The organism is Ruegeria sp. CE8, assembly GCF_056537465.1.
In genome coordinates this window covers 227,957-284,733 of the sequence record NZ_JBQFRP010000003.1, presented here as the reverse complement: position 1 = coordinate 284,733, position 56,777 = coordinate 227,957, and the positions used below count along the sequence as shown (strand labels likewise).

At 57.4% G+C, this 56,777-nt stretch carries 56 protein-coding genes and 1 tRNA gene (2 of these 57 running past the window's edge); 22 read left to right on the top strand and 35 right to left on the bottom strand.

Annotated elements, in window-relative coordinates; all coding sequences use genetic code 11:
• On the bottom strand, window positions 1-906 hold the 5' portion of the coding sequence (locus tag ACR0AA_RS07045) for an AAA family ATPase (RefSeq protein ID WP_480755725.1). 3 nt of this gene lie to the left of the window's left edge; the window shows 906 of its 909 coding nt (coding positions 1-906); the start codon lies at window positions 904-906; its stop codon lies beyond the left edge, outside the window.
• A gap of 154 nt (window positions 907-1,060) precedes the next feature.
• Here ACR0AA_RS07045 and pyrC point away from each other — a divergent pair, with 154 nt between their 5' ends.
• A complete protein-coding gene (gene pyrC, locus ACR0AA_RS07040) occupies window positions 1,061-2,098 on the top strand; it encodes a dihydroorotase (RefSeq protein ID WP_480755724.1) in 1,038 nt (345 codons plus the stop codon).
• Here pyrC and ACR0AA_RS07035 read toward each other — a convergent pair.
• On the bottom strand, window positions 2,095-3,390 hold the full coding sequence (locus tag ACR0AA_RS07035) for an MmgE/PrpD family protein (RefSeq protein WP_480755723.1): 1,296 nt from the start codon (window positions 3,388-3,390) through the stop codon (window positions 2,095-2,097). The genes pyrC and ACR0AA_RS07035 overlap by 4 nt on opposite strands.
• A gap of 37 nt (window positions 3,391-3,427) precedes the next feature.
• Window positions 3,428-3,874: a type II toxin-antitoxin system RatA family toxin gene (locus ACR0AA_RS07030; protein ID WP_480755721.1), complete on the bottom strand. Its 447-nt coding sequence runs from the start codon at window positions 3,872-3,874 to the stop codon at window positions 3,428-3,430.
• A gap of 73 nt (window positions 3,875-3,947) precedes the next feature.
• On the opposite strand from ACR0AA_RS07030, the gene hpt reads away from it, so the two are divergent.
• Together hpt and ACR0AA_RS07020 are read left to right on the top strand one after the other, a co-directional pair.
• Entirely contained in the window at window positions 3,948-4,490 is a 543-nt protein-coding gene (gene hpt / locus ACR0AA_RS07025) for a hypoxanthine phosphoribosyltransferase (RefSeq protein ID WP_480755719.1), read from the top strand.
• Window positions 4,491-4,501: 11 nt separating this feature from the next.
• Window positions 4,502-4,675: a hypothetical protein gene (locus tag ACR0AA_RS07020; RefSeq protein ID WP_480661458.1), complete on the top strand. Its 174-nt coding sequence runs from the start codon at window positions 4,502-4,504 to the stop codon at window positions 4,673-4,675.
• On the opposite strand, the gene ACR0AA_RS07015 is transcribed toward ACR0AA_RS07020, so the two are convergent.
• Window positions 4,665-5,819, bottom strand: coding sequence for an amidohydrolase (locus ACR0AA_RS07015; RefSeq protein WP_480661457.1), 1,155 nt, complete (start codon window positions 5,817-5,819; stop codon window positions 4,665-4,667). The two genes, ACR0AA_RS07020 and ACR0AA_RS07015, sit on opposite strands and share 11 nt — an antisense overlap.
• Window positions 5,816-6,766 (bottom strand): lipoyl synthase, encoded by a 951-nt coding sequence (lipA, locus tag ACR0AA_RS07010; protein ID WP_480661456.1) that lies wholly within the window; start codon window positions 6,764-6,766, stop codon window positions 5,816-5,818. The genes ACR0AA_RS07015 and lipA overlap by 4 nt, the downstream gene beginning before the upstream one ends.
• 263 nt (window positions 6,767-7,029) lie before the next feature.
• On the opposite strand from lipA, the gene ACR0AA_RS07005 reads away from it, so the two are divergent.
• Entirely contained in the window at window positions 7,030-7,578 is a 549-nt protein-coding gene (locus tag ACR0AA_RS07005) for a redoxin family protein (protein WP_480661455.1), read from the top strand.
• Window positions 7,579-7,626: 48 nt separating this feature from the next.
• Here ACR0AA_RS07005 and ACR0AA_RS07000 read toward each other — a convergent pair whose 3' ends face one another.
• On the bottom strand, window positions 7,627-8,550 hold the full coding sequence (locus ACR0AA_RS07000) for a hydrogen peroxide-inducible genes activator (RefSeq protein WP_480661454.1): 924 nt from the start codon (window positions 8,548-8,550) through the stop codon (window positions 7,627-7,629).
• A gap of 52 nt (window positions 8,551-8,602) precedes the next feature.
• Window positions 8,603-9,709: a DUF6456 domain-containing protein gene (locus ACR0AA_RS06995; RefSeq protein ID WP_480661453.1), complete on the bottom strand. Its 1,107-nt coding sequence runs from the start codon at window positions 9,707-9,709 to the stop codon at window positions 8,603-8,605.
• Window positions 9,710-9,948: 239 nt separating this feature from the next.
• On the opposite strand from ACR0AA_RS06995, the gene ACR0AA_RS06990 reads away from it, so the two are divergent.
• Window positions 9,949-10,248 carry a DUF6477 family protein gene (locus ACR0AA_RS06990; protein ID WP_480661452.1) on the top strand — a complete coding sequence of 100 codons (300 nt, stop codon included), beginning with the start codon at window positions 9,949-9,951 and terminating at the stop codon, window positions 10,246-10,248.
• Here the strand turns inward: ACR0AA_RS06990 and ACR0AA_RS06985 are convergent, their stop codons facing one another.
• Together ACR0AA_RS06985 and ACR0AA_RS06980 are read right to left on the bottom strand one after the other, a co-directional pair.
• Complete coding sequence (locus ACR0AA_RS06985) at window positions 10,249-11,793, bottom strand: trimethylamine methyltransferase family protein (protein ID WP_480661451.1); 1,545 nt, start codon at window positions 11,791-11,793, stop codon at window positions 10,249-10,251. It abuts the gene before it with no gap.
• Window positions 11,794-11,926: 133 nt separating this feature from the next.
• On the bottom strand, window positions 11,927-12,367 hold the full coding sequence (locus ACR0AA_RS06980) for a GNAT family N-acetyltransferase (RefSeq protein ID WP_480755718.1): 441 nt from the start codon (window positions 12,365-12,367) through the stop codon (window positions 11,927-11,929).
• A 91-nt stretch (window positions 12,368-12,458) separates the two neighbouring features.
• Between ACR0AA_RS06980 and guaA the strand changes: the two genes are divergently transcribed.
• The 9 genes from guaA (at window position 12,459) to ACR0AA_RS06935 (ending at window position 21,725) form a co-directional block, all read left to right on the top strand.
• Complete coding sequence (gene guaA / locus ACR0AA_RS06975) at window positions 12,459-14,018, top strand: glutamine-hydrolyzing GMP synthase (RefSeq protein ID WP_480661449.1); 1,560 nt, start codon at window positions 12,459-12,461, stop codon at window positions 14,016-14,018.
• Between the two features lie 96 nt (window positions 14,019-14,114).
• A complete protein-coding gene (locus ACR0AA_RS06970) occupies window positions 14,115-15,020 on the top strand; it encodes a DMT family transporter (RefSeq protein WP_480755717.1) in 906 nt (301 codons plus the stop codon).
• Window positions 15,021-15,140: 120 nt separating this feature from the next.
• Window positions 15,141-16,265 carry an OmpP1/FadL family transporter gene (locus ACR0AA_RS06965; RefSeq protein ID WP_480661447.1) on the top strand — a complete coding sequence of 375 codons (1,125 nt, stop codon included), beginning with the start codon at window positions 15,141-15,143 and terminating at the stop codon, window positions 16,263-16,265.
• Window positions 16,266-16,368: 103 nt separating this feature from the next.
• A complete protein-coding gene (locus ACR0AA_RS06960) occupies window positions 16,369-17,265 on the top strand; it encodes a DMT family transporter (RefSeq protein WP_480661446.1) in 897 nt (298 codons plus the stop codon).
• A 49-nt stretch (window positions 17,266-17,314) separates the two neighbouring features.
• Window positions 17,315-18,187, top strand: a complete 873-nt coding sequence (locus tag ACR0AA_RS06955; RefSeq protein WP_480661445.1) for an ATPase — start codon at window positions 17,315-17,317, stop codon at window positions 18,185-18,187.
• A gap of 39 nt (window positions 18,188-18,226) precedes the next feature.
• On the top strand, window positions 18,227-19,144 hold the full coding sequence (gene metA, locus ACR0AA_RS06950; RefSeq protein ID WP_480661444.1) for a homoserine O-acetyltransferase MetA: 918 nt from the start codon (window positions 18,227-18,229) through the stop codon (window positions 19,142-19,144).
• Window positions 19,134-20,087 (top strand): alpha/beta fold hydrolase, encoded by a 954-nt coding sequence (locus ACR0AA_RS06945; protein ID WP_480661443.1) that lies wholly within the window; start codon window positions 19,134-19,136, stop codon window positions 20,085-20,087. The genes metA and ACR0AA_RS06945 overlap by 11 nt, the downstream gene beginning before the upstream one ends.
• A 49-nt stretch (window positions 20,088-20,136) precedes the next feature.
• Window positions 20,137-21,006, top strand: a complete 870-nt coding sequence (ppk2, locus tag ACR0AA_RS06940; RefSeq protein ID WP_480661442.1) for a polyphosphate kinase 2 — start codon at window positions 20,137-20,139, stop codon at window positions 21,004-21,006.
• Window positions 21,007-21,110: 104 nt separating this feature from the next.
• Window positions 21,111-21,725 carry a TetR/AcrR family transcriptional regulator gene (locus ACR0AA_RS06935; RefSeq protein ID WP_480661441.1) on the top strand — a complete coding sequence of 205 codons (615 nt, stop codon included), beginning with the start codon at window positions 21,111-21,113 and terminating at the stop codon, window positions 21,723-21,725.
• A 7-nt stretch (window positions 21,726-21,732) separates the two neighbouring features.
• Here ACR0AA_RS06935 and ACR0AA_RS06930 read toward each other — a convergent pair whose 3' ends face one another.
• From ACR0AA_RS06930 to ACR0AA_RS06880, 11 genes are all read right to left on the bottom strand, one after another.
• The gene (locus tag ACR0AA_RS06930; protein WP_480755716.1) at window positions 21,733-22,791 is read right to left on the bottom strand and encodes an adenylate/guanylate cyclase domain-containing protein; all 1,059 of its coding nucleotides are present in this window, start codon (window positions 22,789-22,791) and stop codon (window positions 21,733-21,735) included.
• Window positions 22,788-23,156 carry a group I truncated hemoglobin gene (locus ACR0AA_RS06925; protein ID WP_480755715.1) on the bottom strand — a complete coding sequence of 123 codons (369 nt, stop codon included), beginning with the start codon at window positions 23,154-23,156 and terminating at the stop codon, window positions 22,788-22,790. The genes ACR0AA_RS06930 and ACR0AA_RS06925 overlap by 4 nt, the downstream gene beginning before the upstream one ends.
• Window positions 23,157-23,282: 126 nt before the next feature.
• Window positions 23,283-24,125, bottom strand: coding sequence for a glycosyltransferase family 25 protein (locus ACR0AA_RS06920; protein ID WP_480661438.1), 843 nt, complete (start codon window positions 24,123-24,125; stop codon window positions 23,283-23,285).
• 304 nt (window positions 24,126-24,429) lie between these two features.
• Window positions 24,430-25,650, bottom strand: coding sequence for an aminopeptidase P family protein (locus ACR0AA_RS06915; RefSeq protein ID WP_480755714.1), 1,221 nt, complete (start codon window positions 25,648-25,650; stop codon window positions 24,430-24,432).
• Window positions 25,651-25,810: 160 nt separating this feature from the next.
• Window positions 25,811-27,022, bottom strand: a complete 1,212-nt coding sequence (locus ACR0AA_RS06910; RefSeq protein WP_480755713.1) for an ABC transporter permease — start codon at window positions 27,020-27,022, stop codon at window positions 25,811-25,813.
• A gap of 5 nt (window positions 27,023-27,027) precedes the next feature.
• Window positions 27,028-28,299 (bottom strand): ABC transporter permease, encoded by a 1,272-nt coding sequence (locus ACR0AA_RS06905; RefSeq protein ID WP_480755712.1) that lies wholly within the window; start codon window positions 28,297-28,299, stop codon window positions 27,028-27,030.
• A gap of 66 nt (window positions 28,300-28,365) precedes the next feature.
• A complete protein-coding gene (locus ACR0AA_RS06900) occupies window positions 28,366-29,457 on the bottom strand; it encodes an extracellular solute-binding protein (RefSeq protein WP_480755711.1) in 1,092 nt (363 codons plus the stop codon).
• Between the two features lie 114 nt (window positions 29,458-29,571).
• Complete coding sequence (locus tag ACR0AA_RS06895) at window positions 29,572-30,663, bottom strand: ABC transporter ATP-binding protein (RefSeq protein WP_480661433.1); 1,092 nt, start codon at window positions 30,661-30,663, stop codon at window positions 29,572-29,574.
• 148 nt (window positions 30,664-30,811) lie between these two features.
• Window positions 30,812-31,519 carry a maleate cis-trans isomerase family protein gene (locus ACR0AA_RS06890; RefSeq protein ID WP_480661432.1) on the bottom strand — a complete coding sequence of 236 codons (708 nt, stop codon included), beginning with the start codon at window positions 31,517-31,519 and terminating at the stop codon, window positions 30,812-30,814.
• Window positions 31,516-32,661, bottom strand: coding sequence for a M24 family metallopeptidase (locus ACR0AA_RS06885; RefSeq protein ID WP_480661431.1), 1,146 nt, complete (start codon window positions 32,659-32,661; stop codon window positions 31,516-31,518). The genes ACR0AA_RS06890 and ACR0AA_RS06885 overlap by 4 nt, the downstream gene beginning before the upstream one ends.
• A complete protein-coding gene (locus ACR0AA_RS06880) occupies window positions 32,658-33,701 on the bottom strand; it encodes a pyridoxal-phosphate dependent enzyme (RefSeq protein WP_480661921.1) in 1,044 nt (347 codons plus the stop codon). The genes ACR0AA_RS06885 and ACR0AA_RS06880 overlap by 4 nt, the downstream gene beginning before the upstream one ends.
• Before the next feature lie 85 nt (window positions 33,702-33,786).
• Between ACR0AA_RS06880 and ACR0AA_RS06875 the strand changes: the two genes are divergently transcribed.
• The gene (locus ACR0AA_RS06875; RefSeq protein WP_480661430.1) at window positions 33,787-34,971 is read left to right on the top strand and encodes a M24 family metallopeptidase; all 1,185 of its coding nucleotides are present in this window, start codon (window positions 33,787-33,789) and stop codon (window positions 34,969-34,971) included.
• Window positions 34,968-36,125: an acetylornithine deacetylase gene (gene argE, locus ACR0AA_RS06870; protein ID WP_480755710.1), complete on the top strand. Its 1,158-nt coding sequence runs from the start codon at window positions 34,968-34,970 to the stop codon at window positions 36,123-36,125. The genes ACR0AA_RS06875 and argE overlap by 4 nt, the downstream gene beginning before the upstream one ends.
• Here the strand turns inward: argE and ACR0AA_RS06865 are convergent.
• From ACR0AA_RS06865 to ACR0AA_RS06855, 3 genes are all read right to left on the bottom strand, one after another.
• Entirely contained in the window at window positions 36,122-36,988 is an 867-nt protein-coding gene (locus ACR0AA_RS06865) for an urea carboxylase-associated family protein (RefSeq protein ID WP_480755709.1), read from the bottom strand. The two genes, argE and ACR0AA_RS06865, sit on opposite strands and share 4 nt — an antisense overlap.
• Before the next feature lie 106 nt (window positions 36,989-37,094).
• Window positions 37,095-37,277 (bottom strand): aldehyde dehydrogenase family protein, encoded by a 183-nt coding sequence (locus tag ACR0AA_RS06860; RefSeq protein WP_480661919.1) that lies wholly within the window; start codon window positions 37,275-37,277, stop codon window positions 37,095-37,097.
• A gap of 89 nt (window positions 37,278-37,366) precedes the next feature.
• Window positions 37,367-37,564 carry a hypothetical protein gene (locus ACR0AA_RS06855; protein WP_480661427.1) on the bottom strand — a complete coding sequence of 66 codons (198 nt, stop codon included), beginning with the start codon at window positions 37,562-37,564 and terminating at the stop codon, window positions 37,367-37,369.
• A gap of 737 nt (window positions 37,565-38,301) precedes the next feature.
• On the opposite strand from ACR0AA_RS06855, the gene ACR0AA_RS06850 reads away from it, so the two are divergent.
• From ACR0AA_RS06850 to ACR0AA_RS06835, 4 genes are read left to right on the top strand one after another with little or no spacing between them, the layout of a single operon-like run.
• Entirely contained in the window at window positions 38,302-39,552 is a 1,251-nt protein-coding gene (locus tag ACR0AA_RS06850) for a sarcosine oxidase subunit beta family protein (RefSeq protein ID WP_480661426.1), read from the top strand.
• A gap of 13 nt (window positions 39,553-39,565) precedes the next feature.
• Window positions 39,566-39,853, top strand: coding sequence for a sarcosine oxidase subunit delta (locus tag ACR0AA_RS06845; protein WP_480661425.1), 288 nt, complete (start codon window positions 39,566-39,568; stop codon window positions 39,851-39,853).
• Entirely contained in the window at window positions 39,850-42,795 is a 2,946-nt protein-coding gene (locus ACR0AA_RS06840; RefSeq protein ID WP_480661424.1) for a sarcosine oxidase subunit alpha family protein, read from the top strand. The genes ACR0AA_RS06845 and ACR0AA_RS06840 overlap by 4 nt, the downstream gene beginning before the upstream one ends.
• Window positions 42,788-43,348, top strand: a complete 561-nt coding sequence (locus ACR0AA_RS06835) for a sarcosine oxidase subunit gamma (protein ID WP_480661423.1) — start codon at window positions 42,788-42,790, stop codon at window positions 43,346-43,348. Before ACR0AA_RS06840 ends, ACR0AA_RS06835 begins: the two co-directional genes overlap by 8 nt.
• A gap of 8 nt (window positions 43,349-43,356) precedes the next feature.
• Here the strand turns inward: ACR0AA_RS06835 and ACR0AA_RS06830 are convergent, their stop codons facing one another.
• From ACR0AA_RS06830 to ACR0AA_RS06820, 3 genes are read right to left on the bottom strand one after another with little or no spacing between them, the layout of a single operon-like run.
• Complete coding sequence (locus ACR0AA_RS06830; RefSeq protein ID WP_480661422.1) at window positions 43,357-44,361, bottom strand: GlxA family transcriptional regulator; 1,005 nt, start codon at window positions 44,359-44,361, stop codon at window positions 43,357-43,359.
• A 43-nt stretch (window positions 44,362-44,404) separates the two neighbouring features.
• Window positions 44,405-44,659, bottom strand: coding sequence for a hypothetical protein (locus ACR0AA_RS06825; RefSeq protein WP_480661421.1), 255 nt, complete (start codon window positions 44,657-44,659; stop codon window positions 44,405-44,407).
• Between the two features lie 3 nt (window positions 44,660-44,662).
• On the bottom strand, window positions 44,663-45,511 hold the full coding sequence (locus tag ACR0AA_RS06820) for an alpha/beta fold hydrolase (protein ID WP_480755708.1): 849 nt from the start codon (window positions 45,509-45,511) through the stop codon (window positions 44,663-44,665).
• Window positions 45,512-45,617: 106 nt separating this feature from the next.
• Between ACR0AA_RS06820 and ACR0AA_RS06815 the strand changes: the two genes are divergently transcribed.
• The gene (locus tag ACR0AA_RS06815; RefSeq protein ID WP_480661419.1) at window positions 45,618-46,487 is read left to right on the top strand and encodes a LysR family transcriptional regulator; all 870 of its coding nucleotides are present in this window, start codon (window positions 45,618-45,620) and stop codon (window positions 46,485-46,487) included.
• A 20-nt stretch (window positions 46,488-46,507) separates the two neighbouring features.
• On the opposite strand, the gene ACR0AA_RS06810 is transcribed toward ACR0AA_RS06815, so the two are convergent.
• A complete protein-coding gene (locus tag ACR0AA_RS06810) occupies window positions 46,508-47,128 on the bottom strand; it encodes a YrbL family protein (protein ID WP_480661418.1) in 621 nt (206 codons plus the stop codon).
• Window positions 47,129-47,371: 243 nt separating this feature from the next.
• A complete protein-coding gene (locus tag ACR0AA_RS06805) occupies window positions 47,372-48,049 on the bottom strand; it encodes a GntR family transcriptional regulator (RefSeq protein WP_480661417.1) in 678 nt (225 codons plus the stop codon).
• 77 nt (window positions 48,050-48,126) lie between these two features.
• Between ACR0AA_RS06805 and ACR0AA_RS06800 the strand changes: the two genes are divergently transcribed.
• Window positions 48,127-49,191 carry an AbrB family transcriptional regulator gene (locus ACR0AA_RS06800; RefSeq protein WP_480661416.1) on the top strand — a complete coding sequence of 355 codons (1,065 nt, stop codon included), beginning with the start codon at window positions 48,127-48,129 and terminating at the stop codon, window positions 49,189-49,191.
• Between the two features lie 80 nt (window positions 49,192-49,271).
• Here ACR0AA_RS06800 and ACR0AA_RS06795 read toward each other — a convergent pair.
• From ACR0AA_RS06795 to ACR0AA_RS06765, 7 genes are all read right to left on the bottom strand, one after another.
• Window positions 49,272-49,361 (bottom strand) — tRNA-Ser (locus ACR0AA_RS06795).
• A gap of 90 nt (window positions 49,362-49,451) precedes the next feature.
• The gene (locus tag ACR0AA_RS06790; protein ID WP_480661415.1) at window positions 49,452-51,881 is read right to left on the bottom strand and encodes a DUF3772 domain-containing protein; all 2,430 of its coding nucleotides are present in this window, start codon (window positions 51,879-51,881) and stop codon (window positions 49,452-49,454) included.
• Window positions 51,881-52,915: a cysteine synthase A gene (locus tag ACR0AA_RS06785; protein WP_480661414.1), complete on the bottom strand. Its 1,035-nt coding sequence runs from the start codon at window positions 52,913-52,915 to the stop codon at window positions 51,881-51,883. Before ACR0AA_RS06785 ends, ACR0AA_RS06790 begins: the two co-directional genes overlap by 1 nt.
• Before the next feature lie 69 nt (window positions 52,916-52,984).
• Window positions 52,985-54,100, bottom strand: coding sequence for an NUDIX domain-containing protein (locus ACR0AA_RS06780; RefSeq protein WP_480661413.1), 1,116 nt, complete (start codon window positions 54,098-54,100; stop codon window positions 52,985-52,987).
• Between the two features lie 32 nt (window positions 54,101-54,132).
• Entirely contained in the window at window positions 54,133-54,573 is a 441-nt protein-coding gene (locus ACR0AA_RS06775) for a TrgA family protein (protein WP_480661412.1), read from the bottom strand.
• Between the two features lie 16 nt (window positions 54,574-54,589).
• On the bottom strand, window positions 54,590-55,798 hold the full coding sequence (locus ACR0AA_RS06770; protein ID WP_480755707.1) for a class I SAM-dependent methyltransferase: 1,209 nt from the start codon (window positions 55,796-55,798) through the stop codon (window positions 54,590-54,592).
• 61 nt (window positions 55,799-55,859) lie between these two features.
• A protein-coding gene (locus ACR0AA_RS06765; RefSeq protein WP_480755838.1) for a cryptochrome/photolyase family protein crosses the window boundary here: on the bottom strand, window positions 55,860-56,777 show its 3' portion. Its footprint extends 516 nt past the window's final position; only the last 918 of its 1,434 coding nucleotides appear in the window; its start codon lies beyond the right edge, outside the window; the stop codon is at window positions 55,860-55,862.

Below are 56,777 nucleotides of genomic sequence, written 5' to 3'. Positions count from 1 at the left end.
GGCTGGTTCCAGGGAAGCTTTGGCCTGATCCAATATGCGTTTCGCCTCGGACCCCTGCAGTTTTTGGATGTCGTCCTGATATTTCAGTATCGCACCCAGAGTGTCCCCGATCACCTCGGGACTGAGGTTGATCACATCCAGCGCAAGCAAGCATTTGGCCCAGTCTATGGTTTCGGCCACGCCGGGCTTTTTGAACAGATCCTCGGTTCGCAATTGCTGAACAAAGGCAACGACCTCGCGGCTAAGCGCTTCGGCGGCGTCGGGCGCGCAGGCGTGCAGGATTTCGATCTCGCGGTCGAAATCGGGATAGTCGACCCAATGGTACAGGCAACGCCGTTTCAACGCATCGTGCACCTCACGTGTACGGTTCGAGGTGACGATCACGATGGGTGGTTCCGGTGCTTTGACTGTCCCCAACTCGGGGATCGTCACCTGAAAATCGCTGAGCGCCTCAAGCAGGAACGCTTCAAACGGTTCATCTGTGCGATCAAGTTCGTCGATCAGCAGAACCGGCGCGCCGTTTTCGTCCGGGCGCATTGCCTGCAGCAAAGGGCGTTCGATCAGATATTCGTCAGAAAACAGTTCAGATTGCAGCGAACCACGATCCGCCCCACCCGAGGCCTCGGCAGTCCGGATCGCAACCATCTGGGCCGGAAAGTTCCATTCGTAAACTGCCGACGAAGCGTCGAGACCCTCGTAACACTGCAACCGGATCAAGCGCCGGTTCAGGCCGGCAGCGAGAGCCTTGGCGATCTCGGTCTTGCCCACTCCTGCCTCGCCTTCCAGAAACAAAGGCCGGCCCAGTTTCAGCGACAGAAACACCACAGTGGCCAGCGCCCGCCCGCAAACATAGCCCTGCCCGCCAAGCATGGATTGGACCGCGTCGATGGAATCTGGCTGTGTCATGTTCTGATCTCTCCCTTGCCACAACAGGTCACGACGACCCGCGCGCGTCAAGACCGTGGTCTTTCCGGGACTTACGACGATCGGACAAGTTGACAAGGGCTGCGACCGGATTGAAGGCCTTTCACCGCCGAGCCCACTGTGCTAGCGGAAGGCCATGACCGATACCCTCACGATCCGCCGCCCCGACGACTGGCATCTGCACCTGCGTGATGGCGCCATGCTGCAGGCCGTCCTACCCGAAACCGCGCGCCACTTTGGCCGCGCGATCATCATGCCGAACCTCGTTCCGCCTGTCGTGCGCGGAGATCAGGCCGCTGCCTATCGCGACCGCATCATGGCCGCCCTGCCTGACGACATGACCTTCGAGCCGCTGATGACGCTGTATCTGACCGAAGATACCGACGCCGAAGATGTCGCGGCAGCGCACGCCAGCGGTCTGGTCAAAGCGGTGAAACTCTATCCCGCCGGAGCAACGACAAACTCCGCCTCTGGCGTTCGTGATTTCGATAAGGTTCGCCCGGTGCTGGAAAAGATGGCCGAGATCGGCCTGCCAATGTGTGTGCATGGTGAAGTGACCGACGCCGAGATCGACATCTTCGACCGCGAAGCCGTGTTCATCGACCGGGTTCTGGACCCGATCCGCAAGGCGACACCGGGCCTGCGCGTGGTGATGGAGCACATCACGACCGCAAACGGCGTCGACTACGTCAAATCCAACGAAACCGATCTGGGTGCAACGATCACCGCGCATCACCTGATCATCAACCGGAACCACATCCTCGTGGGTGGTATCAAGCCGCACTACTACTGCCTGCCGGTTGCCAAGCGCGAAGAGCACCGTTTGGCCCTGCTGGCCGCGGCAACCTCAGGCGATGCGCGCTTTTTCCTGGGCACAGACAGTGCCCCGCATACCGACGCGAACAAGGAAATGGCCTGTGGGTGCGCCGGGTGTTTCACCGCGACCAACACGATGTCACTGGTGGCCGAGATGTTCGACCGCGCAGGCGCTTTGGAAAAGCTGGAAGGGTTTGTTTCGCTGAATGGGCCAGCATTCTATCGTCTGCCGGTGAATGAAGGCACCATCACCCTGACCAAAGGCGATCCGGTTGTATATCCGGATAAGATCGAATCTGGCGACGGGCCAGTGACCGTTTTCGATCCGGGTTTCCCGCTACACTGGCGCGTGGTCTAACCCGCCAGTAACGCAGCCAAATCGCGGGCGCGGCCACCGGTGCGAAGCATCGACCAGATCGCGTCCGCATCTTCCGCTCCGATCAGCTTGTTGGCTTTACCACGCACCCGGTCTTCGCGGTCGGAAAGTGTCATTGGGGCCAGAAGGTCGTGCATTGCCTCACGCCTTGCGCCGTCTCGGCGCAGAAGTGTCAAGTGCGCCTGCGTTTCGGATAATGTGTCATCCGCTTCGACTGTGACACGATCCCGCAAAGAAATCAGACGCGGATCGGCACAGGTCTTTTCCGAGTAGCTATCGGGCAACGCCGTGTCATACCCCAACGCCTGCATCGCAATGACCGTCCGGTAGGAAAACTTGGCACCCAATCCGGTTGTTGGCGACATCTGGTTGCAGACGGTCATCCACCTTGGGTGGGTCTTGATCTTGATCTCGGCCACTTCTGGTTCCGCGATATCCAGATCCCGCGCGGCCTCAAGCGCCGCGTGCAATCCATGGCAACAGGCATGGAACTTGTGACTGACGCTCTCGAACAACCATTCTTCGCCCAAGCCTTCCAGCGAAGCGGCAATGTCGGACTGCCCCTTGTGAGTCGCGCCGAACCCATAAGGCCCTTCAAGCGCCTCGGGATTCGGATCAAACCCGGCCGCTATCAACAAAGCGGCTTCAACACCCGCCGACGAGGCCAAGCCCGCGTTGTAAGGTTTGCCCATCGTGCCGAACTGCGCCTTGAGCCCGGCGGAACGGGTCGCCGTGAGCCCCAGAACCTTATGCATCCTACTGGCATCAAATCCCAGAATTCTCCCGGCCGCGACTGCAGCACCGAATGCTCCCGCGGTGGCCGTCTGATGAAATCCCGCCTGGTAGTGATCGCGCCCCAGCCAGAGCCCGATGCGGATGGACGTTTCCATACCGACCAGCGCCGCCTCAAGAAAATCGACCAGAATACGATCGTCCCATTCACTGGCGGCAAGTGCTGCCGGAAGAACGGCAACCGACGGGTGGCCGATATGCGCGAAATGCGTGTCGTCATAATCCAGCGCATGCGACACGGTTCCGTTCACCAGCGCCGCGCCGCGCAAAGGCGCTGCACCGCCTCCAAACAGTTGGGCCTGTTCGGTGCCGCCCTCGCCCAGCACCAGTTCACGCAGGGTGCGGGAAACCGGCTCGTCAACGCCAGCCCGGCCAACGGCAATCCAGTCAAGAACAGAAAGCGACGTGACGACCCGCGTCTGCAGATTCGTCGTTACCGGGGCGGCCGCAAAGGCCGCAAGCGATGCAGTGAAATCAGTCATAGGCGCAGTCTAACGCCCGACAATACGGGGTAAAGACTTAGCTGTACAAATCCGCAGCACGGTTTTCGAACGCCTGAACGATCCGGTGCATGGCTTCGTTGAACACCACACCGATGATGCCCTGGAGGATGGCGTTCTTGAATTCGAAATCCACGTGGAAGGAAATGTTGCAGCCACCGTCTGGCGCATCTTCGAACTGCCAGTCGGATTTCATGTATTTGAATGGTCCGTCCAGATATTCAGTGTCGATCCTTTTCTGATCGGCAAACAAAGTCACCCGGCTGCCGAAGCGTTCGCGGAACACCTTGAACGAGATCACCAGATCGGCCTCAAGCACCTGCGCCTCGCCAGCCGCATAGGTGCGACGAATACGGGCTGCTGCGCACCAAGGCAGAAACTCGGGATATTTGGCCACATCGGCGACCAGCTCATACATCTGCTGCGCAGTGTAAGGAAGGTGACGTGTTTCCGAATGTGTAGGCATAGCTTCCGGGCATTTTATGGTGACAATGGCGCGTCATGTCGTATGTTGCGCGCCAAAGATCAAGGGGGCAGCGATGAGCGACCGCGCATATGTGATAGATGAGATGATCTCGGCCAAGGCCATCGCCGCACGGATCGAAGAGTTATGTCGCGAAATTACCGCAGAGTTCGGAGATACGGACAAGCTGGTCGTCGTTGGTCTGCTGCGCGGCAGCTTCGTCTTCATCGCCGACCTGGTGCGCGAGCTGGACCTGCCGATCGAAGTGGATTTTCTTGAGGCGTCTTCCTATGGCGATTCGATGGAAAGCAGCCGGGAAGTCCGCATTCTTAAAGATTTGCGCGGCGCAATTGAAGGACGTGATGTTCTGGTGGTCGAGGATATCGTCGACACGGGCCACACGCTTAACCACGTCACCAAGTTGCTGAGTAGCCGTAAGCCAAGCCGCCTGAAATCCATTGCCCTGCTGGACAAGCCCAGCCGGCGCGAGGTCGATTTCCGGTCGGATTGGATCGGCTTTGAAATTCCGGACGAATTTGTCGTGGGTTACGGGATCGACTATGCTCAGCGCAACCGGAACCTACCGTTTATCGGCAAGGTTCGATTTGTCGAAGACTGATCGAGGACCACATGAACCCTCGCCACCTGCTGCGCATGTCCCAATGGGCCCGAAATCCGCCATCAGAAAAGCGGGTTAAGCTGGTGTTCGGCATCATTATCCTGTGCCTTGTCATTGGCGGGATCGAATACATGGGTTGGTGGCCGGAATGGGCCAAAGGGGAATGGACCCGGTTCAGGCCTTAGTGTCGTTCAGAACCCGCGCAATGGCAGACAGGAAAATCCCGGTTCCGACGGGTATCAGTGCGTCCGGGAAGTCATAGTCGGGGTTGTGTAACTGCGGATGGTCTACTCCGGCTCCCAGCCAGAACATGGCCGTATTCGCGCCCTTGCCGAATTGCCCGAAATCCTCTGAGAACTTTTGCGGCGAGTGCGTTAACTTGCAGGGAACACCATGTTCGGCACAGGCCATTTCGAGTGTGGCAACCGCCTCACTATGATTGACGCAGGCTTCGAAGACATCGTCATAAGTGATCTCGACACCCAGACCGTTGGCAGATGCGGTTTGCCTCCCCAATGTTTCGGCTTCGGCCATCAGGCTTGTCATCCGCGCATCAGAAACAGTGCGCAAAGTCACCCAAAGCTCGGCCCGCCCCGGTGCGACACCAAACGTCGGCTCGCCTAAACTGGCATGCGTGACGGTTGTCAGCGCAAATTCAGAATCCAGCGCGCCACCTGTACCCAGCCTAGCCAGCTTAGGCATCAGTTCCGACAACGCCCCGACCGGGGACACACCGTCTTGTGGTGCTGCCGCGTGAGATGTCTTACCAGTCAGAACAACCTTCATCCCGCGAGAGGCACAATTTGCAGGGCCTTGGCACAGCTCAACTTCCCCCAGCGCCAATCCCGGCAGATTGTGCAACGAAAATACGTAATCCGGCGCGATTTGCGCGAATTGTGAATCCGCCCGATAGGCCACCGCACCCTGCCCGGTTTCTTCGGCCGGTTGAAAAATCAGAACCACCCGGCCTTTGGCGGGGCGCTGACGCGACAGCTCCTCGGCCACGCCAAGGACCATCGTCATGTGGCCGTCATGGCCGCACAGGTGCCCTTTGCCCGCAACCTTCGACACATAAGGCTGGGTGCTGAGTTCCTGAATCGGCAGCCCGTCCAATTCACAACGCACACCGACCGTCGGCCCGGCCTGCCCGCTGTCAAAAATGGCCGCTACGCCATGACCGCCCAGCCCGGTTAGGACCTGGTCCGCACCGTACCCGTGCAACACTTCTGACACTCGGGCAGCGGTCTCACGCTCCTGCCCGGAGATTTCGGGATATTGATGCAGGTCGTGGCGCAGGCGCGTCAGCCGTGCAAGCGTTTCAGGCGTCACCCCTGCTCCAGTTTTTTCTGGCGCGCTTCGCGCAATCGGGCAAAGTCGTCGCCCGCGTGGTAAGACGACCGGGTCAGAGGCGTAGCCGATACCATCAGGAAGCCTTTGCCGAACGCAGCTTTTTCATACGAGGCAAACTCTTCCGGTGTCACAAACCGGTCCACGCCGTGGTGCTTGGGTGTGGGCTGCAGATACTGACCGATGGTCAGGAAATCGATGTCGGCAGCGCGCATGTCATCCATGACCTGCCGGACCTCTTGTTCATTTTCGCCCAGACCGACCATGATTCCCGACTTGGTAAAGATCGATGGGTCCAATTCCTTGACCCGTTGCAGCAAACGCAGTGAGTGGAAATAACGGGCACCCGGACGAACCTCCAAATAAAGGCCCGGAACCGTTTCCAGATTGTGGTTGAACACGTCCGGCTTGGCCTCGACGACGGTCTCAAGCACCGAAGGATCACATTTCAGGAAATCCGGCGTCAAAATTTCGATCGTTGTTTTGGGTGACCGGTGTCGGACGGCCCGAATCGTCTGCGCGAAATGATCGGCACCACCGTCTTTCAGGTCATCGCGGTCAACCGACGTGATCACCACGTGGTTCAGACCCAGCTTTTCGACCGCGTGGGCCACACGACCCGGTTCAAAAACATCCAGATCATCTGGACGGCCAGTCGCGATATTGCAAAAGGTACAGCCGCGCGTACAGATTTCTCCCATGATCATCATGGTAGCGTGGCCCTGGCTCCAGCACTCGCCAACGTTCGGACACCCGGCCTCTTCACAAACCGTGACCAGGTTGTTCTCGCGCATGATCTTGTGCGTGTCGGCATAGCCCTTACCGCCGGGTGCCTTGACGCGAATCCACTTTGGCTTTTTGGGCTGCGCATTGTCCGGGCGATGCGCTTTTTCGGGATGACGTTGTTCGGGGATCTTCAGATCACGCACGGCTGGCTTTCCTGACTTTGGGTCAATTTGCTTTGCCCTAACATAGTATGCCCGCGTGTACTATGCCACCCGGGTATACCCGCCATGCAACGCCGATTTGCGCTCGCAGAATTTCGCCATACTTTTAACGGCTTCATTCGGCTTATTGCTTAAATCCCTGCCACTTGAGACCATATTGCAATTGCGGCATTTCCGTCATTGAAGACAGTTTAGAACTGTTTTAAATCACCCCCAATTCTAATGTGAATCACAGGAGCCCGTAGATGAAAACTGGCGCAAAACTGCCTTCCGTTACCTTCCACACCCGCGTCCGCGACGAAGCTGTCGAAGGACCCAACCCATTCCGTTGGGAAGACAAGACCACTGCGGATTACTTCGCAGGCAAGCGCGTCATCCTGTTTTCGCTGCCCGGTGCATTCACGCCCACATGCTCGACCTACCAACTGCCCGGTTTTGAAAACGGCTATGCCGATTTCACCGCAAAAGGTGTAGACGAGATCTACTGCATGTCTGTGAACGACAGCTTTGTCATGAACAAATGGGCACAGGATCAGAGTCTGAAAAACGTCAAGGTCATCCCTGACGGCTCGGGCGAGTTCACCCGCAAGATGGGCATGCTGGTCGACAAGGATAACCTGGGCTTCGGCATGCGCTCGTGGCGCTATGCGGCCATCGTGAACGACGGTGTGGTTGAGGCGTGGTTCGAAGAGCCCGGTCTGATGGACAACTGCCCCGAAGACCCATACGGCGTGTCGTCCCCGGAAAACCTGATGAAGCATCTGGACGAAGCGAAAGAGCCGGCACTGGCCTGAGTTCTTTATCGCTGAGACATTCAGGGCCCGCCATTGGCGGGCCCTATTTTATTGCCGCGTCTCGCTGACGATGTGCTCACCAACGCGCCGGATGACATCGGCCAGACTGTCAAACCAGTCTTCGCGGCCGGTCGACACACGGCGAACCAAGCCGACAGTACGTGAGGGCTGCGGCGCTCTAAAACGCATGAGTTTAAGTCCCGGCACGGCTTCGGTTTCCGATCTCGCCGCAAGTTCGGGCATCAGCGTCAGACCAAACCCGTCAGCAACCAATCGGGACAATGTTGCCAACGAGGACGCGCCCATATTGATCAAACCGCTGTTTCTGTCCTGACCGCAGACCTCAAGCGCCTGATCCGTCAAACAATGCCCGTCATCCAGCAACATCAATTGCGCGGTCTGCAAATCAATCGGTCGCAAAGCGTCAGGATCGGTCGACACGGTTTGAATCCGCCCTGCACTGCCGGCCAGTAAAAAGCGATCCTCAAACAGAGGGAGCTCAAACAGCTCGCTCCCGCCCGCAGGCAGCGCCATAACAGCCGCGTCAATCTCGCCCGCACGCAGCATCGTTAGCAACCGCTCGGTTCTCGCTTCGCGAATTTGTACGCGCAGCGAGACATCCGCCGTCCGCAGGCCAGCGAGGACGCCGGACAACAGATAAGGGGCGATGGTCGGAATGATTCCGATCGACAACGACCTGTGTCCGCCTGAGTGATCCTTTGCGAATTGATCCAGCCTATCCGCTGCGCCCAACACCTGACGCGCATAGTCCAGCACGTCCCGACCCAGCGGCGTCAGTAGAATGTCGCGTGCTTGACGTTCGAACAGCGGCCCACCCAGAGTTTCCTCCAGCGCCTTGATCTGAACCGACAATGCGGGTTGTGAAACATGACAGACCTGCGCCGCCCGGCCAAAATTGCGCTGATCTGCCACCGCGCTAAAATATTGAAGCTGTCTGAGGGTGTAGTTCATAGGCAATTCCTATCACTACCCCTCGAAACCTCAACCGTGAATTATGGCGGCTCTAACCGATCAGCCGTGTTTTCTCTGCCTGATCTTCATAATGGCGCTTTAGACGTTGCAGAGCGATACGAAGTACGATCTTCCCGGACCGCGCCGACCAGCCCATCCGTTTTTCGGCCATTTCCAGCCCTTCCAGATAGCAACAACACCGCAGCGCCACGTCGCTCAGTCCCGGCCCAAGATCTGACAAGGCTCGTTCGACCCGTGCGCGCGCATCTGACGATCCTTGTCCGGCACTGGCACCATTGCCGAAACTTCCCCGCCCTCCAGCTGTTAGAAAGTGATCCCAATTTTGGGCAACCTGCGGTCCGATCTGAGCCAGTTCAAAATCCTCTCGCAAACGTTCACCTGCGCTGACGAGGGTTTCATCCAGAAAGGATTTGCCATCCCGGTCCCGTCTGCGCGCCAGCGCGATCAGAGGGCTTTCGGCGGCACTGTAGCGAATGCGTTTGGAACGGCTCAACGGCACCGCTTTGCCTTGACCTATTTGCGACTGAAACGGCGCTTGCGCCTCGGCCATGCCGAATTCGTTTCTCGCCCGTGCCTTGTTCTCCGCCTCAGCAATCAACTGGCTCAACGCTGCGCGGCCCGATGACGAAATCCGATAGCGCGAGATGCGCCCCGGATTGTCGCAAGAGATCCAATCCTTCAGCGCCAGGGCCTGGGCGATTTTGCAGTCGACAACGGCTGTTCTGGTTGCACCGCTGTCACCAGAGTCCCGGACAACCACGGCTTTGTCCATCTCTTCAGCCACGGCAAGGACAGCACCCGTTTCGCATAACCTGCGCAAAACCCGAAGTGCCTCGCGATTGAACTCTTCGTCTTTTGCCGCCGCTACGTCCTCATGGGATGCCCCCAGTGTTTCAAAGCCTGCTCGGTCATCTGCTTCTGAAAAGTGGGTTTCCGCAAGCGATTGCAACGCGGCGTCAACCAAAGGATCGTCGCGGCGCATTTCGATACGGCGAATTTGTCGGAGTATGGTTGACGCATGGCACCCCGCAGATCGCGCAATATCGCGGATCGATTGACCGGTTTCGGTATGAGCCAGGTATCGCTGCGCCCCTTCAGGTACCCAAGCCGGAATGGTGAAAGCCATGTTATCTTCCATAGTTTCTTGCCCTCGTCGACAAAACAATCTGTTCCAATCGCCCCCGGTGAATTTGTTAACCAATCCTAACTAGAGTCGCTTTCGTTACTCGTTCGTTAACCAAAAGAGGCAAGCACCAGATTTGATTCAAAATCATAAACACTCATGAAGTCAGAGTTCGGCGAGAGCCCAATCAAGGCAACACCCGTTTAGGTTGTGTGACAAACAGATAAATTCTGTTCAACCAAGGGAACACCGAAATGCAGGACCTGATGACCATGATTACAACGCTCCGCCGCCCACGCCTGCTGGCACGGGCCGCAAAGTTCGGAGCGCAGGACTATGATCGGGACCGGCACCTACAACGCATTCTGGGATACGGATCGCTCCCCGGTACCGGGGCCGCGCTGGTGCGATTGGTGGAAATGGAACGAGAGGTTAACGCGCAAAGGCTGGCTGAGGATGCCGCCTATTCACTGGTCCGCCATCTGGACTTGCTGATTGCGCTATTGGGCGAGGCGCAACTGTTCAAAGCCAGCCGCGCCTCGCAATATCAATGATCAGGTGAAAGCATCCGGCATGGATGCTTTCTTTTCCGCCACGTATTCATTCAGCGCGGCATTGAGTTCGGGGTCGAGTTGCGGTTGCTGGTAGTTGGCCAGCAGATGCTCGACCCGCGCTGTGGCCAACTGTCGAGTGTCACGACCGCCTTCGTCTTCCCAGGTCTCGTACGGTTTATAATCCAGAACCTCGGTCTTCCAGAACGCCTCTTTGAAGTTGGCCTGCGTATGGGCGCAACCCAGGTAGTGGCCGCCGGGGCCAACTTCACGGATTGCATCCATCGCCTGTGCGTTTTCATCGTAGGCCACGCCTTTGGCCAGACCGTGCAGCACACCCAACTGATCGGCATCCATGACGAACTTTTCAAAGTCGGCAACCAGACCGCCTTCCAGCCAGCCGCAGGAGTGCAGCATGAAGTTCACGCCCGACATCAGACCCATATTCAGCGAGTTTGCAGTTTCGTACGCCGCCTGAGCATCAGGTAGTTTCGATCCGCAGAACGACCCGGCCGAGCGGTACGGCAGGTTCAGACGCCGTGCCAGCTGACCTGCGCCATATGTGACCATAGAAGCCTCGGGCGTACCAAAGGTCGGCGCGCCGGAGTTCATGTCGATCGACGACACGAAGGCGCCAAAGATGGCAGGTGCACCCGGACGGATGATCTGGCTGTAGGCCACACCGGCCAGAACTTCGGCCAGAACCTGCGTCAGCGTACCGGCAACCGAAACCGGGGCCATCGCACCGCCAACAATAAAGGGCGAGATAATGCAAGCTTGGTTGTTTTTTGCATAAACTTCCAACGACCCCATCATCACATCGTCGAATGTCATCGGCGAGTTGATGTTGGTCAGCGAGGTCATGACCGTGTTTTCCTGTACGAACTCTTTGCCGAACAGAATCTCGCACATCTCAACCGAATCCTGCGCGCGGCTGGGATCGGTAACCGAGCCCATGAACGGCTTGTCCGACAGGGTCATGTGCGCCATCAGCATGTCCAGGTGACGCTTGTTCACCGGAACGTCCGTCGGCTCGCACACCGTACCGCCCGAGTGGTGCAACCACTTGGACATATACGCCAGTTTCACGAACTTGTTGAAATCGTCCATGGTCGCATAGCGACGGCCACCTTGTGCATCCCGCACGAACGGAGGTCCGTACACCGGGGCCAGGACCAGGTTACGGCCACCAATCACCACCGATTTTTCGGGGTTGCGTGCGTGCTGCGTGAACTCGCTGGGTGCTGTTTTGATCAGCTCGCGGGCCAGACCGCGCGGAATACGGACGCGTTCACCATCAACATCAGCACCGGCATCTTTCCAGCGCTTCAACGCCTCCGGGTTGTCGACAAAGTTAACGCCGACTTCGGCCAGAATGGTTTCCGCGTTGGTCTCGATGATTTCCAACGCTTCTTCGTTAAGAATCTCGAAGTTCGGAATATTCCGTTCGATGTATTTTGCAGTTTCGATGCGAACTGCGGTGCGTTCGGCCCGGCGGGCGGCGCCACCGCCACCTCTTGCCCTGCGCCGGGTGTTTGCCTCTGCCATGAGAAGATCCCGTCAATTGGTTGGTTTGGTCAAATTGTTATAGGAAGCCTCAAACGCAAAGCATCTGGTTTACGGCGCTATAGGGGGAAAAGCGACATCCGTTTGAAACAGAACCGTCAGGCGGCTCAGCCGCTCAGGCAAGTTGCTTTTCCATGACGATTCCGTTGTCCTTAACCTCTGCCTGGCTCCATCCCAAATGGAGATACATGGAAACTGTACTCTGCATTAACCGATGCGTTCGCAGTTTGAGACGGAGGACACTCGCCGCACAGGCCGCCTGCTCGGCCCTGGCAATCAGCTTTCGCGCAAGTCCTGCGCCCTGTGCCTTTGGCGAAACCGCTAGATTGAAGATCATCACCACATCATCGACACGGTCGAAAACGATAAAGCCAACAATTTCCTCACCTGTTTCCGCAACCCATGCCTGATGCGCTGCTATGTCATCGCCGACGCCTTCGGTCACGTCGGGCAGATCGGGAATGTCCCGCATAGCATCCGCATAGGCCGAAGCGATGCAGTCCTTAGCAGCGCCTGCATCAGTGGGGAGTGCCTGGCGCAACATGATTTGAGACATCTGACCCCCTTTCCGTATAATCCTGAAGCACAATTGCACAAATGACGTCATTGCGCTTGCACATGCAAGGCTTGGCACCTAATAGCCAACCATGACCCAGACATCTCATGACCGCCTTCTGATCATCGACTTCGGCAGCCAGGTTACGCAGCTTATTGCCCGCCGCCTGCGAGAGCTGAATGTCTATTGCGAAATCCACCCCTACCAAAATGTCACGATGGACTTCGTGCGCGAAATGGCCCCCAAAGCCGTGATATTCTCGGGTGGCCCGGACAGCGTGACGCGTGAGGGATCGCCTCGCGCTCCGCAAGAGATTTTTGACTATGGCGTTCCGATCCTGGGGATCTGCTATGGCCAGCAGGTGATGATGCACCAGTTGGGCGGCAAGGTCGAAAGCGGGCATGGCACGGCAGAGTTCGGCCGCGCCTATGTCACTCCGAAAGAAAAGCTCGACATTCTGGATGGCTGGTTCACGGATGGTGACGAGCAGGTCTGGATGAGCCACGGTGACCATGTCAGTGAAATCGCACCCGGATTTGATGTCTATGGCACCTCGCCCAACGCGCCCTTCGCAATCACGGCCGACAGCAAGCGCCACTTCTATGCGGTTCAGTTCCACCCCGAGGTGCACCACACCCCCAAGGGTGCAAAACTGTACGAGAATTTCATAAAGCTGGCCGGTTTCCAGGGTGACTGGACCATGGGGGCCTACCGCGACGAGATGATCCGTAAGATTCGCGAGCAGGTTGGTGACAAGAAAGTCATTTGCGGCCTGTCCGGCGGCGTAGACAGTTCGGTCGCGGCGATCCTGATCCACGAAGCGATCGGCGATCAGCTGACCTGTGTGTTTGTGGACCACGGGCTACTGCGCAAGAACGAGGCCGAGGAAGTCGTCGGCATGTTCCGCGACAACTACAACATCCAGCTGATCCATGCGGATGAGAGCGAATTGTTTCTGGGCGAACTGGAAGGTCAGAGCGATCCGGAAACCAAACGCAAAATCATCGGTAAGCTGTTCATCGATGTGTTCCAGAAACATGCCGACACCATCGACGGAGCCGAATTCCTGGCGCAAGGCACGCTGTATCCGGACGTCATTGAATCAGTGTCTTTCTCTGGCGGCCCCTCGGTCACGATCAAGTCGCACCATAATGTCGGTGGCCTGCCTGAAAAGATGGGCCTGAAACTGGTCGAACCGTTGCGTGAGCTGTTCAAGGACGAGGTTCGCGCGCTGGGTCGCGAGTTGGGCCTGCCCCAAAGCTTCATCGGGCGTCACCCCTTCCCCGGACCCGGTCTGGCGATTCGCTGCCCCGGTGAGATCACACGCGAAAAGTTGGACATCCTGCGCGAAGCAGATGCGGTCTACATCGATCAGATCCGCAAGCACGGTTTGTACGATGACATTTGGCAAGCCTTCGTTGCCATTCTGCCGGTGCGCACCGTGGGCGTCATGGGCGACGGGCGTACATATGACTATGCCTGCGCGTTACGTGCCGTAACATCCGTTGATGGCATGACCGCCGACTATTACCCGTTCAGCCACGAATTCCTTGGGGAAACAGCGACGCGGATCATCAACGAGGTCAAGGGCATCAACAGATGCACCTATGACATCACATCCAAACCACCCGGAACCATCGAGTGGGAATGATCAGAAAGCCGGGCACAGCCCGGCTTTTTTTAATTCACCTTGTCCAAAATTCGATATCTATCAAACCGATATCGAAGGGAGTTCGCAGGGATAGGGATGGACACTGCCAAACCACAGATTGGTAAGGCCGCGCTTTGGATGACCGGAGCAATTGCCTCGTTTTCTTCTATGGCCGTCGCTGGACGCGAGCTGAGTGTGACGCACGACACGTTCGAAATCATGTTCTACCGCAGCCTCGTGGGGATTTTCGTGGTCGCTGTGGTCCTGACTGCAACACGGAAATGGCATCAGGTCTCAACCGAACGTCTAAGCCTGCACGGGGTTCGGAACGTCCTGCATTTCACCGGACAGAACCTCTGGTTCTATGCCGTCAGTGTCATCCCGCTTGCGCAGGTTTTTGCGCTTGAATTCACCCAACCGATCTGGGTGATCCTGCTTTCGCCACTGTTGTTGAAAGAACGTCTTACAACAGTGCGTGTCATGTCCGCGTTTATTGGATTTGCGGGCATCTTGCTTGTTGCCCGTCCCGGAGCGGTGCCGCTGAGCGCCGGTGTGCTTACAGCCGCGCTGTCCGCTGTTTTTTTCGCTTTAACAACGATTTCGACGAAGTCCCTGACGCGTTTTGCAAGCATCGGCTGCATCATGTTCTGGCTGACGGTCATGCAGGCCGGACTGGGATTGGTAGCGGCAGGGATCGACGGGCAGATCACCCTACCCTCGGCAAGTACGGCTCCGTTTCTGTTGCTGGTCGGTCTGGCCGGGCTTCTGGCGCACTACTGTATCACCAACGCGCTTGCGATCGCCCCGGCGACAGTTGTGGTGCCCTTTGACTTTGCGCGCCTGCCGACAATCGCGGTGGTCGGCATGGTTCTTTACCATGAACCGCTGGATCACTGGACCTTATTGGGGGCAGCCGTGATCTTTTCCGGCATCTTCCTGAACGTTCACGCAGAGAATCGTAACAGTTTGGCAACACTCTCGCAGGACACTCAACACAAGTAACGCACGGTCACATGTTGACGATAAAGTAAACCTTAAGAAAGTATCGAGCACCACAATGCAGGTCAGTCTGCACCACATATTTTACAGGCACTGACCTTCAGGCATCAGAGGGAGGAAATAATGAAGAAAGCGCTATTACAGGCGTGCGCGGTATGCGTTGGCGCGACAGGAGCTTACGCAGGCGGTCTGGACCGCAGCGGCCAAGGCGTCAACATTTTGTTTGAGGAAGGTTCTGTCGTGCAGTTCCGTTTGGGGTACGCAAACCCTGACGTGAGCGGTCAGCAGAACGGTGTCGATTCCGGAAACATCGCCAAAAGCTTCTGGACCCCGCATCTGGCATACAAGCATTCGTTTACCGATCAGCTGGACTTCGCACTTATCTATGACGAACCATATGGTGCCAATGTCGAGTATCCGTCGAACTATCCGCTGTCGCGCAATCCCACGGCCCCGGCCGGTGGCCGCACCGACGTTCTGCGCGCCAAGGCAGATGTAGACGCGATTACGGCCCTGCTTCGCTATAAGTTCGATGGCGGATTTAGCGCGATCGGTGGTATCCGTGCACAGCGGGCCAAGGCGAACGTCGCGGTGCCGGTCGTGGCAGGTTATGAGTTTGAGTCGGGCTCGGAAATCGACTTCGGTTACGTCGTAGGTGTCGCCTGGGAACGCCCCGACATTGCAGCGCGCGTGGCACTGACCTACAACTCAAAAATCACGCACGATTTCGACTCGACGGAATCTATCAACCGTGTGCCGCCCATTCCGGCCGCGCTTGTGACCGCGGAAACCGAAACCGAAGTTGTGACGCCCCAGTCGGTCAACCTGGACTTCCAGACCGGTGTGGCACCCAAAACTCTGTTGTTCGGTTCGATCCGCTGGGTCGACTGGCCGCAGACAGTACTGGCTCCGCCGGTCTACACCGCTGCCGCAAGACAGAACCTTGTTGACTATTCAACGGACACGTTCACCTACACTCTGGGTTTGGGCTACAAGTTCACCGAGGAGTTTTCAGGCGCGATCTCTGCCGGTTATGAAACATCCTCGAATGAGCCGGTTTCAAACCTTGGCCCGACCGACGGGTTCTGGAGCCTTGGCGTAGGTGGTACCTACACCTTTGAGCAGGCGCAGATTTCGGGCGGCATTCGCTACACCGATATCGGCGACGCGACTACAACCACGGGCGGCCAGTTCTCGGGTAACTCGGCGTGGAGCGTGGGTCTGCAGCTGACATATTCGCTGAACTGATCCGCACACGAGTGAAGACATTGAAACCCCGCCAAATCGGCGGGGTTTTTTGATTGCGCAAGTTTCGGGTCGATCAATCGCTTGGGGAATGTGAGAACGGGGCATGGAACCACAAAAACACCTGTCCCCAAGAGCTTGGGCCGAACTGTTACTTCTGGGCCTGATCTGGGGTGCCTCGTTTATCTCTATCCGAATCGCGCTGGACACGATCCCGGTAATGACCTCGGTCTTGCATCGAGTCTTCTGGGCGATGCTTGCATTGTGGATCGTTGTCTGGATCAGGAAACTGAAGGTCCCGACAAGTCCGCACATCTGGGGTGCGTTCCTGATTATGGGCCTGCTGAACAATGCGATCCCGTTTTCGCTCATGGCGTGGGGGCAGCTTTACATCGAGACGGGTCTGACCTCGATCCTGAATGCAGCGACAGCAGTGTTCGGCGTCCTGATCGCCGCGATGTTTTTCAAGGATGAGCGCCTGACCCTGGCGCGCGGAATGGGTGTCGGGCTGGGCTTTCTGGGTGTTGCTATTGCAATTGGCCTGCGGAACTTTGCCACGTTCGACCTTCAAAGCGCTGCGCAATTGGCGATTGTCGCGGGTACCGTATCCTACGCCTTTGCCAGCGCCTGGGCGCGAAGCAAACTGTCCGGCCTGTCGCCCATCGTCGCGGCCGCCGGGATGCTGACCGGGTCAACCCTGCTGATATTGCCGGTTACGCTCGTCGTCGACGGCATCCCCACTCTGAACCTGCCGGTGATCACTTGGACGGCAATTGCCTATTATGCCCTGATCGCGACCGCCGGAGCGTATCTGCTGTACTACCGTGTCCTTGCGATGGCCGGCGCAGGAAACCTGATGCTGGTGACGCTTGTCATTCCGCCTGTGGCCATCGTTCTGGGCGCGCTGCTGCGAGACGAAGCCCTGCCCGCTCAGGCGTTTCTGGGCTTTGCAGTGCTGGCAGTGGGACTGTTGATCCTGAACCGGTCCCGCACACGCGATTGACGCCGCCCCCTGCCCGATTTAGCTAGGTCAGAAAAAGGGACAGCGGACGATGATCTACAGCTCGGCAAAAGACTGGCGCGATGCGGCGCGAAAAAAGGTGCTGTTCTTCGGCATGTCAGGGCTGGGAAAGACCTACGTGTCGAACGTGCTGCGCGATTCCGGTGACTGGTTCCATTACTCGATCGATTACCGCATCGGTACGCGCTACATGGGCGAGTACATCATTGACAACGCCAAGGCTCAGGCGATGGAGGTCCCGTTCCTGCGGGATCTGCTGCTATCGGATTCGATCTATATCGGATCGAATATCTCGTTCGAAAACCTGAAGCCGGTTGCGACCTATTTGGGCAAGCCTGGCAATCCGGCATTGGGCGGATTGGAACTGACCGAATACCGTCGCCGGCAAGAGCAGTTCCGGCAAGCGGAAATCCACGCCCTGCTTGACACGGAATACTTCATCGACCGCGCCCAACGTCTGTACCAGTATCCGCATTTCATCTGCGATACCGGCGGTTCGATTTGTGAGTGGGTCGATCCCGATAACCCCGCCGATCACGTCCTGTCAGAGCTGTCCCGGCAGACCCTTATGATCTGGATAAAGGGCGACGAGGATCACACGGCGGAACTGGTCCGCCGTTTCGACAAAGCTCCTAAGCCAATGTCCTACCAGCCCGAGTTTCTGACCAGGGTCTGGGATGAATACCTCGCCCAGCACGACTGCACGGCTCAGGAAGTCGACCCGGATGCCTTTATCCGCTGGACCTATGCACGGGCGCTGGCGCACCGTCAGCCGCGCTATCAGGCCATGGCCGACAATTGGGGTGTCACCATCACCGCCGATGACATGCACAAGGTCCGTGACGCGGGTGATTTCGATGAGTTGATCGAACGCACCCTTGAGACCCGGGCAAACCGGGCTTAATTACCGCCTCTACACTGAAACTCCAAAGGCTTGCACCTGATGCCAATCAAGATTCCCTCCGACCTACCTGCATTTGACGTTCTCACCAACGAGGGCGTCATGGTCATGGCCGAGGATCAGGCGATGCGTCAGGACATCCGGCCCTTGCGGATCGGGTTGCTGAACCTGATGCCCAAGAAGATTCAGACCGAGAACCAGTTCGCGCGTTTGATCGGAGCGACTCCGCTGCAGATCGACCTTTCGCTTATCCGCATGACGGAACATCGCACGAAGAACACCGCCGCCGATCATATGGCCGAGTTCTATCAACCCTTCCAAGAGGTGAAAGATCAGAAGTTCGACGGCCTGATCATCACCGGCGCTCCAATCGAACATTTGGAATTCGATGACGTCACCTATTGGGACGAAATGACCGAAGTCTTTGAGTGGACGCAGACGAATGTCCATTCCACCTTTGGCGTCTGCTGGGGCGGCATGGCGATGATCAACCATTTCCACGGCGTTCGAAAACACATGCTGGACGCCAAGGCCTTCGGGTGCTTTCGTCATCAAAACCTTTCCCCTGCTTCTCCGTTCCTGCGGGGGTTTTCGGACGATTGCGTGATTCCGGTTAGCCGATGGACTGAAATGAAACAGGCCGAGATCGACACCGCCACCGGTCTGACGACCCTGTTGGGCAGCGATGAGGTTGGCCCTTGCCTGGTCGAAGACCCCTCGCATCGTGCGATCTATATCTTCAACCACTTCGAGTATGACAGCGATACGTTGAAGCAGGAATATGACCGCGACATCTCGAACGGTACGCCGATAAACGTACCGATCAATTACTATCCCGAAGACGATCCCTCACGCCCGCCGCAGAACAGATGGCGCAGCCACGCGCATTTGCTCTACGGCAACTGGATCAACGAGATTTACCAGTCCACACCTTTCAATATGGAAGACATTGGCCGTTAAAGCTCTCATAGCTCTCGGCCTCGTCTTTATAGGCCTGGTTCTGCTGACCGCCTGGCGGGCAGCGCAGAAAGAAGCTGAGGCCGAGGCCAGCTTTCCACCCGAAGGCCAGATTGTCATGATCGACGGTATCGCGGTGCATGCGGTTGTCATGGGGGAAGGACCGGATGTGGTGTTACTCCACGGGTCCAGCGGCAACACCCGCGACATGACTTTTGCGCTGGCTCCGATCCTGGCCGAAAACTTTCGGGTGATTACGTTCGACCGACCCGGATTGGGCTATAGCGACAGCTTCAACCCCGATGGCGAGACGCTTGAAGAGCAAGCGTTAATCCTGCAAAAGGCCGCCGCGCAACTCGGTGCCGAAAAACCCATAGTCGCAGGACAAAGCTATGGCGGGTCGGTGTCGCTGGCCTGGGCTGTTACACGGCCCGACAACATATCGGCTTTGGTCCTGATCGCGCCGGCCGCCATCCCATGGGAAACACCCTTGGACGGCTTCAACCAAATCGCATCCACGACTGCGGGTAATGCCCTTGCCCTGCCCCTGATCACAGCGTTCGTCCCTGAGTGGTACGTAGAAAGCGCGCTGGACCGGGTCTTTGCCCCTCAGACTGCGCCTGACGGATATGCCGAACATTTCGGCCCGGGTCTGACCATGCGGCGGGCCTCGATGCATGCCAATGCCAAACAGCGGGCAAACCTGTTGGACGAGGTCCGCGCGCTGCAACCGCGGTATCGCGAGATTTCAGTTCCCACTGAAATCGTTCACGGAACGGCGGATACCACCGTCGGCTTAGACTGGCACTCTGAACGGCTGATCGAACAGATACCAGGCGCGGAACTGATCGAACTTCCGGGTATAGGGCACATGCCGCAGGTTGTAGCCGCACCAGAAGTTGCGCTGGCAATCGATCGTGCCGCGCAACGAGCGGGTTTGCGTTAGGCCTTTAGCTAATCCATAGTAGGATATGGATTTTATGGCGAGGTAACTCATGGCCCGTTCCGAAAAAGGCTCCATCGAAAAGTATTTCCGCAAAGACGCGCCCAACGACGTGCGCACCGCAATCGAAAACGCCAAGAAAGACGACATTCTGAACCCGACATACCCTTACGACGAAAAAATGAAGCGTAAGGATTATGACCAACAAATCGAGCTGCTGCAGATCGAACTGGTCAAGATGCAATCTTGGGTCAAGGAAACAGGCCACCGCGTCGCCATCATTTTCGAAGGTCGGGACGCAGCCGGAAAAGGCGGCACCATCAAGCGTTTTCGTGAAAACCTTAACCCTCGTGGTGCCCGGAACGTTGCGCTGAGCAAGCCGTCGGATATCGAACGCAGCCAATGGTATTTTCAGCGCTACCTATCGCACCTTCCTTCGGCTGGTGAAATCGTGTTCTTTGACCGCAGTTGGTACAATCGCGGCGTTGTCGAGAACGTCTTTGGCTTTTGCGAACCCGAGGAACGCGAGCGGTTCTTCCGGCAAGTTCTGCCGTTGGAGACCGGGCTGGTTAACGATGGGATCAAGTTGTTCAAGTTCTGGCTTAACGTTGGGCGCGCCGAGCAACTCAACCGGTTTCTGGCCCGTGAAACAGATCCGTTAAAGCAATGGAAACTTAGCCCAATCGACGTTGCGGGTCTCGGCAAGTGGGACGAGTATACTCAGTCGATCTCGGAAACCCTTACCCGCAGCCATTCGCAACACTGTCCCTGGACCATCGTCCGCTCTGACGACAAGAAACGCGCCCGACTGGCGGCCATTAGAACTGTGCTGCATGCATTGGATTACGACGAAAAAGACAAGAAGGCGATCGGCAAGAACGATCCCCTAATCTGTGGCGGGCCCGAGATATGGGATTCCTGATGACAAATTCCTGCCTTATGGTTGCTGAGTATTGGACGAATGCCTGCACGTGGATTATGTCTTGGTTCCCCAAGGCTTAAACAAAAAAGGCTCCTGACTAAGGGATGACGAAACGCGGCTATCACCACGGCAATCTCAAACAAGCCCTGATCGAGGCCGCGCTGTCGCTGATCGAAGAAAAGGGTCCGACCGGCTTTACCCTGTCCGAAGCGGCTAAAACCGCCGGGGTGACGCCTGCCGCAGTCTATAGGCATTTTCAGGGCCGCGAGGATCTGATTGCCGAAGCCGCCCGGCAAGGGTTCGAAATGTTCGCGGACCTGATGCAATACGCATACGACAAGGGTCAGCCTTCCGCTCTGGCTGCATTCGAGGCGACGGGTCGCGCTTATCTGGCTTTTGCCCGCAAGCACCCTGGCCACTACATCGCGATGTTCGAAAGCGGGATATCCGTCAATCGCACGCCTGAACTGGCGCTGGCCGCGAACCGGGCCAAAAACGTTTTGGAAAAAGCCGCTTCAGACCTTTCGCAACATATCCCCCCAGAAAAGCGCCCGCCCGCATCGATGTTCAGTGCTCATATCTGGGCCATGAGCCACGGCGTGGTTGAGCTATATGCGCGAAACACGGGTGCCAGTTCGCCTTTTTCACCCGAGGATTTGTTGGAGAGCGGAATCGGCATCTATTTGCGGGGTCTGGGTCTGGTGCCGCAAGACGAATGAACGCCGGCTAGAACATAGGCCGCGACACAGGCGCACTAAGGCCGGATGTGATGTTTATCAAGTTCATCTCACCCATCCCCTTGATATCGACGCGCCCCAGATCCGAGACCTGGAATTCGTCGATCAGCGCATATTTCATCTCTTCCGGGGCAACGATATTCATCGGATTTGCAAAGACTTGCAGGCGCGAAGCAATGTTCACCGCAGGTCCGAACACGTCATAGACGTACTTCTGAATGCCCACGACTGAACCCACAGCCGCCCCCATGCCCAGACCGACCCTTGCCTGCCATTTGTGGGGATGGCTTTCGTTGCGCCGCTCTAAGTAGCGCAGGAATCGAACGGCACAATGTGCCACCGCAGTAGCATGATCCGGCGTTGGATCAGGCATACCTGAGACCGCCAGATACGCGTCGCCGATGGTCTTGATCCGCTCACACCCGAACTGTTCGACGATCCGGTCGAAGGCCGTGAAAATATCATTCAACTCGCTGAGCGTGACCGTCGGATCGGTCTTGGCCGCAAAGTCCGTGAATCCGACAAAATCCAGCATCACTACCGAGACCTGATCGAAAAGCTGCGGCGTGACCACGCCAAAGGTCTTGAACTCTTCATACACGGCGCGCGGCATAAGGTTCAGCAATAACCGTTCTACCCGCTCCTTCTCGCGTTCCAACTCGCGGGTGTTGCGTTCGACCATTGTCGAATAGCTGTCAATCATGCTTTCAAGTTCGCGAATGCGGGTGATGTTCTGGAACTCGACCACCAGAACCTGTTCGGACAGACCGTTGGCCAAAGACACCGCTGCTGCGAATATGAGCGTCCGGCGCTTGGGTTTGACCTGCAACTCGACCGAGTAGCGCAGGCCCGATTGCTTCACGTCCTCAAGTTCCTTTCGATCGAGATCGGGAAAAAAGTCCAACAGGGTTTGGTCGTCGCTCGGCGCCCCGAACCACTCGGCAAACGGGCCGTTGTGAAAAACGAACGACAAATCAGAGGCGCGCACAACGGCAACACCGACACCTATCGCGCGCAGCAGTTGTTCATTTATGGCCAGAATACTCATGCGGCGTCACGCGCGACTATGATTGCGCGTTTCGATTCAATGGCATCAAGGGCAATCTTTATGTGCGCATCTTCCATCCCGTGCATCGACAGGGCCTCGCTGAACAGCGTGGCCATCTCGTCAAAATCTGCGTGAGAGATATTTAGGTGCCGATGCACCGCTTCAATCCTGTCGTCACTAAAGGACGCGGGCCCACCAACGAGCGATGAAACGAATTTCGTCTGATGATCAATCAAGCGCGGCATGTCTATGTCTTCGAAATGGCCACCGATCTGGTCGGAATCCAATGCCATCTCGTAAAAAGTCATCACGATCCGACTGATCGTTTTGAAGCCGCCATACCTTTCGTAAATTGTCTGACCCACACCAATACCCACGCATTACGCACCACTAACGCCACAAGATTATATCATATTGACAGTTTTGTTAACGCTTATGAGACAATTGAGGTGCTCTGCGGTCCCTGCACTAGCGTTTGCCGTAGGTTGACCTCAAACGCTCAGGTCGTTGGCGCAGGGAATGAAGCCAACAAACCCGCCTTGTTCCAGAAGTCGCGTCTGACCGCCCATTCGCCAGTACAACTTGCGTCGCGCGGCCTGTAACTCGCGCCGGATGCGGAACCAGAGCGGGCCTTTATCCAAGCCGCTATTGATCTTTCGGTCCTGCGACCGTTCGCTAATTTTCACCGCCTCGACCGTCTGTTCCTGTTGTTTTGACCAGATCATTTGGACCCCAACTGCAGGAAAACACTGGTACATCCGCCAGTCCGGTCGGGGGATAGAAACAAAATCGTCCAGGTGATCAGAATACTTCTCTGACCAGGTCAAAAGCTTGCAGCAAGCCTTGTGCGAAAGAATGTAGGCGGCCGCGCTTGGAGCCATCTCGAGCATTGGGCGAACGTTTACGCCCGCAATTTGCACCTCGGGCCCAAATCGAAGGGAACGAGGCGAGTAGTCGAGCTTGATCATGTCGTACGCGTCACCTGCGTCCAGCAAGGTCGAGATCACCGAGCCCGCCTGATCGGACATTTCTACGTCGTCTTCGAATACAGCAACCGCCTTCAGATTTCGCTCCACTGCGGTCTGCCAAACGGCACGATGGCTTTCGAAACAGGCGATTTCGCTTTGCTTCAATCCCCAACGACTGCCGGCGCCCGGAACATAGCCATTGCCTTCCAGTGCGTCGGGTTGCTGAGCATCGGTCGCGCTGAACCGTGTGGCTCCGGCCAGTCCCGAATGGGTAAACTGCGTTTCCATAAAGGCCCGACGCGCTGGAACCCGATCCAGGTTGATGTAAAAGGCACCCGTCTCTGGTGGCAATTCGTGACGTTCCACGGCTAGTCCTTTCAAGCGGTTGTGCCAGATACACATCCGCGCAGCAGACAATCAACCCCGTGACTGGCCAATGTCCCTCCACTAACGCCTGTCATGAATTGGACGTCCTGATTGGACTGCACCGGTAAATCGAAACGTGGCAAACGCGCGTCTCCGTCCCGCGGCTTATCCGGCGACCACATGAACCATCCATTGGGGGCACCTCAATCTCCCAAATATCCAAGATTTGCCCCCCAGCGGCGTTGACCTGGTCACCTTCCGTGGGAATGGCAAGAAGGGCTGGTCGCCCCTCTCGCCCAATCGATCAGGCGCTGATCGTGTTGTGCTCGGGCCCATATGGGAAGCCCGTGATGTTCTCGGCACCGGTTTCCTCGACGACCAGGATGTCATGCTCGCGATAGCCGCCCGCACCGTTCTGGCCTTCAGGAATCCACAGCATCGGTTCGATCGAGACAACCATCCCGGGCTCAAGAACTGTATCGATGTCCTCGCGCAGTTCCAAACCTGCCTCACGGCCATAGTAGTGGCTAAGGATACCAAAGGAGTGCCCGTATCCGAACGACCGGTATTGCAGCAGGCCCTCATCGGCAAAGAACCGGTTGATCTCTTCACAGATGCCCGAGCAAGTTGCACCGGGTTTGATCAGGCTCAGACCCAGTTCATGCGCGGCAACGTTGGCCTTCCAGATGCGCAGGCTGTCCGCATCAGGCTCGCCCAGGAACAGGGTACGTTCCAGCGCGGTGTAATAGCCCGAGATCATCGGGAAGGTGTTCAGAGACAGGATATCACCCTTCTCCAGCGCACGTTTGGTGACGGGGTTATGGGCCCCGTCCGTATTCAGGCCGGATTGGAACCAAACCCAGGTGTCGCGGTATTCTGCGTCCGGATAGGCGCGCGCGATTTCGGCTTCCATTGCGTCACGGCCGGCCATGGCGATCTCGATCTCGGTCGCACCTTCGCGGATGGCTGCGTGAATGGCCGCGCCGCCCACATCCGCCGTACGCGCGCCGCCCTTGATTAGTTCGATCTCTTCCGAAGATTTCACCATACGTGCGGCCATCGTGTCGGGTGCGATATCCACCAGCTCTGGCCCACCCAGCATGTCCAGCGCAGTGTCACGCATGGCCAGCGTCATGTGATCGCCTTCAATACCGACCCGCTTAGTCGAACCAATCAGGCTCGCCACCGCGCGCCAGTAATTGTTCCGCTTCCAGTCGGTATAGATCACGTTTTCTTCCACCGAGCGACGCCATGGCTGGCCCGCGTCGATATTGGCGGACACGGTCGTGCAGGCATCCTGCGTCACCACGCACCCGTATGGGCGACCAAACGAGCAGTACAGAAAGCCCGAGTAATAAGCGATGTTGTGCATCGACGTCAGCAGCACCGCCGGGATATCGCGGGCCGCCATGGTCGCGCGCAGACTAGTCAGACGCCGGGCGTATTCCGCCTTGCTGAAAGGCAGCGGAGCCTTGTCGCCATTGTGGCATGTGAAGAACTCGGGGCGGCTTTGTAGATCAGTCATGTGGTCTCTCCTCAATGCCGGACTGGCATCGCCCGGCCACAAGCCCCGGCGTTCAGGACAAGCGGCCTCGGGAACCGAGAGCCATGCACCCCGCTTTGCGTCACGACGCCATCGTGACCGAAGTGCATGGTGAAATCGCTAAATCAGCTTTCGAGTCGCGTCAAGCGGGGCTGAGACCCCGCAAACGCTCGGACCGGCGGCGCAGCAGTTCGACTGTGGTCAGCAACGCGATCGAGATCACCACAAGGATCGTCGCAACCGCCAGAATTGTCGGGCTGATCTGCTCACGCAAACCGGTGAACATTTGCCACGGCAGCGTTTTCTGACTGGCCGAGCCAACGAACAACACCACGACAACCTCGTCGAAAGACGTGATGAAGGCGAACAACCCGCCCGAGATCACACCGGGCAGAATTAGCGGCATCTGAATCTTGAAGAACGTCCTGACGGGACCGGCCCCCATGTTTGCAGCAGCCCGCGTCAGCGATTGATCGAATCCGACCAGAGTGGCCGTCACGGTAATGATCACGAAGGGGATACCAAGGACGGCATGTGCAAGGATGACTTTGATATACCCGACAAAGTTTTTATCCATGCCCAGCGTGCCTTCAAGAAAGCGTCCGATGTCGCTGTAAAAGAAGAACATTCCCGTCGCCGAGATAATCAGCGGCACGATCATGGGCGAGATCAGAATCCCCATGATGGCCCGACGCCCTGGCACGTGGCTCTGACTGAGACCGATGGCTGCCAGAGTCCCCAAAGACACGGAGATGATCGTTGCAATCGGAGCGATGATCAGCGAGTTCTTGAAGCTGCGCTGCCATTCATTGTTGGTGAAGAAATCGCGGTAATGCTTCAGCGAATATCCTTCGGGGTCCAACCGCAGCATCTCGGGCGTAAAGGTAAAGAAGTCCTGAGCGTTGAACGACAGCGGCAGAACCACAAGGATTGGCGTGATCAGGAAGACAAAAATAGCGCCGCAAATCACGCGGAACAGGTAATGCTCGAACACCTGCGGACCTGTCAGATAAGGCAACAGCTTTTGCCGATAGCGCCCCTCGTAGAGCCAGAAGATGAAAAAGGCAAAGAACCAGCCGACCAGCAGCCCGGCGATCAAACCGGTGATCCCGGCAAAGAAGAACCCGATGGCGGCAAGTCCCAGGACCGTAATCCAGCGCGCGACACGTTCATTGTCGAGCACGGTGATATAGACCCAGGCCAGCGCCGCCATCAGCGCGGCGCCGATCAGGATGCCCAGCAGGACATTGCCCTGCCCGGCGCCGACGAACATGCCGACAAAACCTCCGGCAATGAAGACAGCTGGCAGAACGACCGACAACGGCTTGCGGGATATAGGTGTAAGTGCTGCCATGATCTTTATCCCAACTTCACGTTATCGATGCCCACGATCTTGTCGTAGCACCAGTAGAGCAACAGAACGACCGCCAGCAGGATCGTCCCCAGCGCCGCCGCCAGACCCCAGTTCAGCGAGGACGAGATGTGATAGGCAATCCGGTTCGAGATAAAGACACCTTTGGTGCCGCCCACAATCTCGGGCGTGATGTAGTAGCCGATGGCCAGAATGAACACGAGGATCGACCCTGCCCCTATGCCCGGAATGGATTGCGGGAAGTAGATTCGCCAGAAGGTTGTCCAGTTGGTCGCGCCCATCGACTTGGCCGCGCGCGTGTAGGATGGCGGGATCGTCTGCATCACCGAATACATCGGCAGGATCATGAACGGCAGCAGAATGTGGGTCATCGCAATGATCGTGCCAAATTGGTTGTTGATGATCACAAGTCGCGCATCATCAGCGACCAAACCCAGCCAGACCAGCGTTTCGTTGATCACGCCCTGCTGTTGCAACATGACCTTCCACGCAGACGTTCGCACCAGCAGCGAAGTCCAGAAGGGAAGCAATACCAGGATCATCAGCAGGTTCGACACGCGCATCGGCAACGTCGCCAGCAGATACGAAACCGGATAGGCCAACAGAATGCAGGCGCCAGTAATAATCAGCGACATCATCAGCGTACGACCGAACAGTTTGATTAGGATCTGTTTGTCCTCGGGCTGCGCCTGCGCACCTTCGGGTGTACGACGCATGTCGATGGCGTTCAGGAAGTAACCGTTCGTGATCGGAACAGCATGAGTTTTAATCGTGCGCCAGGTCTCGACATCGCCCCAGCCATCGTGAATCTCGATCAGCTTTTCCTTGAACGGCGCGTCAGCTTCGGGGTCCAAACGCTTGATATTACGCCCTGACTTTCGGAACATCGAGGACATGCCCGTCTTCTCATAGTTCAGGCGTGTACCGAGTCTCGTATGCGTTTTCGCTTCAACGGCCTCGACCATGTCTTTCGTAAACGCAGCGTACAAAGCTTCGTCGGGCAGCTCTCCGCTTTCTGCATCCCAGTTCTGCAGCTCAACCACAGTCAGCGGGAGCGTTTCAGCAACGATGCCGTTCTCGACCGACCGAAACAACATCGACACAATCGGGATGACGAACGAGAGCAATACAAACAACAACAAGGGCGCAATTAGGGCCAGTGCCCTGAGTTTGCGGCGGCGCAAAGATCGCGCCAGAGATTTCTTCAGCGGTGTGCCGTCGGCAGCAAGCATCGGACCGGATTGAGTTGCGTCAGTCATCTGCGTCCCTTGGTCTTTGGTGGGTCGGGGCCATTGGCGGCCCCGACCTTGCGTTTCAAGGCAGGCTTATTGTGCCAGCCATGCCTGGAACTTCGCGTCGATATCGTCGCGGTAATCAGCCCAGAACTCGTAGTTGTACAGGAACGTGTTCTTGGCGTTTTCCGGATCGGTCGGCATGTGCGGTGCCATGTCGATGCCCAGTTCAGCGTGCTGACCAACCAGCGGTGCCGAAGAGGCGCGTGCCGGACCGTACGAAATGTACTTGGCCTGATCCGCCAGACGCTGCGTGTCAGTTGCGAACATGATGTAGTCCAGCGCGCGCTGCTGACGCTCTTCGCTCAGACCGGCAGGAATGATCCAGCCGTCCAGATCGAACACCTGCGCGTCCCACAGCATGGCTACGGGCTGCTTCTGCTCTTCAATCACGCTGAACAGACGTCCGTTGTAGGTCGAACCCATGATGACTTCGCCATCGGCAAGCAGCTGCGGCGTGTCGGCCCCTGCAGACCACCAAACAACGCTGTCCTTGATGGTGTCCAGCTTGGCCAGCGCCTGATCCTGCCCTTCCGGAGTGGCCAGAACGTCATATACGTCGTCCTTAGCAACACCGTCGCACAGCAGAGCCCATTCCATGTTGTTGATCGGGCGTTTTTCCAGCGAACGTTTGCCCGGATAGTTTTCCAAGTCGAACACTGCGCAAATCTCGGTCGGAGGGTTGTCGCCAACCAGATCGGTGCGATAGCCGAAAGTGGTCGAATACACGATCTGCGGAATAAAGCAGTCGCTGACCAGCAGATCGCCGAAATCCTCGGACGCGGGCGTTCCATCCGGTGCCGCAGCCAGTTGAGTGTCGAAATCGATCTCAAGCGCCAAACCTTCGTCGCACAGGCGGATCGCATCTGCAGCAACAACGTCAACCACATCCCAAGTGATGTTGCCAGCTTCGTTCATGGCCCGCAGCTTGGCAACCGCTTCGTTCGAGCTGTCGTCATTCAAGATGGTGACGCCGGTCTTTTCCGAATATGGCTCGTGATAGGCTTTCAACTGCGATTTGGAGTATGCGCCGCCCCACGAGACGATTGTCATCTCTTCGGCCATCGCGCCACCGGCAACCGCGGCAACCGCACTCGCCATCAGAGTGGTTTTGGTAACTTTCATAGTTAACTCCCTGTTATACCCGTTAATTTTAACTTTGAAGATCGGATCACGGGGCAACCCGACCGTCTGATTGTCCCGCGTGCCCGGGCGGACTGCGCGGGAATTTTCTCGGTCTCAGGCGTCCAGCGCGCGACAGTCCTGCGCTAGCCAGCCGATTTCGACTTCTTGCCCCGGTGATAGCCTGACAGCGTCCGGAGCGTTTCGCGTCTTGATGATGAAGTCGTCATTGCCCGCGACCGACAGGCGGAAGCGGAATACATCGCCCATATAGATGAACTCTTTCACCATTGCCTTCAGCGTATGCGCATCCGCGTGCAGGCGATCCTTGTTGAACTCAACCCGTTCGGGCCGGATCGACACTTTGGTCCGCTCACCAGCCGCGTGAACATTGACCGGCTTGGCGTCAATTTCGGATCCATCGTCCAGCGCCACAACACAGGTGTCACCGTCAATCGACTTAACCACACCCTCCAACGTGTTGTTTTCGCCAATAAACTGCGCGACAAAGCTGTTTTCCGGTTCTTCGTACAGCATATCCGGTGGCGCGAGCTGCTGAATGCGCCCGTCATCGAACACCGCCACCCGATCGGACATCGTCAGAGCTTCGGTCTGGTCATGCGTCACGTATACAGTCGTTATACCCAAATCGTGCGCCAGACGCGTGATTTCAAACTGCATATGTTCGCGCAATTGCTTGTCGAGCGCTCCAAGGGGTTCGTCCATCAGAACCAGCTCGGGTTCGAATACCAGTGCGCGGGCTAGCGCGATCCGCTGTTGCTGACCGCCCGACAACTGCGCCGGTCGGCGACTGCCAAAGGCCCCCATCTGAACCATGTCCAGCGCGCGCCGAACTTTCTCTTCCCGCTCGTCCTTGCCGATTTTCCGCACTTCCAATGGGAAGGACAGGTTCTCGGCCACCGTCATGTGCGGGAACAAGGCATAGTTTTGAAAAACCATGCCAATGCCGCGTTTATGCGGAGGGATGTTATTGATTGGACGCCCGTCCAACATGATCTCGCCATGAGTGGCTGTTTCAAATCCTGCCAGCATCATCAGGCAGGTCGTTTTACCCGACCCCGAGGGCCCAAGCATTGTAAGAAACTCTCCCTTCGGCATCGAAAGGTTGAGGTCTTTTACAACGAGGATCTCACCATCATATGATTTTTGGACATGCTGAAACTCGACGAACGCTGCGTCATTTGACATTTACCGATTTGTCTCCCTGTGCGGCCCTTGGTTGCCCGGTTCATCCGGATCTCAAAGACCTGTCCGTTCTATTTAAGGACATGCAGGGCGCAGCACGCAACCAAAATATGTCACTCATGCAACGATTGTGTTTCATGCCGCGTATTATTCAGTCACAATTCAACTTACGCATGTGCCACGCAAGGCTTTGATTGCTGGACAGAACCGGTTTCTGCAACCGTTCCTGCACCTCGGAAAGAACATCAAAAGTTCTTAAATTTGTGCAGCTTATAAAGACAGCCTCAACTGAATTATCCCGACCAAGATTCATTGCCGCGTCGACCACGGACTGCCGGGAAATTCGGGCAACCATGGCCTCTTCCGCCTCGCCGAATGTTCCGAAAACATCCATCGAAATGCCGTTTCGAGCAAAGGCTTCCCGTAAGGGATCGTTCACTTCCTCTATGTAAGGAGACAATAGTGCGAACTTTCTAACACCAAGGTCATGAGCACAGGCAGACGCCGCCCGCAAAGGGTTTGTGACAATCGCGGCATCGCAGGTCTGTTGAACCATTCTTTCAACCTGCTCGGACCCGATGACCGAGCTGGCGGAGGTGCAGCCATACCCCACAACCCGGTAAGGCCTTGTCTTGGGCAGAAGGTCCGCCGCAGCCGGCAGTGCCTTTTCCATTTCCGCCAAAGTGTCGGTCGTGACTTTTTTACCGCTGGGAATTCTGGACACGTAAATCGGGCAGGTCCGGTCCGAAAAATACGCGGAGAATTCGGGCTCCAGCGTTTCGTCGGTCTGCAAAACGATCAACCCCATCGGGGATGCTGTCAGGTCGTCGGCATCAATTGAATAAGTTAAGCGCGTCATAACTCGGGCAACTCCGGACCTGCGCGGGGGCTGATAAAGCGGGGTGCCCCCTCGGTGATGACGATGTTTTCTTCATGAACGAGGATCTTCCCGCCCACAGCGATCCCCGGTTCGAGGGTCAGAACCATACCGGGTTCCAGCACCGTGTGATCAGTTGGTATCAATGACGGCCATTCCGTCAGTGACATGCCCAGACCATGCCCCAGTCGCCCTGCCCCGGTATCGGCATCGTGGCGCGAAAGGACCGCGTTCATTGCATGAAACAGATCGGCGGCAGTCGCACCCGGGCGGGCGATATCAAATGCGGCGTCCGAAGCCTCGATCAGTGCTGAGTGTGCGCTCCGGACGTACGCACTGGCCGGACCGATCGACCAGTTGCGGTCGTAATCGCTGAAATACCCGTCCCAGACCAAACCGGTGTCCAGCATCAGAACGTCACCTTGCTGTAGCTGCGTATCGGCTGCCGGGGAAATCACATCGGTGTAACCACCCTGTTCCGCACCGCCGGCAAGGTAAGGCACCCAGTCCGCGCCTTCCTCAAGACACAACATCTGGAACCGGCGGAATACTGTATCCAGCGCGACACCCTCACCAGCAATTTCGGGAACGCGATGAAATGCGCGCCCAGCAATGGAACAGGCCGTTTCGATTTTGGTGATTTCAGCTGGAGATTTGACCATGCGAAGGGTTCGTAATATCCCTTCATCACCGCACAGATCGCGCTTACCGATCGCCTCCTGCAAACGCCGAAAATCCGCCAATGGCATCCGGACATGTGTTTCATGTCCGTCGGGCAAACCGATTTTGCCGTGCGTTGGAGCAACCTCGCGCAGGGCATCGGCCAATAGGCTGACGCCATCGTCCGTCAAATCCGGAGCCGCCCAGGTCCGGATGTCGTCGATCCAGGTTTCTGCCATAAGCGCGGCCCCGATCGACGGGATCACGGCGATTGGCTTGCCGCTGGCGGGTACGATCAGGTACCAAGGGCGTGTCGGACTTTCCCAGAAACGGGTCAGGTAACCAGTGAAATATCGGATTTCGGGTTCCGTGGTCAGTAACAACGCCGACAGACCAACGTCGCGCATCATGCTCTGTGCCCGTTCCGTTCGCATGGTGAATTCTAAAGCGTCGAACCCCCTCATTCAGCGACCTCGGAGAGAATGCACAAAACCCGCGCCTCCGGGTCAATTCGCAAAGCGGCGCGCACATCGGCGTTCATGACGGCAGCGACGCCTGCCCCTCCGGACGCCGTTGTGGCAATGCCCGCATTCGCCATGACCGGTAGTGCGCTCGCGACTTCATCATCGCTCAGCGTCAGGAAACGGTCCGCGTCTCGCGCCAGGCCGTTCAATGCGATCAGCGATGGTTCCTTGCAGTCCAGACGCCCCATGATGCTGTCGGGACCATCCGCGAAGACGCAAGCGCCGGCTTCAATACTTGCCTGCAGCGCGGGAGCTGCATCGGGTTCAACCACGATGATCTGAGGCTCATCCCCCCAAACCGTGCGCGCATAAGCAGCAAACGCTCCGGCCATACCGCCAACGCCGGCCTGCAGCATGATATGTGTTGGAGTTTCCGGACATTGCTCGGCAGCTTCAGCGGCCATCTTCAGATAACCCTCCATCAGCGTGTGCGGCAGTTCATAGTACCCCTCCCACGAACTGTCTGACAGCAAGATCCATCCGTTATCCTGCGCGGCCTGGCTGGCGGCATCCATACTTGCGGCGTAGTCCGCGCCGCTGCGCACAACCTCAGCACCTTGCGCCCGAAGGCGGTCAGCAAAACTCTCCGGTACGGTTTCCGCAATATAAACAACGGCTTTTGCGCCGAACTTCTTTGCACCCGCCGCGACGCTCAAGCCATGGTTGCCTGCACTTGCGGTCACGTATGTACGGCCGGACAGAGTGGTGTCATCCGGTATCTTAGCCAGATCTGCAGCGTGTCTGGCAATGACATACGCCGCCCCCAACGCCTTGAAAGACCCCAGATTCATCCGACCACGTTCGTCCTTGATCCAAAGGTCCGCGATCTCGGCCAGCCCGTCGACCCGAACCAAAGGGGTTTCGTCCGCTGACAAACAACGCGCAATCAACTCTGAGGCGCGCGCGACATTGGTCGAAGGAAACGGAGCGCTGTCGATCAGCTTTTCACCGCCGCGATAGGGGTTGGATGAGATTTTCAAATTGGTGTCTTCCCTGTGATGCCCATTGACGTGAACGTATTCGTCAAGTTCTGTCAACAGAACTCGCCCCAGACAGGAGCCCACAATGCCTCATGCTGATCCGGCCTTCGGCCGTGCCGAGTACGACCGGAGATTGGCCAAGACGCGCGCTGCCATGTCTGCCGCAGGACTGGACGCGATGTTTGTCGAGGATCCATCGAACATCGCCTGGCTGACCGGATATGAAGGCTGGTCATTCTACGTGCACCAGGGGGTTCTGATTCTACACAACGCCGACCCGATCTGGTGGGGGAGGAATCAGGATGCCAACGGCGCGCGCAGAACGGTTTGGATGCTGGACGATCGCATCCATGGCTATGCGGACGAGTATGTGCAATCGACGGTTCGCCACCCGATGCAGGACCTTGCAACACTGATTGCAGAATTAGGTTTGGCAAAAGGCCGCATCGGCGTTGAACTGGACAATTACTATTATTCGGCCAAGGCGCATCTGACACTGCTGGCGGAACTCCCCGAGGCGGAGTTGATCGATGCAAACGCGTTGGTGAATTGGCAGCGCGCAGTGAAATCTGACGAAGAAATCGCTCTGATGCGTAAGGCCGCTCGGATTTCCGAGCATGTGATCGACGGTGTTCTGGATCGCATAGAACCGGGCATGCGCAAGAATGACCTCGTCGCGCAAATCTACCATGACGCAATCACCGGGGTTGGTGATGATTGGGGCGATTACGCGGCCATCGTTCCCCTGCTCCCGTCCGGTGCTGACGCTGCTGCCCCACACCTGACGTGGGATGGCGCGCCGTTCAAATCAGGTGAATGCACGTTCTTCGAGCTATCTGGCTGCTATCGCCGGTATCACACACCGTTCTGCCGGTCCGTGTTTTTGGGTGATCCGCCCGATCATCTACGTCGGGCCGAAGCTGCGTTGGTCGAAGGGCTCGAGGCCGGTCTGGACGCCGCCCGCGCCGGCAATCAGGCGCGCGATATTGCGTCGGCGCTGGCTGCTCCTCTTGAACGGGCCGGGATCGAACGGGGTGCGCGGTGCGGCTATCCGGTTGGCCTCAGTTATCCGCCGGACTGGGGTGAACGCACGATTTCCCTACGCCCCGAAGATGAAACTGTTCTGGAGCCCGGCATGACATTTCACTTCATGCCCGGCCTCTGGATGGACGATTGGGGCCTTGAAATCACCGAGTCGATCCTGATCACTGAAACCGGGCCTGCCGAGTGTTTCTGCAACCGGCCCAGAAAGCTGTTCGTAAAGCCATGAGTGTACAAAGGTCCAAAGAAATACTCACTGACCTGATCGCCTTTGAAACGGTGTCGGCGGACTCGAATCTGGACATGATCAGTTATCTGACCCAACGGCTGGAAGCGCTGGGTGCGCGCTGCATCGAAACCCGTGACGTGACTGGCGCAAAGGCCAACGTGTTTGCCACGTTTGGACCGGACATGCCGGGCGGCATCCTTTTGTCGGGCCATACGGATGTGGTTCCCGTGGCCGATCAGGACTGGACCTCTGATCCGTTTCAGATGGCCGAGCGTGACGGCAAGCTCTACGGCCGGGGTACTTGCGACATGAAGGGGTTTATCGCAGCCGCACTGGCCTTTGGCGAAACTTTGGATGCCGGCAAACTGACCCAACCGTTGCACTTTGCCTTTACCTATGACGAAGAAGTCGGCTGCCTTGGCGCGCAAACCCTCATCAACGATCTGTCCGAGCGTGGCATTGTCCCAGACATCGCCATCATCGGCGAACCGACCGAAATGCGGGTGATCGAGGGGCACAAGGGCTGCTTTGAATACACGACGCGGTTCACAGGTTTGGAGGGTCACAGCTCGGCCCCCGATGACGGCGTGAATGCTGCGGAATACGCCGCGCGCTATATCGGAAAACTGCTGGAGCTGCGCCATATCCTCAAGTCGCGAGCGCCAACCGAAAGCCGGTTCGAGCCGCCCTGGACTACAGTCAACATCGGAAAAATCTCTGGCGGTGTTGCGCACAATGTCATCGCCAGCAAGGCAGAGGTCGCGTGGGAGATGCGCCCCGTGCAGGCCAGCGATGCGGACCTCGTCAAAAGTACGCTCGCCGACTACGTCGAGCATTCTCTGTTGCCCGCGATGCAGGCGGTTCACAGCGAATCGAGCATCACGCAAGAAGCCGTCGCCGAGGTCGAAGGCCTTGAACCCATGGAGGAAAACGCGGCCCGTGATCTGGTTGCAGAACTGACGGGCGCAAATGGAACCGGTGTTGTCGCCTTTGCGACCGAAGCCGGGCTTTTCCAGAAACTGGGCGTGCACGCGATCGTGTGCGGACCGGGCTCAATCGTACAGGCGCACAAGGCGGACGAATTTCTGGAAATCGAACAGTTGGACCTGTGCTGCCGAATGCTGAACCGGCTGGGACGCCGCCTGATGGGCTAGGTGCTTCCGTGCGAACGGTCGTACTTTGACCGATCCGGTTGCACATGAGCGGCGCGTGCGTCTGCGCCCGGGTCATAAACCTCCATCAACAGCGGATAGCATGCTGCCGCGTCCGAGGAATGCTCCGACGAACAATCCCCGCCGGGACACGCCGATAGCCCGACAATCAGGTCGATTTCGGCATAGAACTCAAGGTAATCTCCGGGCCGAACCGGGCTAGCCTTCATGAAATAGTGGCCGGTGTCACGCGTGAACCCGGTGCACATGAACACGTTCAGAACATCATGCACCAGCATTTCCGCTTCGTGCAACGGCAAGTCGCAGTGACTTGCCAATGCGCGTGTCAGGTTCGAATGGCAGCAGTAGTGATAATCATCCCCCGAGAGCAGACGTCCGGTATACGGATCACACCGTGTCCCGATCACGTCATGGACTGAGCCGCCATAGGCATCAAACCCATACCAGTCCAACGTATCTGCAACGATAGTCGCCATGGGCCGCATGTTCGGGAAACTCGACCACATTCGGTCACCGGTCGACAAGTGCGTGCCATGCAATGCGCGGGTTTTGCCAGAGTAAAACCGCTCAGTCAGGTCATGTTTGTTCCACATGTTCAGGTCGCCGACCTGCGGGCCATCCACCGAAACCACTCGGACAAAAGCACCAGCCGGAACCTCGATACACACCGCATCGCGGGGCGCCGCGGTGGCTTCCGCAGTCTTGGTCGCGCCCTCGCGAAGCACTTGCAAAGCGGCCAGATCGGCCTGCTTCAGTGTGTCTGGCGGATAGCAGATAACCGGCGTGATCGCTTTGCGTTCCGACGCATCTTGCGGCGGCGGGAAGATTGGTTTTGCAAGTTTCATAAGCGCCTCCCTTCCCGGCCTAAAGCCCTGCTTTTGCGAATCTCTAGCGCATTACGAAAGGGTTCGCCATCGGCTCATGCGCCGTGCTGATCCAGGTCGTCTTGGTTCAGGTGTAATCCAGTATCGCCTCGCCCCCAGCCCCGCGACTATATCCGGAATGATTGAACCCGCCAAACGGTGCGATCAGAGAGATCGCGCGAGAGGTGCTCACCCAGCAGATTTCGGCTCTGATCCGTTGGGACACACGATGCGCTCGTGTCAGGTTTTGAGTGAATACCCCGACCCCCAGCCCGTATGGCTTGATGTTGGCCGGAGTGATGGCCTCTTATTCGGTGTCGAATGGCAGTAACGACATCACCGGCCCGAACAATTCGATTTTCAGCGTTTCTGTCCGGGACGACGTACGTCGACCAGAGTTGGAATCATGTAGCTATTGGGACGATCAGCAATTTCTCCGACAAATTGAAATACGGCAGCCTGCCCCTGTCCCTGCGCCTTGCTCAGGGTATCTTCGATCTTTCGAGCCTGCGCCACGTCCTCATCGTCTTTTCCGACAAAGGTTTGATGCAGCAGCATGATCTTTGGACGAGGTCCAGGGCAGATGTCCCACGCCTCATTGAACAACCCATAAGGGTTTCGATCTCTTCCATGCCCAGCCACAGCGGCGTGACCTGGATATTGAACCCATTATGAACACCGAACTCATGGTTGTTTGGGTCACGTGCGGCGATCCAGATCGGCGGACCACCATCCTGACGAGGTTTAGTGGCCGAAGTCGCAGAGGGGAAAGCACAAAACTCACCTTCGCGGGCTTCAACGACATAGCGGATCATCATGTGGCAGATACCCGCGCTTGAGTTGCTGCAAAGCGCTGCCTCGCCTTATCTGACAGAAGAACGCGCGGAACGTCACTGTGGCGCCTCAACCAGTGTCATTGAATGCGTGATCTCTCCGGCCTTGCCTCACCTTCAGGTTCAGCACCTAGAGATGTCAGTTCTTTCGTCAGTACGACCTGGCCAGATGAGCACTTTGAGCTTCGGGCAGATGTCTAAATTCGGTTCAGGTCAGAAAAAACAGATCGGGCTGAATGCCGGCTAGGTTGAGCGTATGCCCGAGGTCTCCGCGCCCGCCACCGAGGGGTATTTTCTTGCCTCGCAAGGCGCGACACCCGAGGAAGGCGCATTCTTTTCATGGGTTTTGCAATAGATCCCAGAAACTGTGCAGGAAAGGGTCTGATTCAGACATACCGATGTCGCATCTGAGGATATCGCACTGCACCAAAATAGTGAATTCTGGCAAAAAAGGTCCGATTCATGCGATATTCCGGCTTCCGAGTCATCAAAGAGGCGCTTACCGGCCACAAGGGGTGGAAACCGGTCTGGCGCGACCCTGAACCCAAGGCCCACTACGACATCATCGTCATTGGCGGTGGAGGTCATGGGTTAGCAACTGCCCACTACCTTTCCAGGGTCTACGGCCAGCGCAACGTTGCCGTTGTCGAAAAAGGCTGGATCGGCGGCGGCAATGTCGGGCGGAACACCACCATCGTTCGCTCGAACTACATGCTGGACGGGAACGAGCCGTTCTACGAATTCTCCATGAAGCTGTGGGAAGGGTTGGAACAAGACCTGAACTACAACGCCATGATGAGTCAGCGCGGGATCATCAATCTGTTCCATACGGACGGTCAACGCGACGCCTACACCCGGCGCGGTAACGCGATGATCCTCAACGGTGCAGATGCCGAGCTGTTGGATGCCGATCAAGTTCGCAAGGAACATCCCTATCTGAACTTTGACGACGCCCGTTTTCCAATCAAAGGCGGTTTGGTTCAACGACGCGCAGGAACCGCACGCCACGACGCGGTCGCGTGGGGCTTTGCCCGATCCGCGGACAGCCACGGCGTCGACATCATCCAGAATTGCGAAGTCACTGGCCTGCGGATCGAAAATGGAAAATGCTTGGGCGTTGAAACGTCGAAAGGCTTTATCGGTGCCAACAAAGTCGGCTGTGCTGTTGCGGGCAACTCTGGCCGGGTGATGGGCATGGCGGGAATGCGTCTGCCCATTGAAAGCCACGTTCTGCAGGCGTTTGTGTCCGAAGGTCTGAAACCTGTCTTGCCCAGCGTCATCACCTTTGGCGCCGGTCATTTCTATGTCAGCCAATCCGACAAGGGTGGTCTGGTCTTTGGGGGCGATATCGACGGCTACAACACGTATGCCCAACGAGGGAACCTGCCCGTGGTTGAAGACGTGTGCGAAGGCGGCGTTGCCCTGATGCCGATGATCGGCCGCGCGCGCCTGCTGCGCATGTGGGGCGGTGTCATGGACATGTCGATGGACGGCTCGCCGATCATCGACCGCACCCCGGTCGAAGGCCTCTATTTCAATGGCGGTTGGTGCTATGGCGGGTTCAAGGCAACCCCGGCCTCGGGCCATTGCTTTGCCCATTTGCTGGCAAAAGATGAACCGCATCCAGTTGCCACCGCCTATCGTCTCGACCGGTTCCGCACGGGCCGGATGATCGACGAAAAAGGCGTGGGCAACCAGCCCAACCTGCACTGAGGGGAGCACAAAAATGATTATCAACCATCCCCTTCTGGGCCCGCGCGACGCCTCGGAGTTCACCTATCTGGGTGACGCGTCACTGATCGACCGCCCGGACTGGCAGGACGAAAACGCGGCTGAGGCTTTTTATGACTATGGCTATCTGCGCGACAATCCCGCAGGCAAGCATCAGGAGTTGTGGTTTCACGAGGCGGGCGACCGGTCCTGGCTGGTCGTGACCCGCGACACCACCACACACGAGATATCCAAGGTAGAACTGGCCCGCGACGTGGCCCGCGCGCGGGGGCGATCCAAATGACGCAAAACAACCGATTGAACGGCGGCCAGATCGACCGCAACACCACAGTGAACTTCCGGTTTGATAACCGCAGCTATACCGCACATCCCGGCGATACGCTGGCCTCGGCCCTACTGGCCAATAACGTGCGGCTGATCGGACGCTCGTTCAAGTACCACCGCCCGCGTGGGCTTCTGACTGCGGGCTCCGAAGAGCCCAACGGCATCGTGGAACTGCGCACCGGTGCCCGCAAAGAACCCAACACCCGCGCCACGACGATTGAGATGTTTGACGGGCTGGAGGCGCATTCGCAGAATCGTTGGCCCAGCCTGAAATTCGACGCCATGGCGGTGAACGACCTGTTCTCGAATTTCCTGTCCGCCGGATTCTACTACAAGACCTTCATGTGGCCCGCTGCCTTTTGGGAAAAGGTCTACGAGCCGATCATCCGTCGCGCTGCGGGCCTTGGTTCATTGTCGATGGAGGCTGATCCTGACGAGTATAACAAAGGCTTCCGCCATTGTGACCTGCTGATCATCGGTGCCGGACCATCGGGGTTGATGGCGGCTCTTACAGCCGGTCGTGCCGGTGCGGATGTCATTCTGGCAGACGAGGACTTCAAATTTGGCGGGCGCTTGAACAGCGAGACATTCTCGGTTGGCGATCAAAGCGCCCCCGACTGGGCCGCACAAGCCGTGGCGGAGCTATCCGCCATGCCGAATGTTCGCTTGATGACCAGAACAACCGTCATCGGCGCATTCGATCACGGCATCTATGGTGCCGTTGAACGGACCGGAGACCACTTGGCCACCCTGCCCGCAGGAAAGCCACGCCAAATCCTGTGGCGCATCTATACCAAGAAGGCGTTGCTCTGCGCTGGCGCAACCGAACGGCCCATTGCGTTCGAGAACAACGACCGTCCCGGCATCATGATGGCAAGCGCGCTGCGGACCTATTCCAACCGGTTTGCGGTGACGGCCTCTCAGCGTGTGGCGATCTTTACCAACAACGACGACGGTCACCGCACGGCCGCCGATCTGCATGCCAAGGGCGTTCACATCAGCGCCGTTATCGATGTGCGCAAGGATGCCCCGACCAGCTATGACTACGAGGTCCTGAGTGGCGCGCAAGTCATTGATACCAAGGGGCGTCTTGGGTTGACCTTTGTCGAAGTTGCCCTGCCCGACGGCTCGATCCGTACGCTGGATTGCGGCGCGCTGGGCGTTTCCGGGGGGTGGAACCCGAACGTTCACCTGACCTGCCATCAACGAGGACGACCGGTTTGGAATGAGGATCTGGACGCGTTTGCACCGGGGTCAAATCTGCCAGTGGGCATGTCCGTCGCGGGCGCTGCGAATGGGGTGATGTCGACCCATGGCGCATTGCAGTCCGGTGTAAGCGGTGCAGTTGAGGCTCTGGAGCTGTCCAATGCTCTGCCCGACCTGCCCGCAGCCGAAGACGCCCCGGTCTCGCAAAAGCCGTTCTGGTATGTCGAAGGCTGCAAGCGCGCATGGCTGGATCAGCAGAACGACGTGACTGTCAAAGACGTCAAACTCAGCTATCAGGAAGGTTTCCGGTCGGTTGAACACCTGAAACGCTATACCACGCTGGGCATGGCGACCGATCAGGGCAAAACCTCGAACATCTCAGCTCTGGCGATCATGGCCGAGGTGGCCGGGAAATCCATTCCCGAGACCGGCACCACCATCTTCCGCCCGCCCTACACTCCCGTCCCGATTGCCACCTTTGCCGGCCGGATGAAGGGACAGGAGTTCCATCCCACACGTCTGACGCCTTCGCATTACTGGGCCAAGGAACGTGGAGCCGTTTTTGTCGAAGTCGGCAATTGGTTGCGCGCGCAGTGGTTCCCCCTGCCCGGCGAAACCCATTGGCGCGAGTCCGTTGATCGCGAAGTCCGTCAGACCCGCGCGTCCGTCGGTGTTTGCGACTGTACGACACTGGGCAAAATCGACGTTCAGGGCACGGATGCGGCGGCCTTTCTCAACCGGGTTTACGCCAACGGTTTCGCAAAGCTCGCCATCGGTAAAACCCGCTATGGACTGATGCTGCGTGAAGACGGCATGGTGATGGATGATGGTACGGCGGCACGTCTGGCCGAGGACCATTTTGTTGTCACGACCACCACGGCAAATGCTGTAAGTGTCTATCGTCACATGGAATTCGTGCGCCAATGTCTGTTCCCGGACATGGACGTGCAGCTGATCTCGACCACCGAGGCCTGGGCGCAATACGCTGTCGCGGGTCCCAACTCGCGCAAGTTGCTGCAAAAAATCGTCGATCCGGAGTTCGATATCTCGAACGAGGCGTTTCCGTTTATGGCCTGTGGTAACATCACCGTCTGCGGCGGGTTGCGCGCGCGGCTGTTCCGGATCTCGTTCTCGGGAGAGTTGGCATTCGAAATCGCGGTGCCCTCACGCTATGGCGATGCCATGATGCGGCGTTTGATGGCCGAAGGTGAAGAGTTTGACGTTGTCCCCTATGGCACCGAAGCGCTGGGCGTTATGCGGATCGAAAAAGGTCACGCAGCCGGTAACGAGCTGAATGGTACAACGACTGCGTTGAACCTTGGCATGGGCAAGATGGTGTCAAAGAAAAAAGACAGCATCGGCTCGACCCTGTCAGAGCGTGAGGCGTTGAACGAACCGGACGTTCTGAAACTGGTCGGGATCAAACCGGTATCACCGGAAGAGAAGATCACTGCCGGCGGCCATCTGATGAACACCGACGGACCGGTCGATGCGGCACATGATCAGGGATATGTCACCTCGGCTGCGTATTCGCCCATTCTGAACAGTAACATCGGGCTGGGGCTGCTGAAGAACGGCTCTGATCGTCTGGGCGAGAAGATGCGCCTAGTTTCCCCTCTGACCGACCTGACTATCGACGTCGAAATCGTGTCGGCCCATTTCGTTGATCCCGAAGGAGAGCGTCTGCGTGCCTGATCTAATTGCAATAACCGCATTGGGCGGAACTGAACCCCGCGTCGACGCTGTTGGCGGTGTCATTTGTACGGAATACCCGGGCGTCGCCCTCGCCTCGGTCGCGGCCCGCCTGGGACAGGAAGCCGCTGCCCGAACGGCCCTTTCTGATCTGATCAAAGTACCTACGCCTGATGTTGGTCGGCTTGCCGGTGAAACAGTGAAAGCCTTCTGGGCAAGCCCGGATCAATGGATGATCGAAGCACCGTTCGAAACGCACGAAAACATCGCGGATCAGGTGAAGGCCGCTGTGGGCGACACCGCGTCCGTGACAGAGCAAACGGATGGGTGGACCCGGTTTGACCTGAGTGGCGACAAGATTTCCGCCGTGTTGGAATTGATGTGCATGCTTGATCTGCGCAAGATCGACACGGGCAGCGCATCAAGGTGTTCGATCCACCACATCGGCTGCTTTGTCCTTTGCCGCTCACCTGAGTTGTTCAGCATCTACGGCCCGCGATCATCAGCCGGGTCGCTGCACCACGCGATCGTCACGGCCATGCGGTCAGCGCTTTAGGTCAACACTCAGACCGACGGCAGCGGCGCATTATCCTCGACCCGGAACCGGTTGATTCGACGGCGATCTTCGCTGGGGCTCAACCCGAAGGCCGAGCGGTAATGCGTCACCAAAGGTGCAACGGACCCGTAACCGATCGCAGCTGCAATCTCTGCGATCGGGTCCTTGGTATAAACCACCATCTGCCGCGCCGCCTTCATGCGCATGGCGCGATAGTAGTGGCTGGGGCTCTGGCCTGTGGCCTGTTTGAACGCCCGCTCGACCTGTCGCGGTGTCACGCCTATCTGCAGAGCAACATCCGCAATCGAGATCGGCTCGCTCATTTGCCCGGCAAACAGCTCGACACAACGCGCGACCAGCGGCGGAAGGCTGTCACCAGTGTCCGGCGCGGTGGCAGCAGGTACCTGCTGACGGACCCCCGCTCCACGCATCATCGGATGCTGGAACCAACACGCGACTTCGTGGGCCACGTCACCACCCAGCCGCTCCTCGATCAGGTGCAGGGCCAGATCGAACCCGGCTGCAGCACCAGCCGCAGTGTAACGGGTGGCCGCTTTGACGATCACCTCGCTGCGGGCATCAATCTCGGGGAACTCGGCCAGGAATGCCGCCTCGTAACACCAATGCACCGAAACCGGGTGGCCATTCATCAACCCGGAGCGAACCAACGGAAATACGCCGCCGCTGATCCCGCCCAAAACGGTGCCGTGTCGCCCAAGGTTGCGCAATGCACCATTGCCGACATTTGCATTATCGAAGCCCGAAGTCGGGCTGCTAAGCAGGAACAGAATGTCCGCGTTTCTGCATTCGGCAAGAGGCCGTTCGGCCTCGAACCGGACTCCAGCGCTGGATCGGACCTTTTGCCCGTGCTCGGACACCAATGACCAGCAGAACGCCTCCTGCCCCGCGATCTCATTGGCCGCCCGCAAGGGTTCGATCACCGAAGTGAGGCAAGCCATGGGAAATCCGTCAAACAGCAAAAAGACGATTTCGATTCTGTTTTCCTTACGCATAGGGCTGTCCTAGCAGGATTTCCGCGCCAGCCCTATGCGAAGTTCATGCCCAACGGACCAACCCGATTATTGCTGAGGTCGCGTAAAACCCTTGCAGCAAGAGGAACGTCCAGCGGCGATCGATAACCGCCCAAGCGGCAAACAGCGCCGAGGACAGCAGCAGTAAGGTAAAGCCCAACAATTCGGCCCCTATGTTCGAGGCGATCAGCAAGGCGTAGGCCATCGCCAAAACCGATCCGGTGATCTCGAACACGGTTGTCAGGTTACGTCGGTTGGGGGATTCAATTCGGTTGGTCATACCTCAACCCTTTCGCTTTAGAAAATCGACCAGCAACGCCGAGATCCGCTCGGGTTGATCCTCCATCGCGAAGTGGCCGCAGTCTTCCAACACGTGCAGTTCCGATCCGGGGATCGCTGCGTGCAGCTTGTGCGCCCAGTCCACTACTTGCCACGCATCGTCAGCGCCCCAAATCAACTGAACCGGCAGCGCGCCAAGTTCGCCGTAGCGCGGGGCAACATCATTGGTGTGATCCGGGGCGTAATGCCGGACCTGATGTTGAAACAGACTGCCCTGCCCAATCGGGCCACTAATGAAATCGAGGTAAGTTTCCAAAGACGTGTCCGCCAGCCGCTGCTTGTTCTGAACCGCCGAATACAACCAGTCCCGAAAATGCGCGCGATGATCGGCGTCCGAAGCCTTGATCAGCGACTCAAGCCCGGCCTGCATCTGCTGGTGCGTCCGTTCAGACGGCCAGCTGTCAAAACTGACGACATCGATCATGGTCAGGGACCGCACGCGCTGCGGCGATTGAAGCGCGAAACGCTGCGCCACACCGCCGCCGATGTCATGAGCGATAATGTGCAGATCATCCACGCCCCACAGGTCCAGCACCCCCTCAAGGATCGGTACCTGACCTGTCACCGACGTATCGACCTCCGGGTCCGAAGGTCGTTCGGACAGTCCATAGCCCAACAAATCGAACACAAGGACCCTATAACCCGCTGCCGTCAGTTCGGGCACGACGTTGCGCCAGATGAAGGACGAGGACGGCGTACCATGGATCAGAACGACGGGGTCTCCGTCACCGAAGGTTCCAATTGCAATGCGCGTGCCGTTGATCAGCGCGTGGTCTTTTACGAGGTGTTCCATGTCCAAGCTCCGCAATTTTGACTTTTCCTGTCAGTAGCCCAGCGTTACAATGTGACACAAATGAATGATTGGCATGTTCTGATCTTGATTTGTCATGGAGAAAAATATGGCCGAACGGTTGGAAATTGATGCGTTGCGTGCCCTTCTGGCCATCGCAAGCCATGGCGGAGTGACCCGCGCTGCCGAACATCTTGCACTGTCACAGTCGGCCGTGAGCCACAAAATCAGGCGGTTGGAACAAGCTTTAGACTGCGATCTGCTAGCGCGCCGTGCGGGAGCCCCGTTGTTTACTGATGCAGGCTTGCGCCTGTGCGACTACGCCCGCCGGATATGCGAACTGCACGACGAGGCGCTTGCTGGGTTGGGCAAGAAACCCATGGCAGGAGCCATTCGCCTCGGCATGACCGAGGACACTACCACCAGCGGCATCGCCCGCATTTTGGGTCGTTTCACCCGGTTATACCCAGACGTTCAGGTCCGCACGCGCACCAGCCAAAGCCTGAATGTCCAAAAGTGGCTGAAAGCCGGTGAACTTGATGTGGCCGTGATGCAGATCTTTCTTCGAGACGTCCTGCCGGACGATCTGATCTTGTTCGAGGACTCGCTGCATTGGGTCAAATCGCCGGATTTTCAGATGAAGCTGTCAGCGCCCGTTCCATTTCTTTCCTTCGACAGCCAATGCTTCTATCGGAAGTGGGGATTTGGCTTGCAGGGGCACAGGTTCGACAACGTTTTGGAATGCCCCAGCGCCGCCGGCATCCAATCCGCGGTGCGCTCAGGCTTGGGGGTCGCTTTGCTGAACGGGATACATGTCACGCCGGACATGGAGATGATCGACGGAGTCTTCCCTGCCCCTCCGACTATCGCATATGTCGCACGCATGCATGTCAAACGTCGAAACCCCGCCGCAATGGCGTTGATCCGCGAAGTCGGTCGAGAGGTCAACAGCACCAACCCCCTAAAGGCCGCCAGCTGAACCTGGCGGCTTGTGCGCCTTCAACCCAAAGCGAATTCCTTGGCCATGCGCGCCCGACGGCGCTGGATCGACTGACGGAAAGCCCAATCGGAAAATAGGGTGAGTGGTATCAAAACCCTTTCACCTACACCATCTATGACAACCAGCTTCCCGCTCCGCTCTTCCGCGCGAACGATATTGTCAAAGCTCAGGTCGCCAACAATGATCCGACCTCGTTCCAGGTCATCCATCAGTTCCAGAAACTCACTGTGCAGCTGCTTGCTCTTTTCCGGGTCGTTGAGCGCCGCCACACGTTCGGACTCAAGCGTCGGAGCCAGATCGCCATCAGGACCGGTAAGTTTTTCCACGATCAGCGCCGGGCCCAACGATGTGGCTGCGTATCCCATAAAATGCGCCAGCCGTTCAATTTCGGGACATTTGCGGTTTAACGCGGCCAGATACTCATTCGCTTCGCGGTTCCACTGGCGCAGATTGCCATATCGCCTTTCCGCAAAGCGCGGAACGGCATGATGGCGAACCGGCTCATCCACCCTGACCTTCAACAGCGCACAATCAATGGCCGGATGCTGGAAAATCCGGTAATTGCGGCTTGCGCGCAAAGGCTGAAAATCGCTCAGGTCGATCATGTCGTTTTTCTTCATGTGGTCAGACACTTGCCCCAGAAACAGCATTAGGTTTCAAATTGATAGATTTAATTTATCTTATTTGTTTTGGTAAACAACCTGCCGAGCGGAAAAATGAGCCCAGGACAAATTCAATAGGCGCATGTGCTCCTAATTGTGCGGCGAATTATGGCCGAAGTGCCAAGCCAATCGTCAATAAGTCCCGAGGCGGCGGATCCGGACTGCCGGATCTGCTAAAGTCCGAAAGATCCGCCCTTTTGATCATGTCTCGTCAATACCCCGATCACGTTCCTGCAATGCGCGAATACGCATTCGCTGGGCCGCGTGAATATGGGCGCGCATTGCCTGCTCTGCGGCAGCACCGTCCCGGGATTTCAAGGCTTCCATAACGGCGCGATGTTCGTCCACGGCTGCCTCGGCACGGTCGCTATCCAACAATTGAGACGGCCCCAGAATCAACAGCGCTTTTTGCAGCGACAGCATGGATTTGGAAAGGAAACGGTTCTTGGCCGCATCTAGCAATGTGGCGTGAAACACCCGGTTTATCCGCGCGGCCTCGGGGCCGGTGCCCGCTTCGGCCAGACGATCGTTCAGCGCGTTCAGCTCATCCAGCTCAACATCTGATGCCGCACGTGCCGCCAGTCTGGCCGCAGTGCCTTCGAGCACCGCGCGCATCTCATAAAGTTCCATGACTTCGGCATAACCAAGGCTGCGGACCGTCGCGCCCAGCCTGGGGATATGCGTCACCAACCCGTCGGCTTCAAGTTGCCGGATAGCCTCGCGCACCGGCGTTCGACTGACGCCAAGCCGTTCGGAAAGTTCGATTTCCCGCAGCCTGTCACCTGGCATCAATGTGCCTTCACGGACTTCATCCAGCAATCGCTGATAGGCCGAATTGCCCTGTGGACCGGGCTGCGTCGTCTCATCTTGAGTTTTCATCGTTCTCAATATTGCAAATCTCCTCGTCTTGTATACAATTGGATACACACGCGAGTCAACGGAAATGGAAGCCGTCTTTGTCCTCCCGAAACCCCATTCGAACTGCCCTGAGGCGGAAGTCGCTGACATTCGCGCTGGCCATTTTGGGAACGGCAATTTTCTGGGCGTTGAGCCTGCCCTTGCCGTTTCTGTTCGGCCCAATGTCTGCGTGTCTGATCGCGGCACTTTCGCATGCGCCGTTGCAGGGATTTGGACAGATCTCAATCGCTGCCAGAACCATCCTTGGCGTCGCTGTCGGTGCTTCGATCACACCAAGTCTGTTTGCCGAGCTGCCCAAGATGGCGGCGTCAATCATGCTGATCCCCTTCTTTATCATTCTGATTGCATTGGTCGGCGTACCGTTCTTCCGCAAAGTCTGGGGGTTTGACGACAAGACGGCGTTTTATGCGGCCATGCCGGGCGGATTGCAGGACATGATCATCTTTGGCACCGAGGCAGGCGCCAATCCACGTACACTATCCCTGATCCACGGAACACGGGTTCTGATCATCGTGACGCTGGCGCCCTTGTTCCTGACGGTGTTTTACGACGCCGAATTGACCAACCCGGTTGGTGAACCTGCCTCTGCCCTGCCCCTGCATGAGCTGCTGCTGATGGTTGTCGCGGCCATTGTAGGTTGGAAAGGCGGAGAGAAAATCGGGCTTTTCGGTGCCTCGATCCTTGGACCAATGATCTTGACGGCCGCGCTGTCGCTCGGAGATTTCATTCATACCCGACCTCCGCGGGAAGCGATCCTGTTGGCGCAGTTCTTCATCGGGTGCGAAATCGGCGTCAAATTTGTCGGCGTCACGTGGCCGGAACTCAGGCGTGTTGTCGCGGCGGGCGTGGCTTATGTTGTCGTTTTGGCCGTATTGGCCGCTGGATTTACGGCGGTGGTCACCACCCTCGGATTCGGGCGGCCGGTCGAAGCCTTTCTGGCGTTCGCGCCGGGCGGTCAGGCTGAAATGACGGTTTTGGCCATCGTGTCAGGTGCCGATCTGGGATTCGTTATCACCCACCATCTGACGCGCATCGTTCTGGTGATCATTGGCGCGCCAATCGTGGCCAATCTACTTCTGCGCTGGTCCAAGTCACGGGAATAGTCGTCCGCTCCACGATCATTCACGCAACAGCGCTGCTACCAAAAGCCAGCAGGCAGAAAACTAGAAAATTCTGGTGTGGGTGGCGGAGAGACAGGGATTCGAACCCTGGAGACGGTTTCCCGCCTACACACTTTCCAGGCGTGCGCCTTCGACCACTCGGCCACCTCTCCGTGCCGGCGATATTTGGACTATCGCCGGGGGATTTGCAAGGCCCGATTAGAGTGAAAATTCACCCCCAATCAAAAGCCTCGCAAACGGGGTCAGACCTCGTCACCGTCACCATCAGCCAAATCAGCCTCGGTCATCTCGACCGGCTCTGATGATGGATTCGCAGATGGCGAATCGTCGGTGCCCTTGCCGGGTTGGGTTTTGCTCGATTGTAGTGTCTCAGGATTGCGCAACCAGACATCGCGTTGGGCAAACGGGATCTCGATCCCTTCTTCGACAAAGCGGCGGTTGATCTCGTGGTTCATGTCGGACTTCACCGACAGAACCCAATTCACGTCCCGCAGAATGGCGCGAATTTCAAAGTCCAGCGAATCTGCACCGAAGCCTTGGAACACGACGCTGGGTGCCGGATTCGCCAGAACCATCGGGTGTGCATTTGCTATCTCGCCCAGGATTTTCTCCACCATCCGGGTATCGGTGCCATAGGCCACGCCCACTGGGACAATGACTCGCCCAATCGTGTTTCCGCGCGTGTAATTGGTGACCACACCGCTGATCAGGTCCGAGTTGGGAACGATCACGTCGGTTCGGTCAAACGTCTCGATCCGTGTGGACCGGACGGAGATATCACGGACATAGCCCATCATCCCGTTCACATCGATCCAGTCGCCCTTCGAGATCGGGCGCTCGACCAGAAGAATGATGCCGGACACGAAATTCGACACGATGGTCTGCAGACCAAAGCCGATACCAACCGACAAGGCACCTGCGACGATCGCCAGTGACGACAGGTTGAAACCGGCAATCGTGATTGCCACCAAAGCCGCGATGAAAATACCGACATACCCGGTACCTGCCACAATCGCGTTCTGTCCGCCCGGATCAATGCTGGTCTTCGGAAGCAGCGAATTTCGCAATCCGCTTTGCAACATCCGCGTCAGGCCGTAGCCGACAGCGAAAATGGCAAGGAAAGTAAAGAAATTGGTGGGCGAGATCGTCACACCGCCGATGTCAAAACCCTGCAGCAGGCGCGACCAGACCTCTTGCAGATCGGTTTTTCGCGCCCCCCAGTACAGGGCGAGGATCGGCATGGCCAGAATAGCCATGGCGAAACCGATGAGCACCGAAAACAGTGAGTCCTTCGCCTTATCGCCCTGCCCGCTGAGCCATCCGTAAACGGATGTCAGGAAGCGTTGGACAATTACCAACGCCGCAATCAGGACCAGCGACCTAACGGCGGGGAAAACAATGGCTTCGGCTGCGTTCGTATAGCCCAGAATCGCCAGGATCGGGCTGGCGATACCAAGGAAGAACAAGGCCCGGCGAATGAACTCGACCAGTTGGCTGAACCCGGCGGCGCGCGCCGTTGCGGATGGTTCGTCCGCGTCGACCGGGATATCCACACTTCTGACCCGGCGAACACGCAACAAAAGCAGCGCGGTGGCGATAATGACCGGAAAGGCGACGACGGCACGCGTTGCGTCCGAGATATTCTCGATCTGTTCGAACAGATTCACCAGTTCATGCAGGATCAGGAAGGCTGCCAACAAGTCGAGGTAAACACGCAGTTCAGTTACTTTCTGCCGGGACAGCTTTTGGAATCCCTGTGCCTCTTGCAGCACATAAACCTGCCGGCCGATCCAGTCGTAATAGAGAATAATCGCGGCCCAGTACGGAACGTTCTCCATAAGCAGCGTACCACGCAGCCCCAGAACTCCGGTCAGAACGATGGCTTCGACCAGCAACCAGACCCCCAGCCAGGGCAACAGAATACGCAGCAAAGAGGTCAGGAACGACCAGACACCGCTTCCCTGCCCGCCCAAGCCCCGCAGGTATTCGCCGGCGGCTTCCGACCAACGCTTGCCAAAAAACAGCAAAATGCCAGCAACGACGACCAGAAACAGAATACCCAAACCGCGGTCGCGCAACCGCTCATGCACTACGTCGGTTTTCAGATTTCGGTGCGCCTCGTTAAACAGAGACCGCGCGGCTTCGTTTACGTCCACCCAGGCCGGACCCCAATGGATCGGGTTCAATGGGGATGGACCACGCTCTAACAACTCTTTTGTCTGGCGATCACGAAGCAGCTGATCGATCTCGAAAATCAGGCCATTGGCTCGGCTGAATGCCTCTTCCGATATAATTCTCGGGACAGCCAGGCTATTGAGCTGCTCATCCAGGTGTTTGCGAAGAGTGGCAATATCCTCGGGCTCGGTCGCGTCGCCTTCCGGTTCGGGTCCAAGCGCCTTGATCTGGTTTTCCAGCGTCTGGATACGTTCGGTGTTCAAGCCGCGCGCTTTGTTGAAATCTTCCCTGTAATCATTGATTTCAGCCCGCAAGTTCTCGAGCGATGCATTCGAGGCGCGATTGGCCTCGATAACCGTCTCGGCCCGGTTCGCCGTTTTAACCCACCCTTGGTAGTACTCGCTTTGTCGGTCAGTAAGCTGGGCAGCCACAGGGCCGCCCAGTATGGCAAAACATACTGCGATCAGAGTTACGAACAGGCGAGCCTGCCGCAGCATCATACGTCCTCGAACACGCCGGGAATGCTTCGCGGGGCCTCGGTCATCCAGTCGGGAACCGGCAGTTCTTTTTCCCGCAGGAACTCGGGGTTGAACAGCTTGGACTGATAGCGGGTGCCGTAGTCGCACAGGATGGTCACAATGGTGTGGCCCGGCCCCAGATCCTTGGCCAGACGCACCGCGCCCGCCATGTTGATCGCCGTCGAACCGCCCATGACCAGACCTTCTTCGCGCAGCAGGTCGAAGATGTAAGGAAGCGCCTCGTTGTCCGTCATCTGGTAGGCGAAATCCGGTTTGAACCCTTCCAGATTTTTGGTGATGCGCACCTGACCGATACCTTCCGCGATCGAGCCGCCCTCCATCGCGATCTCTCCGGTGGTGTAGTACGAGTACAGCCCCGCCCCCATCGGATCGACCAGACCAATCTTGACACCCTTGGGCTGCAATGCATCGGCCACACCAGCCAGCGTTCCGCCCGAACCAACGGCACAAACGAAACCGTCAACCTTTCCATCGGTCTGTTCCCAGATTTCGGGACCGGTGGTTTCAACATGCGCCTGACGGTTGGCAACGTTATCGAACTGGTTTGCCCAAATCGCGCCATTGGGTTCGGTCTGTGCCAGTTCCTCGGCCAGACGACGCGAGTAATGCACAAAGTTGTTGGGGTTGCGATAAGGCGCGGCCGGTACCTGTACCAGCTGGGCGCCAGCCAACCGCAGCATGTCCTTTTTCTCTTCGGACTGCGTTTCCGGAATGACGATGACGGTCTTGAATCCCATGGATGCACCGACCAGTGCCAGACCGATGCCAGTGTTGCCTGCCGTACCCTCGACAATGGTGCCGCCTGGTTTCAGGTCTCCACGCGCAATCGCATCGCGAATGATGTAGAGCGCAGCACGATCCTTGACCGATTGGCCCGGGTTCATGAATTCGGCCTTGCCGAGAATTTCGCACCCGGTCTCTTCACTGATGCGACGCAGCCGGATCAACGGTGTTTTTCCTACTGCGTCGGCAAGGTCTCGTGCAATGCGCATGGCGCCCTCATTTCATTACGGATCAACGCAGATTTACCTTTGCCGTGCGGCAACCACAAGCGGCGAAAGTCATCCACGCAGACGGTCGCGATGGCGCGCAAGCCAATGAGCCAGCGCCAAAAGCGGCAAATCCTTGAACCCGTGACTGTCCACCTGGTCTATGAAGCTTTCAAATGGCAGAATTTGCGTTCGAATATCCTCACCCTCGGTCGCCAGCCCGCCATCTTCGATAGTTTTGGTCAGATCGGCCAAACCGACATAGAGATACACATACTCGGTCGATGACCCGCTGGAGGTGTAGGCTCCACCGGCATCTTCCAGCCGGTCCAATATGATCTGGGCCTCTTCCTCGGCCTCTCGCAGCGCAGCTTGTTCCGGTGTTTCACCGGGATCGATCATTCCGGCGACAGGTTCCCACATCCAGGGTTCGGGGTCGTCGGCCAGAAAGATCGGCGTTCTGAACTGCTCGACCAAAAGCACGGTGTCCCGCACCGGGTCGTAGGGCAAAACAATCACGGCGCTGCCTTGCATCAAGCCACTTCGGTTCAGGGTTTTTCCCATCGACCCGTCGTGCTGACGATGCTGCAGCGCGATCTCTTCCATGCCAAAGTAGTCAATGTACGCGTGCGTATGGCTGTGGACGATGACATCCTTGGCTACATCCCTTGGATCACCCGTGGAACGCTTGCGCGCAGCCAGTTTGGCCCACGCGCGCGTTCGGATCGACGGAAAGCTGCGCGCAATCCTGTCGGCATCGACCCTGCCGTAATACGCCATGACTTCTTGCGCGGCGAGAACAGTCAACTCTCCCCATTCGTCCGCCCAATCCTGCAAAGACCACGGTTGATCCGGGGTCCAAAGACCGGGTTCGGGGTAAAACACGCTGGCTTGAGCCTTTGAGCGATCGGGCAAATCCACCGACTGAGGGCTGAGGTCGTAATCAAATCCGCCCTCATAAAAGATTAACCGCTTACGGTCCTCGTCGCTCAACCCCTTGACCAATAGACCCTGGGCGACTCCGCCATCTTCCCGCAAGATCATCGGAAACACCTGATCCTGCACGCCATAGACAGCGTGGTCGCTCAAAGATGCCTGGGATATGTCAAGTTGGGACGAGGCGCGCCCCAAAACAAGCTCGAGCAACGGCATATGCCGGAGCGTGCCGTAGAAAAACAGATCGGACACAGATAGAGACTTTCGGTTTTTGAATTACTGGATCAACGCCAGCGACGGCTGGCTTCTTCGGTAGCAAGGCCCGCAATCAGAGCACCGATCGCCAGCGTCCACAAGATCTCAGGCGCCAGCAATTGTTGGCCATATTCGATCCCGATCTGAAAAATGGCGATCAGCGCCTCGAACGGGCCGTCAAACCGATGCCGCATGGCCAGTCGGAACATTTCATAGACGCCCTGAACAAACAGGCCCCAGAACACCAGCGCCGCGATTCCTGTGAGCCCGTTGTTGACTGCAGCGGTCCAGCCCCGTCCGGCACGCTTGCCCATGATCCACCACCCGCAGACCAGGCCCAGGACCATGTTGACGTAAGTGAATGACCCGTAGGCCTTACCCTCTTCACCGTTCTCGATGACCATGCCCGAAACCAAAAACGCCACGACCAAAAGGCATACAGCGGCAATTAGACGTGCGGCACTGGGCATTAGGTGGGTCCGTTCCTTAACTCGGTTTCGCTATAGTGATCTGTGTCACATCGCAATTACCGGTGTCAAAGGCTGCGCCGCAGGCGGTCAAATAATAATTCCACATGCGGCGAAAACGCTCATCAAAACCCATTTCCGAAATTTCGTCCCACTTGTCGTTGAAAGTTTCATACCAGCGACGCAGTGTCAGATCGTAACTTTTGCCGAATTCCTTGGATTTCACGACCTTCAGGCCGGCTTTTGCCACCTGTTCCTTCAAAATGGACGGGGCCGGGAGCATCCCGCCGGGAAAGATGTATTTCTGAATGAAATCAATACCATTACGGTACACATCCCACCTATGATCCGCCACTGTGATGATCTGCAGGGTCGCTTTTGCGCCGGGTTTCAGGCGTTCGCGCACGGTTTCGAAGTACACCGGCCAATATTTCTGACCAACGGCCTCGAACATCTCGATAGATGCAATACCATCATAGAGTCCGCGCTCATCCCGATAGTCCTGCAACTTGAGCTCGACCATGTCGGAAAGTCCAGCCTTTTCCATACGTTGCCTGGCAAACTTCAATTGTTCCTGACTGATCGTCAGACCTGTGACCCGCAGGCCACGCTCTTTCGCGGCGTATTCGGCAAAGCCACCCCACCCGCAGCCGATTTCCAGGATGTGATCACCCGGTTTTGCACCCATTTCGTCAACAAGACTTGCGTATTTGGCAGTCTGTGCGTTCTCCAGGCTTTCCTGCCCCGTCTCGAACAGAGCGCTGGAGTAGGTCATCGTATCGTCCAGCCATAACCCATAGAATTCATTTCCCAGATCATAGTGGTACGAGATGTTCTTTTTGGCTTGGGTCCGGTTGTTGCTATGCAGCCAGAACCGCAGACGTTCATACATCTGGACCAGAACTTTGCCGGTAAAGTCGTCATAAACGGTTTCACTACCCAAATGCACAAGATCCATGAAGGATCGCAGGTCGGGTGTACTCCAGTCGCCTTCCAAATAAGCATCCGAAAAGCCCAGTTCGCCTTCCCGGATCAATCGCGAGAAGACGTCCGGGTTATGAATCTCAACGCTCGCAACAGGTCCCGGTTTCGCGCCTTCAGATCGAAACACCCGACCGTCCGGTAACGCGATATCCAGCCGTCCGGTCTCCATCCGGTTCAGCATCTTGAAGACTTGTGCAAAGTACCTGGGCAGCTCGTTCTGCCCGTCCGTCGTCGTGAAAATCATCCGCTCTCCCCTGTGCGGCCGTGCAAATAGGCTAGGACGAGTTTGTGTTTCTGGCAAGTTTTCAATTCCTTACTGGTTTTTTTCGGCCTTCATAAGCCGCCAATGCCCGCGCCCTGCCCGCAGCCAAAGCGACGACCGGCTGCGGATACAGATCGGTTGGTTTCAGGTTCCAGGACTTCGGAACCGCAGCAAAATAGGCCAGTGCCGTCGCGGGAGGGTCGGACTGACCTTCGGCAATCCACTGCCTGACATAGTTCGACTGCGGGTCGAATTTTTCTTGCTGCGTCTGTGGATTGAAGATGCGAAAGAATGGCGATGCGTCAGGTCCGGACCCCGCAACCCATTGCCATCCCATGGCATTTGCCGCCGGGTCCCAGTCCGTCAAGCAATCCGCGAACCAGTCCATTCCGATTTTCCAGTGGGTCATCAGATGTTTGGTCAGGTAACTCGCAACGATCATCCGAGCCCGGTTGTGCATCTGTCCGGTCACATACATCTGGCGCAATCCGGCATCGACTGCAGGCACACCGGTTCTGGCCTGCCGCCATGCCGTCACCTCGGAAAGATCGGCATCCGTATTCCACGGAAACGTGTCCCATTCCGGCTTCCAGTTTCCGCTTAACAGACGGGGATTGTGAAACAAAAGGTGATAGGCGAACTCGCGCCAGACCAGTTGGCGCAAAAAGGGTTCAACTCCGCGAACGCCGGTCATCCCCGCCCGCTGAACCGCATGCCAAACGCTGCGCGGACCGATTTCACCCAGAGACAGATATTCTGACAGGTTAGAGGTTCCGTCCAAATCCAAACGATCCCGATTGTCGGAATACTGGGTGATGCAATCCAGAAATTGGTGCAGGACATCATACGCAGCCGACTCGCCGGGGCGAACATTAGGCGCGACGACCGTTGCTCCACGCTTCATCTGCGCGCCCAGATTCCAGTCGGCCAAGTTGTCTGACGCAGGCCATTGTGTGGGCGC

Excerpts from the sequence above, each read along its gene's own strand:
- ACR0AA_RS06965 (WP_480661447.1), top strand. The coding sequence starts at position 15,141 with ATGAAGAAAGCGCTATTACAGGCGTGCGCGGTATGCGTTGGCGCGACA.
- ACR0AA_RS06820 (WP_480755708.1), bottom strand. The coding sequence starts at position 45,511 with ATGGAACACCTCGTAAAAGACCACGCGCTGATCAACGGCACGCGCATT.
- ACR0AA_RS06785 (WP_480661414.1), bottom strand. The coding sequence starts at position 52,915 with ATGCGCATTGCACGAGACCTTGCCGACGCAGTAGGAAAAACACCGTTG.
- ACR0AA_RS06905 (WP_480755712.1), bottom strand. The coding sequence starts at position 28,299 with ATGACTGACGCAACTCAATCCGGTCCGATGCTTGCTGCCGACGGCACA.
- ACR0AA_RS06900 (WP_480755711.1), bottom strand. The coding sequence starts at position 29,457 with ATGAAAGTTACCAAAACCACTCTGATGGCGAGTGCGGTTGCCGCGGTT.
- argE (WP_480755710.1), top strand. The coding sequence starts at position 34,968 with ATGAGTGTACAAAGGTCCAAAGAAATACTCACTGACCTGATCGCCTTT.
- ACR0AA_RS06980 (WP_480755718.1), bottom strand. The coding sequence starts at position 12,367 with ATGTCTCAAATCATGTTGCGCCAGGCACTCCCCACTGATGCAGGCGCT.
- ACR0AA_RS06995 (WP_480661453.1), bottom strand. The coding sequence starts at position 9,709 with ATGGAAGATAACATGGCTTTCACCATTCCGGCTTGGGTACCTGAAGGG.
- ACR0AA_RS07030 (WP_480755721.1), bottom strand. The coding sequence starts at position 3,874 with ATGCCTACACATTCGGAAACACGTCACCTTCCTTACACTGCGCAGCAG.
- ACR0AA_RS06895 (WP_480661433.1), bottom strand. The coding sequence starts at position 30,663 with ATGTCAAATGACGCAGCGTTCGTCGAGTTTCAGCATGTCCAAAAATCA.
- ACR0AA_RS06790 (WP_480661415.1), bottom strand. The coding sequence starts at position 51,881 with ATGCTGCGGCAGGCTCGCCTGTTCGTAACTCTGATCGCAGTATGTTTT.
- ACR0AA_RS06815 (WP_480661419.1), top strand. The coding sequence starts at position 45,618 with ATGGCCGAACGGTTGGAAATTGATGCGTTGCGTGCCCTTCTGGCCATC.
- ACR0AA_RS06970 (WP_480755717.1), top strand. The coding sequence starts at position 14,115 with ATGGACACTGCCAAACCACAGATTGGTAAGGCCGCGCTTTGGATGACC.
- ACR0AA_RS06865 (WP_480755709.1), bottom strand. The coding sequence starts at position 36,988 with ATGAAACTTGCAAAACCAATCTTCCCGCCGCCGCAAGATGCGTCGGAA.
- ACR0AA_RS06930 (WP_480755716.1), bottom strand. The coding sequence starts at position 22,791 with ATGAGTATTCTGGCCATAAATGAACAACTGCTGCGCGCGATAGGTGTC.
- ACR0AA_RS06910 (WP_480755713.1), bottom strand. The coding sequence starts at position 27,022 with ATGGCAGCACTTACACCTATATCCCGCAAGCCGTTGTCGGTCGTTCTG.
- ppk2 (WP_480661442.1), top strand. The coding sequence starts at position 20,137 with ATGGCCCGTTCCGAAAAAGGCTCCATCGAAAAGTATTTCCGCAAAGAC.
- ACR0AA_RS06840 (WP_480661424.1), top strand. The coding sequence starts at position 39,850 with ATGACGCAAAACAACCGATTGAACGGCGGCCAGATCGACCGCAACACC.
- ACR0AA_RS06915 (WP_480755714.1), bottom strand. The coding sequence starts at position 25,650 with ATGACTGATCTACAAAGCCGCCCCGAGTTCTTCACATGCCACAATGGC.
- hpt (WP_480755719.1), top strand. The coding sequence starts at position 3,948 with ATGAGCGACCGCGCATATGTGATAGATGAGATGATCTCGGCCAAGGCC.
- ACR0AA_RS06825 (WP_480661421.1), bottom strand. The coding sequence starts at position 44,659 with ATGACCAACCGAATTGAATCCCCCAACCGACGTAACCTGACAACCGTG.
- ACR0AA_RS07020 (WP_480661458.1), top strand. The coding sequence starts at position 4,502 with ATGAACCCTCGCCACCTGCTGCGCATGTCCCAATGGGCCCGAAATCCG.
- ACR0AA_RS06935 (WP_480661441.1), top strand. The coding sequence starts at position 21,111 with ATGACGAAACGCGGCTATCACCACGGCAATCTCAAACAAGCCCTGATC.
- guaA (WP_480661449.1), top strand. The coding sequence starts at position 12,459 with ATGACCCAGACATCTCATGACCGCCTTCTGATCATCGACTTCGGCAGC.
- ACR0AA_RS06810 (WP_480661418.1), bottom strand. The coding sequence starts at position 47,128 with ATGAAGAAAAACGACATGATCGACCTGAGCGATTTTCAGCCTTTGCGC.
- pyrC (WP_480755724.1), top strand. The coding sequence starts at position 1,061 with ATGACCGATACCCTCACGATCCGCCGCCCCGACGACTGGCATCTGCAC.
- ACR0AA_RS07005 (WP_480661455.1), top strand. The coding sequence starts at position 7,030 with ATGAAAACTGGCGCAAAACTGCCTTCCGTTACCTTCCACACCCGCGTC.
- ACR0AA_RS06960 (WP_480661446.1), top strand. The coding sequence starts at position 16,369 with ATGGAACCACAAAAACACCTGTCCCCAAGAGCTTGGGCCGAACTGTTA.
- ACR0AA_RS06805 (WP_480661417.1), bottom strand. The coding sequence starts at position 48,049 with ATGAAAACTCAAGATGAGACGACGCAGCCCGGTCCACAGGGCAATTCG.
- ACR0AA_RS06985 (WP_480661451.1), bottom strand. The coding sequence starts at position 11,793 with ATGGCAGAGGCAAACACCCGGCGCAGGGCAAGAGGTGGCGGTGGCGCC.
- ACR0AA_RS06775 (WP_480661412.1), bottom strand. The coding sequence starts at position 54,573 with ATGCCCAGTGCCGCACGTCTAATTGCCGCTGTATGCCTTTTGGTCGTG.
- ACR0AA_RS06855 (WP_480661427.1), bottom strand. The coding sequence starts at position 37,564 with ATGCTGCTGCATCAAACCTTTGTCGGAAAAGACGATGAGGACGTGGCG.
- ACR0AA_RS06990 (WP_480661452.1), top strand. The coding sequence starts at position 9,949 with ATGCAGGACCTGATGACCATGATTACAACGCTCCGCCGCCCACGCCTG.
- ACR0AA_RS07035 (WP_480755723.1), bottom strand. The coding sequence starts at position 3,390 with ATGACTGATTTCACTGCATCGCTTGCGGCCTTTGCGGCCGCCCCGGTA.
- ACR0AA_RS06845 (WP_480661425.1), top strand. The coding sequence starts at position 39,566 with ATGATTATCAACCATCCCCTTCTGGGCCCGCGCGACGCCTCGGAGTTC.
- ACR0AA_RS06850 (WP_480661426.1), top strand. The coding sequence starts at position 38,302 with ATGCGATATTCCGGCTTCCGAGTCATCAAAGAGGCGCTTACCGGCCAC.
- metA (WP_480661444.1), top strand. The coding sequence starts at position 18,227 with ATGCCAATCAAGATTCCCTCCGACCTACCTGCATTTGACGTTCTCACC.
- ACR0AA_RS06875 (WP_480661430.1), top strand. The coding sequence starts at position 33,787 with ATGCCTCATGCTGATCCGGCCTTCGGCCGTGCCGAGTACGACCGGAGA.
- ACR0AA_RS06830 (WP_480661422.1), bottom strand. The coding sequence starts at position 44,361 with ATGCGTAAGGAAAACAGAATCGAAATCGTCTTTTTGCTGTTTGACGGA.
- ACR0AA_RS06770 (WP_480755707.1), bottom strand. The coding sequence starts at position 55,798 with ATGATTTTCACGACGACGGACGGGCAGAACGAGCTGCCCAGGTACTTT.
- ACR0AA_RS06885 (WP_480661431.1), bottom strand. The coding sequence starts at position 32,661 with ATGAGGGGGTTCGACGCTTTAGAATTCACCATGCGAACGGAACGGGCA.
- ACR0AA_RS07000 (WP_480661454.1), bottom strand. The coding sequence starts at position 8,550 with ATGAACTACACCCTCAGACAGCTTCAATATTTTAGCGCGGTGGCAGAT.
- ACR0AA_RS06890 (WP_480661432.1), bottom strand. The coding sequence starts at position 31,519 with ATGACGCGCTTAACTTATTCAATTGATGCCGACGACCTGACAGCATCC.
- ACR0AA_RS06955 (WP_480661445.1), top strand. The coding sequence starts at position 17,315 with ATGATCTACAGCTCGGCAAAAGACTGGCGCGATGCGGCGCGAAAAAAG.